The 57,154-nt window shown below is 67.9% G+C and carries 50 protein-coding genes, 2 tRNA genes and 2 pseudogenes (1 of these 54 only partly in view); 24 read left to right on the top strand and 30 right to left on the bottom strand.

The window, feature by feature from the left end:
- Positions 1 to 82: 82 nt before the first annotated feature.
- The 3 genes from prpE to gloB form a co-directional block, all read right to left on the bottom strand.
- Complete coding sequence (gene prpE / locus GO999_RS07360; RefSeq protein WP_016721712.1) at positions 83 to 1,981, bottom strand: propionate--CoA ligase; 1,899 nt, start codon at positions 1,979 to 1,981, stop codon at positions 83 to 85.
- 152 nt (positions 1,982 to 2,133) lie between these two features.
- Positions 2,134 to 3,666, bottom strand: a complete 1,533-nt coding sequence (locus tag GO999_RS07355) for a transglycosylase SLT domain-containing protein (protein ID WP_016721711.1) — start codon at positions 3,664 to 3,666, stop codon at positions 2,134 to 2,136.
- A gap of 138 nt (positions 3,667 to 3,804) precedes the next feature.
- On the bottom strand, positions 3,805 to 4,632 hold the full coding sequence (gloB, locus tag GO999_RS07350) for a hydroxyacylglutathione hydrolase (RefSeq protein WP_211906705.1): 828 nt from the start codon (positions 4,630 to 4,632) through the stop codon (positions 3,805 to 3,807).
- Here gloB and GO999_RS07345 point away from each other — a divergent pair.
- The 3 genes from GO999_RS07345 (at position 4,631) to GO999_RS07335 (ending at position 6,632) form a co-directional block, all read left to right on the top strand.
- Complete coding sequence (locus GO999_RS07345; RefSeq protein WP_019718664.1) at positions 4,631 to 5,521, top strand: class I SAM-dependent methyltransferase; 891 nt, start codon at positions 4,631 to 4,633, stop codon at positions 5,519 to 5,521. The genes gloB and GO999_RS07345 overlap by 2 nt on opposite strands.
- A gap of 43 nt (positions 5,522 to 5,564) precedes the next feature.
- Complete coding sequence (rnhA, locus tag GO999_RS07340; RefSeq protein ID WP_011001460.1) at positions 5,565 to 6,020, top strand: ribonuclease HI; 456 nt, start codon at positions 5,565 to 5,567, stop codon at positions 6,018 to 6,020.
- Positions 6,021 to 6,353: 333 nt separating this feature from the next.
- Entirely contained in the window at positions 6,354 to 6,632 is a 279-nt protein-coding gene (locus GO999_RS07335) for a DUF1488 family protein (RefSeq protein ID WP_011001459.1), read from the top strand.
- Positions 6,633 to 6,690: 58 nt separating this feature from the next.
- Here GO999_RS07335 and GO999_RS07330 read toward each other — a convergent pair whose 3' ends face one another.
- A complete protein-coding gene (locus GO999_RS07330; protein ID WP_011001458.1) occupies positions 6,691 to 7,059 on the bottom strand; it encodes a TraR/DksA family transcriptional regulator in 369 nt (122 codons plus the stop codon).
- 50 nt (positions 7,060 to 7,109) lie between these two features.
- Positions 7,110 to 7,640 carry a flavodoxin family protein gene (locus GO999_RS07325; RefSeq protein ID WP_058908529.1) on the bottom strand — a complete coding sequence of 177 codons (531 nt, stop codon included), beginning with the start codon at positions 7,638 to 7,640 and terminating at the stop codon, positions 7,110 to 7,112.
- Positions 7,641 to 8,212: 572 nt separating this feature from the next.
- Between GO999_RS07325 and GO999_RS07320 the strand changes: the two genes are divergently transcribed.
- From GO999_RS07320 to GO999_RS07305, 4 genes are all read left to right on the top strand, one after another.
- Positions 8,213 to 8,689: a hypothetical protein gene (locus GO999_RS07320; RefSeq protein ID WP_011001454.1), complete on the top strand. Its 477-nt coding sequence runs from the start codon at positions 8,213 to 8,215 to the stop codon at positions 8,687 to 8,689.
- A 452-nt stretch (positions 8,690 to 9,141) separates the two neighbouring features.
- Positions 9,142 to 9,333: a YgaP family membrane protein gene (locus GO999_RS07315; RefSeq protein WP_011001453.1), complete on the top strand. Its 192-nt coding sequence runs from the start codon at positions 9,142 to 9,144 to the stop codon at positions 9,331 to 9,333.
- 43 nt (positions 9,334 to 9,376) lie between these two features.
- The gene (locus GO999_RS07310) at positions 9,377 to 10,393 is read left to right on the top strand and encodes a zinc-dependent alcohol dehydrogenase family protein (RefSeq protein WP_020832204.1); all 1,017 of its coding nucleotides are present in this window, start codon (positions 9,377 to 9,379) and stop codon (positions 10,391 to 10,393) included.
- Positions 10,394 to 10,482: 89 nt separating this feature from the next.
- Complete coding sequence (locus tag GO999_RS07305; RefSeq protein WP_011001451.1) at positions 10,483 to 10,938, top strand: universal stress protein; 456 nt, start codon at positions 10,483 to 10,485, stop codon at positions 10,936 to 10,938.
- Between the two features lie 90 nt (positions 10,939 to 11,028).
- Here GO999_RS07305 and GO999_RS07300 read toward each other — a convergent pair whose 3' ends face one another.
- The 17 genes and pseudogenes from GO999_RS07300 to GO999_RS07225 form a co-directional block, all read right to left on the bottom strand.
- Positions 11,029 to 12,678, bottom strand: coding sequence for an SCO family protein (locus GO999_RS07300; protein ID WP_019718661.1), 1,650 nt, complete (start codon positions 12,676 to 12,678; stop codon positions 11,029 to 11,031).
- A 9-nt stretch (positions 12,679 to 12,687) separates the two neighbouring features.
- Positions 12,688 to 13,629, bottom strand: coding sequence for a hypothetical protein (locus GO999_RS07295; protein WP_011001449.1), 942 nt, complete (start codon positions 13,627 to 13,629; stop codon positions 12,688 to 12,690).
- Positions 13,630 to 13,656: 27 nt separating this feature from the next.
- On the bottom strand, positions 13,657 to 14,895 hold the full coding sequence (locus GO999_RS07290) for a tyrosinase family protein (protein WP_019718659.1): 1,239 nt from the start codon (positions 14,893 to 14,895) through the stop codon (positions 13,657 to 13,659).
- A gap of 247 nt (positions 14,896 to 15,142) precedes the next feature.
- Positions 15,143 to 16,234 carry an IS630 family transposase gene (locus GO999_RS07285; RefSeq protein ID WP_211906158.1) on the bottom strand — a complete coding sequence of 364 codons (1,092 nt, stop codon included), beginning with the start codon at positions 16,232 to 16,234 and terminating at the stop codon, positions 15,143 to 15,145.
- Positions 16,235 to 16,306: 72 nt separating this feature from the next.
- Positions 16,307 to 17,137 carry an aldo/keto reductase gene (locus GO999_RS07280; RefSeq protein ID WP_211906704.1) on the bottom strand — a complete coding sequence of 277 codons (831 nt, stop codon included), beginning with the start codon at positions 17,135 to 17,137 and terminating at the stop codon, positions 16,307 to 16,309.
- A complete protein-coding gene (locus GO999_RS07275; RefSeq protein ID WP_167798247.1) occupies positions 17,134 to 17,835 on the bottom strand; it encodes a 2OG-Fe(II) oxygenase in 702 nt (233 codons plus the stop codon). The genes GO999_RS07280 and GO999_RS07275 overlap by 4 nt, the downstream gene beginning before the upstream one ends.
- The gene (locus GO999_RS07270; RefSeq protein WP_038961846.1) at positions 17,832 to 18,422 is read right to left on the bottom strand and encodes a hypothetical protein; all 591 of its coding nucleotides are present in this window, start codon (positions 18,420 to 18,422) and stop codon (positions 17,832 to 17,834) included. The genes GO999_RS07275 and GO999_RS07270 overlap by 4 nt, the downstream gene beginning before the upstream one ends.
- 15 nt (positions 18,423 to 18,437) lie before the next feature.
- Entirely contained in the window at positions 18,438 to 19,163 is a 726-nt protein-coding gene (locus GO999_RS07265) for an FkbM family methyltransferase (protein WP_211906703.1), read from the bottom strand.
- Position 19,164: 1 nt separating this feature from the next.
- Positions 19,165 to 20,448, bottom strand: coding sequence for a hypothetical protein (locus GO999_RS07260; protein ID WP_064477802.1), 1,284 nt, complete (start codon positions 20,446 to 20,448; stop codon positions 19,165 to 19,167).
- The gene (locus tag GO999_RS07255) at positions 20,445 to 22,319 is read right to left on the bottom strand and encodes a hemagglutinin (protein WP_231675924.1); all 1,875 of its coding nucleotides are present in this window, start codon (positions 22,317 to 22,319) and stop codon (positions 20,445 to 20,447) included. Before GO999_RS07255 ends, GO999_RS07260 begins: the two co-directional genes overlap by 4 nt.
- A gap of 247 nt (positions 22,320 to 22,566) precedes the next feature.
- The gene (locus tag GO999_RS07250; protein WP_211906702.1) at positions 22,567 to 22,728 is read right to left on the bottom strand and encodes a hypothetical protein; all 162 of its coding nucleotides are present in this window, start codon (positions 22,726 to 22,728) and stop codon (positions 22,567 to 22,569) included.
- A gap of 349 nt (positions 22,729 to 23,077) precedes the next feature.
- Positions 23,078 to 23,506: a tyrosine-type recombinase/integrase gene (locus GO999_RS24640; RefSeq protein WP_408004888.1), complete on the bottom strand. Its 429-nt coding sequence runs from the start codon at positions 23,504 to 23,506 to the stop codon at positions 23,078 to 23,080.
- A pseudogene (locus GO999_RS24635) lies at positions 23,492 to 23,896 on the bottom strand (tyrosine-type recombinase/integrase); the annotation flags it as partial. The pseudogene GO999_RS24635 and the gene GO999_RS24640, both read right to left, overlap by 15 nt.
- Before the next feature lie 163 nt (positions 23,897 to 24,059).
- Positions 24,060 to 24,134: transfer RNA gene (locus GO999_RS07240), tRNA-Val, on the bottom strand.
- Positions 24,135 to 24,202: 68 nt separating this feature from the next.
- On the bottom strand, positions 24,203 to 24,931 hold the full coding sequence (gene dnaQ, locus GO999_RS07235; RefSeq protein WP_028853056.1) for a DNA polymerase III subunit epsilon: 729 nt from the start codon (positions 24,929 to 24,931) through the stop codon (positions 24,203 to 24,205).
- A 17-nt stretch (positions 24,932 to 24,948) separates the two neighbouring features.
- On the bottom strand, positions 24,949 to 25,815 hold the full coding sequence (gene purU / locus GO999_RS07230; RefSeq protein ID WP_011001810.1) for a formyltetrahydrofolate deformylase: 867 nt from the start codon (positions 25,813 to 25,815) through the stop codon (positions 24,949 to 24,951).
- A gap of 7 nt (positions 25,816 to 25,822) precedes the next feature.
- Entirely contained in the window at positions 25,823 to 26,626 is an 804-nt protein-coding gene (locus tag GO999_RS07225; protein WP_211906769.1) for an NUDIX hydrolase, read from the bottom strand.
- Between the two features lie 135 nt (positions 26,627 to 26,761).
- Between GO999_RS07225 and GO999_RS07220 the strand changes: the two genes are divergently transcribed.
- Positions 26,762 to 27,154 carry a hypothetical protein gene (locus tag GO999_RS07220; RefSeq protein ID WP_011001812.1) on the top strand — a complete coding sequence of 131 codons (393 nt, stop codon included), beginning with the start codon at positions 26,762 to 26,764 and terminating at the stop codon, positions 27,152 to 27,154.
- 8 nt (positions 27,155 to 27,162) lie between these two features.
- On the opposite strand, the gene GO999_RS07215 is transcribed toward GO999_RS07220, so the two are convergent.
- Positions 27,163 to 27,702, bottom strand: coding sequence for a hypothetical protein (locus GO999_RS07215; RefSeq protein WP_011001813.1), 540 nt, complete (start codon positions 27,700 to 27,702; stop codon positions 27,163 to 27,165).
- Positions 27,703 to 27,981: 279 nt separating this feature from the next.
- Between GO999_RS07215 and lpxO the strand changes: the two genes are divergently transcribed.
- The 12 genes from lpxO (at position 27,982) to GO999_RS07155 (ending at position 41,842) form a co-directional block, all read left to right on the top strand.
- Positions 27,982 to 28,884: a lipid A hydroxylase LpxO gene (gene lpxO / locus GO999_RS07210; RefSeq protein ID WP_011001814.1), complete on the top strand. Its 903-nt coding sequence runs from the start codon at positions 27,982 to 27,984 to the stop codon at positions 28,882 to 28,884.
- 304 nt (positions 28,885 to 29,188) lie between these two features.
- Positions 29,189 to 29,791, top strand: a complete 603-nt coding sequence (locus GO999_RS07205) for a BPSL1445 family SYLF domain-containing lipoprotein (protein WP_011001815.1) — start codon at positions 29,189 to 29,191, stop codon at positions 29,789 to 29,791.
- Between the two features lie 231 nt (positions 29,792 to 30,022).
- Positions 30,023 to 31,174 carry an ABC transporter substrate-binding protein gene (locus GO999_RS07200; protein WP_011001816.1) on the top strand — a complete coding sequence of 384 codons (1,152 nt, stop codon included), beginning with the start codon at positions 30,023 to 30,025 and terminating at the stop codon, positions 31,172 to 31,174.
- A gap of 154 nt (positions 31,175 to 31,328) precedes the next feature.
- Positions 31,329 to 32,303, top strand: a complete 975-nt coding sequence (locus GO999_RS07195; RefSeq protein ID WP_211906700.1) for a LysR family transcriptional regulator — start codon at positions 31,329 to 31,331, stop codon at positions 32,301 to 32,303.
- Positions 32,300 to 33,814: a flavin-containing monooxygenase gene (locus GO999_RS07190; RefSeq protein WP_211906699.1), complete on the top strand. Its 1,515-nt coding sequence runs from the start codon at positions 32,300 to 32,302 to the stop codon at positions 33,812 to 33,814. The genes GO999_RS07195 and GO999_RS07190 overlap by 4 nt, the downstream gene beginning before the upstream one ends.
- Positions 33,811 to 34,797, top strand: coding sequence for an ABC transporter permease (locus GO999_RS07185; protein WP_016727003.1), 987 nt, complete (start codon positions 33,811 to 33,813; stop codon positions 34,795 to 34,797). The genes GO999_RS07190 and GO999_RS07185 overlap by 4 nt, the downstream gene beginning before the upstream one ends.
- The gene (locus GO999_RS07180; RefSeq protein WP_011001820.1) at positions 34,794 to 35,729 is read left to right on the top strand and encodes an ABC transporter permease; all 936 of its coding nucleotides are present in this window, start codon (positions 34,794 to 34,796) and stop codon (positions 35,727 to 35,729) included. Before GO999_RS07185 ends, GO999_RS07180 begins: the two co-directional genes overlap by 4 nt.
- Positions 35,726 to 36,724 (top strand): ABC transporter ATP-binding protein, encoded by a 999-nt coding sequence (locus GO999_RS07175; protein ID WP_011001821.1) that lies wholly within the window; start codon positions 35,726 to 35,728, stop codon positions 36,722 to 36,724. The genes GO999_RS07180 and GO999_RS07175 overlap by 4 nt, the downstream gene beginning before the upstream one ends.
- Positions 36,721 to 37,722 carry an ABC transporter ATP-binding protein gene (locus tag GO999_RS07170; protein WP_019718631.1) on the top strand — a complete coding sequence of 334 codons (1,002 nt, stop codon included), beginning with the start codon at positions 36,721 to 36,723 and terminating at the stop codon, positions 37,720 to 37,722. Before GO999_RS07175 ends, GO999_RS07170 begins: the two co-directional genes overlap by 4 nt.
- Before the next feature lie 37 nt (positions 37,723 to 37,759).
- Positions 37,760 to 39,337, top strand: coding sequence for an ABC transporter substrate-binding protein (locus GO999_RS07165; protein WP_058907227.1), 1,578 nt, complete (start codon positions 37,760 to 37,762; stop codon positions 39,335 to 39,337).
- A 7-nt stretch (positions 39,338 to 39,344) separates the two neighbouring features.
- Positions 39,345 to 41,252, top strand: coding sequence for an acyl-CoA thioester hydrolase/BAAT C-terminal domain-containing protein (locus tag GO999_RS07160; protein WP_211906698.1), 1,908 nt, complete (start codon positions 39,345 to 39,347; stop codon positions 41,250 to 41,252).
- Positions 41,249 to 41,842, top strand: coding sequence for a peroxidase-related enzyme (locus GO999_RS07155; protein WP_011001825.1), 594 nt, complete (start codon positions 41,249 to 41,251; stop codon positions 41,840 to 41,842). Before GO999_RS07160 ends, GO999_RS07155 begins: the two co-directional genes overlap by 4 nt.
- Positions 41,843 to 41,890: 48 nt before the next feature.
- Here GO999_RS07155 and GO999_RS07150 read toward each other — a convergent pair whose 3' ends face one another.
- Both GO999_RS07150 and GO999_RS07145 read right to left on the bottom strand, forming a co-directional pair.
- Positions 41,891 to 44,188, bottom strand: coding sequence for a xanthine dehydrogenase family protein molybdopterin-binding subunit (locus GO999_RS07150; RefSeq protein WP_071895456.1), 2,298 nt, complete (start codon positions 44,186 to 44,188; stop codon positions 41,891 to 41,893).
- A complete protein-coding gene (locus GO999_RS07145; protein ID WP_021155875.1) occupies positions 44,185 to 44,652 on the bottom strand; it encodes a (2Fe-2S)-binding protein in 468 nt (155 codons plus the stop codon). Before GO999_RS07145 ends, GO999_RS07150 begins: the two co-directional genes overlap by 4 nt.
- A 471-nt stretch (positions 44,653 to 45,123) precedes the next feature.
- Here GO999_RS07145 and GO999_RS07140 point away from each other — a divergent pair, with 471 nt between their 5' ends.
- Together GO999_RS07140 and GO999_RS07135 are read left to right on the top strand one after the other, a co-directional pair.
- Positions 45,124 to 45,441, top strand: coding sequence for a DUF7696 family protein (locus GO999_RS07140; RefSeq protein ID WP_211906697.1), 318 nt, complete (start codon positions 45,124 to 45,126; stop codon positions 45,439 to 45,441).
- 392 nt (positions 45,442 to 45,833) lie between these two features.
- Complete coding sequence (locus GO999_RS07135; protein WP_011001829.1) at positions 45,834 to 46,556, top strand: response regulator transcription factor; 723 nt, start codon at positions 45,834 to 45,836, stop codon at positions 46,554 to 46,556.
- Positions 46,557 to 46,774: 218 nt separating this feature from the next.
- Here GO999_RS07135 and GO999_RS07130 read toward each other — a convergent pair whose 3' ends face one another.
- From GO999_RS07130 to GO999_RS07120, 3 genes are all read right to left on the bottom strand, one after another.
- Positions 46,775 to 48,376: a sensor domain-containing diguanylate cyclase gene (locus tag GO999_RS07130; protein ID WP_118872143.1), complete on the bottom strand. Its 1,602-nt coding sequence runs from the start codon at positions 48,374 to 48,376 to the stop codon at positions 46,775 to 46,777.
- A 208-nt stretch (positions 48,377 to 48,584) separates the two neighbouring features.
- A complete protein-coding gene (locus GO999_RS07125) occupies positions 48,585 to 50,150 on the bottom strand; it encodes a methyl-accepting chemotaxis protein (protein ID WP_211906768.1) in 1,566 nt (521 codons plus the stop codon).
- Between the two features lie 791 nt (positions 50,151 to 50,941).
- Complete coding sequence (locus tag GO999_RS07120; protein WP_011001832.1) at positions 50,942 to 51,700, bottom strand: helix-turn-helix transcriptional regulator; 759 nt, start codon at positions 51,698 to 51,700, stop codon at positions 50,942 to 50,944.
- 558 nt (positions 51,701 to 52,258) lie between these two features.
- Here GO999_RS07120 and GO999_RS07115 point away from each other — a divergent pair.
- Positions 52,259 to 52,349 (top strand) — tRNA-Ser (locus GO999_RS07115).
- A gap of 766 nt (positions 52,350 to 53,115) precedes the next feature.
- A pseudogene (locus GO999_RS24945) lies at positions 53,116 to 54,417 on the top strand (methyl-accepting chemotaxis protein); the annotation flags it as partial.
- Positions 54,418 to 54,422: 5 nt separating this feature from the next.
- Here the strand turns inward: GO999_RS24945 and GO999_RS07105 are convergent.
- Both GO999_RS07105 and acs read right to left on the bottom strand, forming a co-directional pair.
- On the bottom strand, positions 54,423 to 56,489 hold the full coding sequence (locus tag GO999_RS07105; protein ID WP_118872142.1) for a sodium:solute symporter family protein: 2,067 nt from the start codon (positions 56,487 to 56,489) through the stop codon (positions 54,423 to 54,425).
- Between the two features lie 21 nt (positions 56,490 to 56,510).
- A protein-coding gene (gene acs, locus GO999_RS07100) for an acetate--CoA ligase (protein ID WP_028860712.1) crosses the window boundary here: on the bottom strand, positions 56,511 to 57,154 show its final stretch. Its footprint extends 1,339 nt past the window's final position; only the last 644 of its 1,983 coding nucleotides appear in the window; its start codon lies beyond the right edge, outside the window; the stop codon is at positions 56,511 to 56,513.

Here is a 57,154-nt window from a genome sequence, read left to right as displayed (position 1 = left end):
CAAAACCCTGCGGGTTCCGACTGCCGACTGCCCCTTGTCGGCTCGCCCGCGGATCGCCGCCGACACCCCGCTCCGGGAAGACTCACGCCTGCATCGCCTCGCGCACCTGGGCAAGCGCGGTCGGGTCCTCGATGGTGGTCAGGTCGCCGGGATCGCGCCCCTCGGCCACCGCCTGCATGGCCCGGCGCAGCAGCTTGCCCGAGCGCGTCTTCGGCAGCGCGTTGACGAAGAACACGCGCGACGGCCGCGCCACGGCGCCCAACTGCCCCTCCACCGTGCGCATCAGTTCGCCCTCCAGCGCCATGCGGCCAGCCGGCTCGGCAACGCGGGCCGCATCGCGCACGATGGCAAACCCCATCGCCACCTGCCCCTTCAGCGGATCGGCCACACCCACCACCGCCACCTCGGCGATCGCCGGATGCGACGACAGGCTCTCTTCGATCTCGCGCGTGCCCAGGCGATGGCCGGCCACGTTGATCACGTCATCGGTGCGGCCGAGGATGGTGATGTAGCCCGCTTCATCGCGCACGCCCCAGTCGAAGCTGGAATAGAGCGGGCGCCCGGGGAAGGCGGACCAGTACGTCTTGAGGAAGCGTGCATCGTCGCCCCACACGGTGCTCATGCAGCCCGGCGGCAGCGGCGCGGCGACGGCCAGCAGGCCCTTTTCGCCCGGCGCGCAGGGCTGGCCCGTCGCCTCGTCGAGGATGTCGAGCCGGTATCCGTAGACCGGGAAGCCGGGCGAGCCCAGCTTGGGCGTCGAGGGCGCCACGCCCTGCGGGATCGCCAGCATCGGCCAGCCGGTCTCTGTCTGCCAGTAGTTGTCGATGATGGGCTTGCCGAGCGCGTCGCCGATCCAGCGCGCGGTGGGCTCGTCGAGCGGCTCGCCGGCCAGGAACAGGCGCCGCAGGCTGGACAGGTCATGCCGCCGCAGCAGCGCCGGATCCTGCTTCTTCAGCACGCGGATGGCCGTGGGCGCGGTGAACATCACGTTGACGCGGTATTGCTCGACGATGCGCCACCAGATGGCGCCGTCGGGGCGGACCGGCGTGCCCTCGTACATCACGGTGGCAAGCCCCGCCAGCAGCGGCGCGTAGACGATGTAGCTGTGGCCGACCACCCAGCCGACGTCCGACGCGGTGAACATGGTGTCGCCCGCCTGCGCGCCGAAGATCAGCGGCATCGACGCGGCCAGCGCCACCGCGTAGCCGCCGGTGTCGCGCTGCACGCCCTTGGGCTTGCCGGTGGTGCCCGAGGTGTAGAGGATGTAGGACGGCTCGTTCGACTCCATCCATTCGCACGGCACGTCGGCGTGGGTGTGCTGCCGGGCCAGCGCGGCGTAGTCAATGTCGTGCGGCCGGTGCTGCATCGGGGCAAGTTTGCGGTCGACCAGCAGGACGTGCGCCGGCTTGTGCACGGCGAGGTCGATGGCGGCATCGAGCAGCGGCTTGTATTCGACCACCTTGCCGCCGCGCGAGCCGGCGTCGGCGCTGACGATGACGCGCGGAGTGGCGTCGTCGATGCGGGTGGCGAGGCTATTGGAGGCGAAGCCGCCGAACACCACCGAATGGATCGCGCCGATGCGCGCGCAGGCCAGCATGGCGAACGCCGCTTCCGGGATCATCGGGAGGTAGATCAGCACGCGATCGCCGCGCCTGACGCCCAGCGCTTGCAGGCACGCCGCCATGCGGTTGACCTCGCGATGCAGCGCTCGGTACGTGTAGGTCGTCTCGATGCCGGTCTCGGTGGAGACATACACCAGCGCGGCCTGCTCGCCGCGCGTGGCGAGATGGCGGTCGACGGCGTTGTGGCACAGGTTGGTGCGCCCGCCGACGAACCAGCGCGCGAACGGCAGCCGCGCATCGTCGAGCACGGCGGCGTAGGGCGTCTGCCAGTCGATGCGCTGCGCCTGCTCGCCCCAGAAGGCGGCGGGATCGTCGATGGAACGCTGGTACAGCGCGCGATAGGCGTCGGACATGGGCATGGCGTTGTCTCCTGGCCGGCCCGCGGCGGCGGCGGCGCGGGCTCTGCTTCTGTGTGCGATGTGCGCCTACTGTGCGGGCGCCGGCTTACGCAAGACTGACCGCTGCCCAAAAACAAAACGGCGCCCCGCGGGACGCCGTTGCGTTGCCAGCCTCAGCGCTTCCTGCGCTTGGCCGACGCGCTTGCCACGGGCTTGGCCCTGGCCACCGGCTTGCCGGCCACCTTCGCCACCGGCACCCGCACCGCCGATGCCACGGGACGCGACATCGCCGAGACCCGCACCGCGCGCACCTGAGCGCCCGAGCGCGCCTGCGGCAGCATCAGGACCACGTTGCGCCCCTTCGGGATCGCGTCTCCGGACAGCTGGTTCCACGCGCGCAGCTGCGCCACCGACACGCCATAGCGGTGCGACAGGCCCGCCAGCGTATCCCGCCTGCCGGCGCGCACCACCACGCGGCGCAGGTCGGGCACGTCGGGCTCGACCGTCATGGTGGCGTTCTCGGCCAGCTCGGGGCTGATGTCGGGGGCGTCCTCCTTGGCATCCTCGGCGCGCGGCACCACCACGGTGGAGCCGGCCTTCAGGCGCATGCCCTTGGGAATGCGGTTGATCTCGCGGATGGTGTCCGGATCGACCTTGAGCCGCGCGGCCAGCGCCTCGACGCGCTCGCGGTTGCCGACCGTAACGGCAGTCCAGCTCGACAGCCCGCCACGATAGGTGTTGAGGTTGTACTGGAATGTCTCGGCGTTGTCGTACGGCAGCAGGATCTGCGGGTTGGACGCGCCCAGGATGACCGGCCGGTTGAACGACGGATTCAGCGCCTTGAACTCGTCGATCGGCAGGTTGGCCAGCCGCGCCGCCAGCGTCACGTCGATATCGCGCGAGGTGGTGACGGTGACGAAGTACGGGTGGTTGGGGATGTCCGGCAACGTGATGCCATAGCGCTCCGGGCTGGTGATGATGTTCTTGATCGCCTGGAGCTTGGGCACGTACATGCGCGTCTCGGCGGGCATGTTCAGGTTGAGGTAGTCGGCCGACAGCCCGGCCGCCTGGTTGCGCGCGATCGCCCGCGCCACCGCGCCCTCGCCCCAGTTGTAGGCGGCCAGCGCCAGTTGCCAGTCGCCGAACTGGTCGTGCAGCTTGGACAGGTAGTCCAGCGCGGCATCGGTCGAGGCCAGCACGTCGCGGCGCTCGTCCTGGAAAACGTTTTGCCGGAGGTTGTAGGTCTTGCCGGTGCTCGGGATGAACTGCCACATACCGGCCGCCTTGGCGCTGGAGACCGCCTGCGGGTTGAACGCGCTCTCCACGAACGGCAGCAGGGCCAGTTCGGTGGGCATGTTGCGCCGTTCGAGTTCCTCGACGATGTGATACAGGTAGCGGTTGGAGCGGTCCACCATGCGGCGGAACGCCTCGGGGCGCTGGGCATACCAGTCGGCGCGGTCGTCCACGGCCGAACTCTGCAGGTCGGGCATGGAGAAACCTTGGCGGATGCGCGCCCACAGGTCCTTGGCCGGCCCCTTGAGGGAGGCCACGGGCTGCTGATCGACATTAACGACCGGCGCATCTTTGCCGGACGTGGAGGAAACGGCGCTTGTGCTGGCGGTGTCGGCATTCGGAGCGGGGCCCGTGGCACAGGCTGCCAGAAGCAGACTGAACACAGATGCCGCGAGAAGTCGCACGGATCGCATCAAGTTCTGAGGGGTTGGTACCAAAAATTGCCCCCGATGGTATGGAAGGCATTCCGCCGCGTCAACCCGCTTTCACCCGGCATGGGACCGTTCACGCCGAGAAAAAGCGTCGCCTAGCGCACCTTTTGGCGCGCCGGCTCAGCGAAATCCGTTTTTCCATTCGCGCAGCGCCGCGAAAACGGCCACCGGATCGTCGGCTCCGATACCGGCATGCTGCGCCACCGAGGCCACCACGGCGGGCTCGTTCGATCGCATGAAGGGATTGGTCGCGCGCTCGTGGCCGACCGTGGTCGGCACGGTCGCGCGCCCGTCGGTGCGCAGGGAGGCGACTTCGTCTTCCCATGCCGCCAGCGCGGCGTTGCCCGGTTCGACCACGCGCGCGAAACGCACATTCGCGGCGGTGTATTCGTGTGCGCAGTACACGCGCGTGTCGGGCGGCAGCGCGGCCAGCTTGGACAGCGACAGCCGCATCTGCGCGGGCGTGCCCTCGAACAGGCGGCCGCAGCCGGTGGCGAACAGCGTATCGCCGCAGAACAGGCTGGCGGGCGCATCCGGCCCCTGCAGGCGGCCGACATAGGCGACATGGCCACGCGTATGGCCGGGCACATCGAGCACGTGGAAGGTGGCGACGGGATGCGAGAGGGTCACGGTATCGCCCTCGCGCACAGCCTGCGTGCGGCAGGGAATCGACTCGTCCGCCGGGCCGATCACCGGCAACGGCACGCCGGACGGGTCGCGCGGATAAGCCTCGACCAGCGCCTGCACGCCGCCGACGTGATCGCCGTGATGATGTGTGATTACAATGGCACCGAGTGCCAGACCGCGCGCCTGCAGGAAGCGGAGCACCGGTTGCGCGTCGCCGGGATCGACCACGGCGGCTACGCGGCCATCGTGAAGTGCCCAAATATAATTGTCGGTAAACGCAGCGATCGCCTCCACGGCAAGCGGCACACCACCCTGGACCATGCCCGACTCCTCTTCCGATCGTCGCATTATAGATTGGCATCACTGGCTTGCTTCGCCGCCCGGGCAATACGTCCTGCGTTGGGAACAGGCCCAATTCGACCGCACCGTCGCCGACATGTTCGGCTTCCACGCACTGCAGCTCGGTCACCCGGGCTTCGGCGCGCTGCGGGAAAACCGCATCCCCCTGATCGCCCGTGTGATCGACGATATCGATCCCGGTGCGCCGATCGACACACTCGACCCGGCAGACCCCGATCCGCCCGGCGAGGCCGATGCCGAGCCCGTCGTGCCGCAGCGCCAGGCCACGCCTCGCGTGATCTGCCGCTACGACGAGCTGCCGTTCGCCTCGCAGAGCATCGACCTGGTCGCCCTGCCCCACGTGCTGGAGTTCACCGACGACCCGCACGAAGTGCTGCGCGAGGTGGCGCGCGTGCTGATGCCCGAGGGCCGGCTCGTCATCACGGGCTTCAACCCGCTGAGCCTGTGGGGCATGCGCCAGGGCATGCGGCGGCTGGGAACGGAATCATTCCTGCCGGCGCAGAGCCAGATGATTGCCTTCACGCGGCTCAAGGACTGGCTCAAGCTGCTCGGATTTGATATCGTGCGCGGCCGCTTCGGCTGCTACTGCCCGCCCAACCGCACCGACAAATGGCTGCAGCGCACGGCCTTCATGGAGAAGGCCGGCGACCGCTGGTGGCCGATCTTCGGCGCGGTCTACATGCTGCAGGCGGTCAAGCGCGTGCGCAGCGTCCGGCTGGTCGGACCGGCATGGAAGACGCGCAAGTCGCCGACGCTGGTGCCGGCCGGCACGCCGGTGGCCACGCCGTCGGGCTCGCACACCACCAAGACACCGCCCGTCGCCGCGCGCGACGGCAAGTCCGGCGCCTGAGCCGGGCCCGCGGTATCCCCCTCACCTATCACCGATCGTTTTCATGCAGGAAGTCACCGTCTATTCCGATGGCGCATGCAAGGGCAACCCGGGCCTCGGCGGCTGGGGCACCGTGCTGGTCTCGGGCGGCCACGAAAAAGAGCTGTTCGGCGGCGAGGCCGTCACCACAAACAACCGCATGGAGCTGATGGCCGTCATCGAAGCCTTCCGCGCGCTCAAGCGTCCGTGCCGGGTCAAGGTCTATACCGATTCGCAATACGTGCAGAAAGGCATCAGCGAATGGCTGGCGGGCTGGAAAGCACGCGGCTGGAAGACCGCCGACAAGAAGCCCGTGAAGAACGACGACCTGTGGCGCACGCTCGATGAACTGGTGGTCACGCACGAGGTGAGCTGGCACTGGGTCAAGGGCCACGCGGGCCACCCCGGCAACGAGCGCGCCGATGCGCTGGCCAACAAGGGGGTGGAGATAGCGCGCCAGGCCATTCAGGCCGGCGCCTGACACGCGACTGCAGTCGCCCCTCGGTCACCGCCCGAGAGATCCCGCGATCACCGGCCGTGCCCACACGGCGGCGGCGCTTCGTTCTCGGACAGCCTCGCGCGCAGCGGCCGTTCTCGCAGGGTTGCGTCGACCTGGCTTTCGCCGATGCAGGCGTCGAGGCAAACATCGGCGCCATGCCGCCGCGCTGACACCGCGCGCACGACGCGACGGATACCTGCCCCGGCAGACTTGAGCACCGTCAATGCTCCGCATGCGTCTCCATTGCATTCAGGATGCGACGCAATACACTGGATGCAAGCGGCACGGCGTGCCGCGTTTTGACAAGGGGCGTCCATGAAATCGATCGAGTTTCCTCCAGGGCGGCCACAGTACAGCGCCACGAACCTCACGCTCACGTGCGTGGCGAACGTCGACGGTTCGCCTGCCTGCTATGCCGTGACGGCGGAGGCACTGGAAGACCACTTCGGCGCACGCTCGTACCTGCAGGAAGACCTCCTGCTGGCGCTGGAGACGCACCGCGATGCCATTGAAGACATGGCGCGCGCGCTCTTCAAGCTGACCGACTCTCACAACATCGTCCTGCGCAGCGGGCATTTCCGCTTCGGCATGTAGGCCGGGCCACGCTGCGGGCCACGCTGCGCGCCGCCCCGTCGCGCCGCTGCCCGGCACCTCACGCCCACCTGCGCTCGCGCTTGCGCTGGCAGGCCACGCAGCATTGCGCTGTCGGCTGCGCCTGCAGTCTCAAGAAAGGAATCGCCTCGCCACAATCGACGCACAGGCCATAGCGGCCGTCGGCGAGCCGTTCGCGCGCCACGACAATCTGCGCCAGCTCGGTGCGATAGTGGTTGCGCATCATGTCGGCGGCCCGCTCCGAGGCCTCCAGGTCGGCCAGGTCGACTTCTTCGTAAGGCTCCACGGCAGGCTCGGCATCGGCGGGCGACACCGACTCCAGCTCGGTGAGCTGTCGGTGCAGGCGCGCCTCCTGCTCGTCCAGCAGCGCGATCAGTTGATGCTGCTGTGCTTCGGTCAACTGGGCCATGGCCACTCTCCTTGCTCGTCGATTGTGCCGTCAGGCCGGCCGCCGGCGGGTCACGCCTCCGACGGCGACAGCCACGCGGCCCGCCGACGCGAAGCATCCCGGGACGCCGTCGCCCTGACCTGATGAATGAATCCGCTGATCTCATCTTGCGACAACCCGCTCGCAACGTCACGCTGCAGCAGCGCAAGCACCGGTGCGAGCAGGGTCGACGTCAGCCCCGCGATTTCCTCGATCGCATTGAAGGCGCCGCGCGCCGCCATCACGCACACCGCGGACAGCCTCACCGGAAACGGCAGTCGATCGGCCAGGAAGATGCGCATCGGCGAAGCCAGCCGCCCCGCCCACACGGGTGCGATCACGATCACCTGTTCGAAGCCATCAAGCGCCGGCCCTTCGTAGCGGTAGGACGCGCGCATGCGCAGGACGTTCTCGAGCACGCATCGCGCATCGCCCGAAAAGCCGGCCCGCGGACGCAGGTCGCCAACCTCGGCCAGGGCCCATCCGCTTTGCGCCGCCAGCCGCTGCGCGACCTGGCGGGCCGTGCCGGTACGCGAGTCGTACACGATCAGGACTGCTTCCATGATATGCCTCGCGCGAAACTGCAAGTGCCCGCGCCCCCGGACAACGACCGGCCGAACGCCAACCACCGGCCCGCGCGGCCACCCGCGTTGGCCTCGACAACCCGCACGATCCATGCCGCCTCGTATGCCACGCGCGATGCCTTCGGATCGCGCAGGCAGTTGGCCAGCGTGACCGTTCCATCCACCACCGGGACGTACGCGCGCGGCATCGAGCGGCTCGGCACCCGAGCGCCTTCGATGCGCCGAAGCCGATCGGCAAACCTGGCGCACGCGCCTGCGCGGGTTGCCCCGGGTTGGCCCGCAACACAGCCGCTGGATGGCGTCCGCGATTCCATCTTGGCGCACGGCATGGAATGCGCCTTGACGTACATCAGCGAAGCAGCACGCTCGCGATGACGGCAGCAGGCCACTGCGCGCCGACGCGCCGGGCGACCACGCCCTGCGCGACCTACACTGATCGCACCCACTGTCGATTCACAGAAACAAGCACCACCGGGACCGGCGCCGGGGAGTCCGAACATCATGCGAGACCACATCGGCAGGGCTTCGCGCACACGCATTGGAGGCACATCGTGGAACCACGCATCGATATTCCGCTGGAGATCTTCCGAACCCAGTTGCAGACAGCGCTGCATACCCTGACCACGCTGCAGGAAAGCCAGGAGCGCATGCTCAAGTTGACGCTCAAGAGTGTGGAGGATGCCGAGCAGCGCTCGCTCGAGGCATGCGCCTCGGCCTCCGAGGCGAAGACATGGCCCGAGATGGCGGCCCTGCCCACGTCGCTGCTCCAGTGCCGCATCGAACAGAACACCAAGATGTTCCAGACCATGCTGGGCCTCATGAACGAGCAGCATGCCGCCCTGCTGCAAGAGGCGCACACCTGTGCCGATGCGTGGCGCACCCTGGCCTCGAACTGGGGCAGCGATCCGCTGATGGCGCCGGTGCGCAGCCTGTTCGACCCTCTGAGCGAGACCCGGCCTGAACCGCCGGCACGCACGCCCGCCCCCGCCAAGAAGAGCGAAGCGACGGCGACGGCTTCGGCCACCTAGCGCACCGCGCGGGCGCGAACATCATCTCTTGCGCAGAATCAATCGGCCTGGCCGTCACGTGCCTATAGTTGGTGCAGAGGTCCGGCCGCCCCACCAAGAGGATCGCAGCAATCTGCGCGCGCCGCATCGTCCGCGTACCGACACGGCCACGCTGTGGCACGGTGCCCGGCTGATGCGCAGTCTGGTCGGGCACGTGGATTGCGATGTGGCCCCGAGCCCCGGAGTGATGGCGCGCGGCGCTGACTGTCGACGGCGGCACAATCGCCAGCGCGAATGATCGGCCAGCAGGCCGGAATGCTGACGGACGATGGACGACACGATCGGCCTCCCCAGCGGCGACGCGCCCCGCTGGCCGGCATTCCGGGACGGAGCAGGCGTTCGATCACGACACGACCGCGTCTGCCGTTCGCGGCACCCCGCCATTCCACATCACTTCGGGAGGGAGCAACGCCATGCATGCCAACGTAGGAACCCTGGACCGCCTGCTGCGCGTCGTGCTGGGCATCGCGCTGATCGCACTGGCCTGGACCGGCCGGATCCCGGCGTGGCTGGGCTGGGTCGGCCTGATTCCGCTGCTCACCGGCGCGGTCCGGACCTGCCCGCTGTACGCCGTGCTCGGTATCCGGACCAGCCGGCCTGAGTAGCCACCGGCGGCCGTCTCGCCCCGGATCGGGCACCGCATCCACCATGCCTGCCTCGATGCAAGCCATGGTCTGCTCGCGCGCCGGTGCGCCGCTGCAATGGCAGACCGTACCGCGGCCCGAACCCGGTCCCGGTGAAGTCCGGATCGCGGTGTCAGTGTGCGGCGTCTGCCGGACGGACCTGCATATCGTCGACGGCGAATTGCCCGATCCGAAGCCGGCGCTGATTCCGGGGCACGAGATCGTCGGCACGGTCGATGCGTGCGGACCCGGCGTCAGCGGGCTCACCACGGGCGAGCGTGTCGGCGTGCCCTGGCTGGGCTGGACCTGCGGCACCTGCCCGTTCTGCCGACGCGACCAGGAAAACCTGTGCGACCGGCCGCGCTTCACCGGCTACACGCGTGACGGCGGCTACGCCGAATACACCGTTTGCGATGCCCGCTACTGCCTTCCCATCCCGGCACGGTACGACGATGCCCACGCGGCGCCTCTGCTCTGCGCGGGGCTGATCGGCTACCGTACGCTGCGCATGGCGGGCGACGCGCGCCGCCTTGGCATCTATGGCTTCGGCGCGGCGGCCCACCTGGTCACGCAGATTGCCGTGGCCGAGCAGCGCGAAGTCTTTGCCTTCACCCGGGCGGGGGATACCGGCGCGCAGCAGCTCGCGCGCGACACCGGCGCCTGCTGGGCGGGCGCGAGCGAAGCGCCGCCGCCCGCGCCGCTCGATGCCGCGCTGATCTTCGCCCCGGTGGGGGCGCTGGTGCCGCTCGCGCTGCAAGCCGTCGTCAAGGGTGGCACGGTGGTCTGCGGCGGCATCCACATGAGCGACATCCCGGCGTTTCCCTATCGGCTGCTCTGGGAAGAACGCAAGCTGATGTCGGTAGCGAACCTGACGCGCGCCGACGGCCTGGCGCTGATGCGCGTGGCGGCGACGGTGCCGCTGCAATCGCACGTCACGCTCTACCCGCTCGCCGAAGCCAATGCCGCGCTCGATGATCTGCGCGCGGGACGGGTGACCGGCGCGGCCGTCCTCCAGGTCCGGAGCCCGATCGACGGGCCTTGATGCGTATCAAGGAGCGCGCCGCGCGAGCGGCTACGCTAAAAGCAGGCCACGCAGGGCGCGTGGCCGCATGCCCCGACACGGAGACTGCCATGTATGAACGCATCCTGCTTGCCGTCGACGGCAGCCACGCATCGGAACTGGCGCTGTACCAGGCCATCCTCGTCAGCAAGGTGAGCGGTGCAGAGGTCGAGGCACTGTTTGTGGTCGACAGCACCGATGCCTTCTTCACCCCCATCGGCTACGACGCGCGCGGCGCCGAAGCGCGCATCCGGGAATACGGCCGGGAGACCCTGGCACACGCCGCAGCCAAACTGGAAAGCGCGGGCGTGCGCCATACCACCAAGCTGATGGAAAAACCGTCGTCGCTCGGCCAGGTCTCGTCGACCATCGTGGAAGAGGCCAACGTGTCCAACGCCGACCTGATCGTGCTGGGCACGCACGGCCGCCGCGGGCTGAGGCACCTCGTCATGGGCAGCGTGGCCGAAAGCGTGGTCCACAAGACCAACAAACCGGTCCTGATGGTGCGCAGCGAAACCGGGACATGACGGCCCGGCGCGTGCGAGCTTGCGGGCCACTCCCGGCCTCGCGCGTCACGACACGCCGATAGGAGCATCGGCAATCGCACGGACATCGACTCACGAGGGCGGCGGCGACTCGCCGGTGGCTGCCTGCCGCACAAGCGGAACGGTCCGCCCGGCCGGGCGGCGCGGGCGCCGGACGGAGCCGATGCCCGGGCCACGCCCCCCGCCCCGGATGCCTGGTACGACAGCGGCCGCTGCCAGCAGCGATCCGACAGCGGTGAATGCAGCACCAAGCACCATCGCCATTGCATGGCCAAGCGCGAGCCCCGGACCGATCAGCGTGACCGCGCCGGCAACGGACCACGCCAGTGCCCACCATCGCTTGCGCGAGCGCGCGAACCATGCCATCGCGGCCAGATTGATGATCAGCAGCAGCAGGATCGCCGGCCAGGATTGCTGCCAGCCCGACAGATACGGCAAGGCAAGGAGCCCCGAACTGCTCAGGTAGGTCGCTCCGCAGATCGGGCATTTGGGCAGCAGCGCCAGCAGTAGCGCCCACAGGCCGGGGGCCGTACCGGTGATCGCCGCACCCTTGCCCTGCCCTTCGTCGATCCGCTCCGGCGCGTTCGTGATCCGCTGCACCTCGTTGACCAGCTCGACCGGATCCCAGCCCAGCCGCTGATAGGTCGCCCGGATCCTGCCCGATGCATCGAGCACGAAGACCTCGATGCGATGACGGTTCACCACGGACCCTGCAAAGTTCACGCCCAGCGTGAAGTAGTCCTGCAGCGCGTCCCTGCCCTGCGTCGTCCTGAGCATCCGGCAATGCGCCCCCGGCACCAGGCTGCGGCTCTCGGCATAGCCCCGCAACCGGTGGGGCAGGTCGAAGTCCGGGTCATAGGTGATGGCCGCTAGGCGAACCGACGTCTGTGCGCCGGCCGACACGAGCAGGCGCTGCACTTGCGCCAGCTGGCTGACGGTGAGCGAGCATTTCTGCTCGTTGTCGCAGCGCGTGTAAAAGAACGCGACGACGCTCGGCTGGCCCAGGAACAGGTGGTCCCAGGAAACGCTGACGCCGTCCTGATCTTCGAAACACACAGTGGAGATCGGTGCCGCGGCATCGCCGCCGGATGCAAACCTGCGCCAGGACAGGGGCAATGCGCAGCAATCGCTGCTGTCCGGCAGGTCACGGGCCGCGATGTCGTCCAGCACCGCCTGCACGGCCAGCCGATGGTCTTCGGCCAGCGGGCCGGCCGCGCCATCCGCCAGGTCTCGCAGACCCTGCCGGATGCCATGCGCTTGCGGCGCCAGCCAGCGCAGCGTGGCCAGGGCCTCGCCCAGTGCCGAGCCGGCGGCGTCGGATGCCGCCGTCCCTCCCCACACCGTCAGATCCACCAGATCGTCGCGGCGCACCAGCGCCTCGAGCGCTCGCAGCAGGATCGGCGCCAGCGCGGGGCTGGGCGCCTCCGCCTGACGCAGCGCGCGCGCCGCGGCGGCGAGGAGGTAGGGCTGGTGGCCTGTCTCGAGCTCCTCCAGCACGACGGGCATGGCCGCCGGCTCCAGGCCCGCGTTGCCGAGTTCGACCAGCACCCAGCCGCGCCGGCGCACCACTTCCGCCGCGCTGCATTGGACATACGCCGGGTGCTCCTCCCGCATCAGGACCAGCAGCGCCTGCGTGCGGGCGGAGCAATCCGGCTGCGCGGCGGCCTCGGCCACCGCCGCTTTGAAGCGCTCCTGTGTCCACGGCAGGAGACCGGACGCCACGGCGTCGCCTCAGCTGCAGCGGATCTTGAACTGCTCGGCGGCGGCCTGGAGCCCGGTGCCGCCCTCGCCTTCGGCGATCTTCTGGACGTGCGCCTGCAGTTGAGCGTCCGTGGTCAGGGCACCCGGGTCTCCGAAGTGCGCGAGGGCAGTCAGGCCGACGGTGCGCAGGTCGTCGCTCTCGCTGTCGTCCACGGCCATCTCGCGCGCGATGGCCTGCATGCGCTCGGGTGCCAGGTGATTGAGCGCGCCGGCCGCGATCTGCCGGATCTCGGTCGGCTCGGTCTTGTCCCGGAGCACATCCGCGAAGCGATCCGCCGAATCGGCATCGGCAGCCAGCACACGCAGCGCCTCTCGCCGCGCCAGCGCATTCGGCGGGGCTTTCTCGATTTTCCTGGCCACATCGTAGGCGCCGGCATGCGGGTCATAGCTGAGCAGCTGCAGCGCCTTCTCGGGCGGCAGCAGCGCGTCTTGCGTGCCTTCCAGCCCGCCTAGCAGCAGCGCCTGGGTGTCGGGGTCAAGCTCGCGGGCCAGAAGCCCGAACACGCGCTGCCGGATGTTCATGTCCGGGTCGCGGCGCAGGCTGCGCAGCGCTGTCATGTAGGCCGCCCGATACGGCGCGAACGCCGAAGGATCAAAGGTCACCGCCTGCAGCTGGGACAGCGCATTGCTGCGCAAGGTCGCGTCCACGGACGTGTCCTTCACCAGGCTGACGATTTGCTTGAACGTATCGCGATCGCCGGCCACGTTGGTCCCGATCTCGGCCAATGCCTGGGTCCGTTCCTTGAGCCGGGCCGAGGCATCGAGCACCGTCGACAGCAGCTTGGCGGCTGCCGCGACCACGCGCGCCGGCTTGGCGATCGCCTTTTTCACAGCGACGGCGGCCGGGCGCTTCGTGGCGGCCTTCCGGGCGGCGGAGCCGGAAGCCTTGCCCTTGGTCTTGTTTGCAGTCATGGTGGTGCGCTCCCAATGAAGGTCGGATCAGGGCAAGGGCACATCGTCGTAGGCAAAGCCGAGCTTGGCCGAACTGCTCACCACCCCCTGGAAGTCCAGCATGTCGCTGACGCGGGGCGCGTTCCCCGGCGCCGAGACGCACGACGATCCGGCCATGGCTCCGCCGGGGGCGGTCGACGGCCGAGGCGGCGTCACGATGCCGTTCCACGGCCACAGCGTGTCGTGCAGATTGTGGCCCGCGAGCAGGCTCGTCGGCGTCGGACCGGCGTCATAGGCGGCCGCCACGTTCGCATCGTACCGCCCCACCTGCGACTGCCATTTGGCCCACAGCCTGTCGACATTGCAGTGCAGCAGGAAGAACAGCGGATCCTTGGCGGCGGTCGGGATCGACGAGATGCTGCCCGAGAAATAGCTGACATGCGCGGAGCCGTGCGGATTGCCCTGCATGCCCCGGAAATTCCGGTACGCACTGCCGAGCGCCAGCGTCTGCGCCTCGGTCAGGATGTTCGGGGCGGCCTGCGCGCCAGGGCTCGCGCCCAGCTGGCGCCTCAGGATCCCCTGCACGCCGTCGGTGGCCCAGAACTGCAGCGGGTTGGCCGGGCTGAAACCCACCGTGCCGAGCGCATCCGGCACGCCGATGAAGTCGGTGGTGAACAGATTCGGCGCCGGCCGATCGAAGCGCCAATACGGGATCGTCACCGCGGGGTCGATGGCCTGCAGCTCGCGCTCCAGGTCGAGCAGATAGGCCCGGTGCCACGGCAGGAAGCCGGGGCCGCCATGGGCCTGCTGATCGGCACGGCCCGCGACGTGCATGTTGCGGAAATCGGTGAACCGCCCCGTCCCCCGGTTGTTGATCTGCGCCATGGCCGAGATGAAGCGGTCCCGCTCGGCCGGGGTCAGCTGATTCGCGTTCTTGCGCACCCGCACCATGACGGGCAAGCGGCCGAGTTCCGACGCCGGCCCGCCGACCACGATACTGACGTCGCCATCGGCCTGGCTGGGCGTGCCGAATTTTCCGCGAACGTAGACCGTCACGGAGGCACCGCTCGCCGGCAGCGGCACTTTGAGCGTCGGGGTGAAGTTGCCATCGGGCGTCGCACAGAACCGGATGGAGCCGCCATTGGGCTGGCGATCTTCCGACAGGGTTGCGACCACATCCGGCCCCGGCGTGGCATCGAGCAGGCGAAGCCGCAATGGCGACGGCGCCCAGGTGAGGTAGCGCGCGGCTGCGTCACCACCGTTGTTGATCGTGAAGTCGATTCGCATGCCCGGTACCTCCTCGTGAGTGCTTGAACGCCCTCGACCGTAGAGGGCGCGCCCTGGGGTACATCTTCAGCAAACCGGAGGATGGCGGTGTATCGGGCATCGGATGCCAGCCGCATGCCATTGCATCCGCTCCCCCCGAGATTTTCAACCATGGACCAAGGCAGCAGGTCTGTCAAAAAAGCAGGGACTAGCGAAAACCCCAGCGCATGCGCGAAGGCGCGCCAGAGACGGGCCTGCGCCGGACTGGCTAGTGTCCTGTTCCACTGATTCGTTCACAAAGTCTGTTGAGCTTGGTGAGGATCGAGTCAGCGGTGGCAGTCCACATGAATGGTTTGCAGCTTTGGTTGTAGCGAGTGACGAAGTGATCGATCTTCACGACCAACTCCTTGACCGAGGCGAACGAGCCGCGACGAATGGCTTTGTCGGTGATGATTGAGAAGAAGCGCTCGACCTGGTTCAGCCAGGAGCTGTAGGTCGGGATGAAATGCATGTGCCAGCGCGGCCGGGCGGCCAGCCAGGCCTTGACCTTCGGGTGCTTGTGGCTGGCGTAGTTGTCGACAATGCAATGCACATCCAGCTCGGCCGGGACGGCCTTGTCGATGGAGCGCAGGAACGCCAGGAACTCCTGATGCCGATGGCGCGGCTTGCACTCGGCCAGGACGGCGCCATTGAGGACGTTCAAGGCCGCGAACAAGGTCGTGGTCCCATGCCGCACGTAGTCGTGGGTGACGCCTTCGACGTAGCCGAAACCCATCGGCAGCAGCGGCTGCGTGCGCTCCAGCGCTTGGCACTGGCTTTTCTCATCCACGCACAGCACCAGCGCGTTCTCGGGCGGGTTCAGGTACAGCCCAACCACATCGCGCAGCTTCTCGATGAAGAATGGATCGGTGGACAGCTTGAACGACTCGGTACGATGTGGCTGCAGTCCCAGAAGCTTGAAGTAGCGATGAACGCTCGTGGGCGAGATCGCAGTCTCGGCCGCGATGCTGCGCACACTCCAGTGCGTGGCCCCGTTGGCGGGTTTAGTATGCAGCGTCTTGTTGATCAGATCAGCCACGCGCTCGTCATCGATGCTGCGCGGCTTACCAGGTCGCAATTCGTCGTACAGCCCGTTGATGCGTCGTTCGATGAAGCGGCGCCGCCACTTGCCGGCAGTGGCTCGGGTCAGTTGCAGCCGCTCGGCGATCTCACTGTTGGGCGCACCATCGGCCGCCGCGAGCACGATGCGCGCGCGCATCGAGAGCGCTGCAGGAATGGAGCGCGAGCGCGCCATCGAACTCAGTTGCGCACGCTCATCCTCGCTCAGGACCAGATCGGCCTTCGGTCGCCCCATTGGCATGTCGGTATCTCCTGTCCAAACGATACCAAACGCCAACGCAATACATATGCCATGTATTAACGGAACAGGACACTAGAAGCCGGCCGCCACGGGATCGGGCCCGATACGGCCATCCGCGCGATCGAGGCCCGCAATCGCGGCCTGGTCCGCCGGCGTCAGGCAGAAGTCGAAAACAGCGATGTTCTCGCGGATCCGGTCCGGGTGCGCGGACTTCGGGATCACGATCAGCCCGTTGTCCAAGTGCCAGCGTATGACGACCTGGGCCGGCGTCTTGCCATGGCGGGCGGCGATCTCCCGGACGGTGAGGTCGTGCAGGAGCCCGCCTTGGCCCAGCGGGCTCCACGATTCCGTCCGCACGCCGTGGCGCGCGTGGAAGGCGCGCAGCGCGCGCTGCTGAAACCGCGGATGCAGCTCGATCTGGTTCACCGCGGGGGCTTCGCCGGTCTCACCGATGATCCGCGCCAAGTGCTTGGCGCCGAAGTTCGACACCCCGATCGAACGCGCCCGCCCCTCGTCCCTGAGCCGGATCAGTGCCCGCCAGCTTTCGACATAGCGCCCCCGTGAGGGTGCGGGCCAGTGGATCAGGTAGAGGTCGATGGCGGGTAGTCCCAGGCATCGCAGGCTTTCATCGAAGGCGCGCAGGGTGCGGTCGTAGCCCTGGTCCTCGTTCCAGAGCTTCGTGGTGACGAAGACCGCGGGCTCCGCCCCAGCCGCGCGCACGCCTTCGCCGACCCCGCGCTCGTTGCCGTACGCGGCGGCGGTGTCGACCAGCCGATAGCCGGCCTCGATGGCCGTCCGCACGAGCCCGGCGGTCTCCCCGGCCGGCGTGCGCCAGAGGCCCAGCCCGAGCTGGGGCATCCGTGCCCCGTCGCCGAGCGTGACGATCGGCTGCGTGTCGGTCACGGCGCGCGCAGGAAGAAACCGGCGATGCTGACACGCACATGGGCACCGGCGTTCTGGTCGACCCGCGCCACGCGGTGCGGCCGATCCTCGCCCAGCAGCACCAGTCGATTGGGGCTGGGCGCAATCGCGAGCGCAACGTCGGAGATCATGGCCTCGTCCGGGCCGTCGTCCGAAATCCAGGGCAGGTCGCCTCCAAGCGCCGGCGAAGCCGCCAGCCCCGCCGGACTGGCGGGTGGATAGACGAAGAGCTCGCCGCCCCAATGCAGCCGCCACCGCGCATGCAGGAAGAATGCGAAAGACCCGGTGTACCTGGCCGCATCCTGGTGCAGCGAGAGTGCGCTCCCCACGGGGTACAGCCAGGGACAGAGGTAAATCCCGGCCCAGTCGACGCACTCGGCGCCGGCCACATCCGGGTGCAGCGCCGACAGGGTCCTGACCGCGTCGATCAACTGGTCGACGACCGTGCCGGTCGGATAGGCCGGGCCCTTCCAGTCGAAGCGGCCGTCGGGGTCGTAATAGACCGACGGCCCGCGCTGAGGATTGCCGTCCCACAGCCGCCATACCCGATCCCACTTCTGCCCGTGCACGCCATGGTAGTCGCTCTGGGCAACGTGGTCGCGCAGGGCGGCAAGGGCGTTTGCGCCCAGCAGGCCGTCGGCGACCAGCAGTCCGCCCTGGTGCAAAGCAATCGAGCTCATCGGACGCACCCCGGCATGGCCGCCGCCGGCCGGGGCGAGAGCGATGGCGGAAACGCGTTGCGCCGCCCGTCGTGGAGCAGCCCGGCCCGCTCGCCGTCGGCGAAGACGTAGTTCAGGAACAGCTGGCCAAAGTTCTCGCCGCCGAACGGCTCGCGCCAGTGGTCGATGCTGTCGCCAAGATAGACGACCGCATCGCCCGGCCGCTGGGCGACGGCAACGTCGGGCTCGAACCAGATCGGCGGCGCGTGGCCATCGCTGGAGCCCAGATGAATCGTCGCCGCGATCTGGCAGGCAGCCCGGTCGCGATGACGCGCCAGATCGTCTCCGTGGAAGTAGAGCCGGGCGTAGGCGTAGGTGGGCAGAAGCCAGCAGCCGCACACCTGCTCGATGCCGGACTTCAGAGCCAGCAGCGTGGCATCCAGGGTAGCGTCGCCCCAATGGCTGTCGGCCGTCGGCGATTGGCGGTCGCGCTTGGCCTCGCCCCGCCAGTTCCGCAGCAGCAGGACGTAATAGAGCATCCCCGCCCATCGCTCGTCGATGAGCGCCGGAACGATCATGAACCTGCGCCGGGCGAGTTCCGGAACCATGCCTGCCCTCACACCTCAGCGTCCCGGCCCGAGGCGGCGGCGCCAGACAGCGCTGCGCCAGGCCGGATCCACGGCCGCGCCCCCGGCGTCATCCGCCAGGACATAGCCGTCGTCGATGCCCAGGTCCCTGGCCCGCACATAGCCGCGCGCCTCCAGGAAACCGCGGATCGGCGCGCGGATCGGACCATTGTTGTGCTCCACGGTCAGCACCCGCACCCGGTATTCGTCGAACGGAAAGCTCTTCAGCAGCGCGAGCTCAGAGCCTTCCGTGTCGAGGCTCCAGTAGTCGATCGTCCTGGGCGCGCCCGCGCTTCGCAGCACCGAGCGTATCGTGCGAGCGGCCTTGCTCACCGTCGGCGCCGGCGCCCCTTCCGGCCAGCGCCCGCCCAGCATCCGGCGCGTGAACGAGAGGTGCCGCGGGTCGTACGCTTCCATGATCCCGCCGTAGACGCCGGCCGCTTCCAGGAAATCGACCGCTCCGTCGCGGTCGTAGAGGCAGCAGTCCAGGCAGACGCAGCCGCGGTTGGCCCTCAGCTGGCGAAAGGCCTCCGCGTTGGGCTCCACGCAGATTCCGCTCCAGCCGTATCGGCTCTCGAGCAGCCAGGTGTTGCTGCCCTTGCGTCCGTTGGAGGCGCCGGAATCCAGGAAATAGCCGCCGACCTGATGGCCCAGGACATCCGTCACGAACAGGTCCTGGCCCTGGTATGAGTAGCTCGGCAGGTCGTTCGGCAGGTCGGTCATGTCAGCGCCTCCGGTGCGCGAGTGCGGCCGAACGCCAGGCGGCGCCCAGGTCCGCCGGTGCGTCCCGCGCGGATTCTGGCTCGGCGTGGTGCTCGTCCAGGCGGCGATCGCCGTAGAGCATCGTCACGTTGATCCGGTGGCTCAGGTAGTCCGGCCGGAAGCAGACCGCCTCGGTGCCGTGAAAGAGGTCGGAGTTGAAGAGGATCGCACGGTTCTGGCGGTAGGGAATGCGGATGGCCCGGGGCCGATGCAGCGCCATCAGTTCACGGATCAGGTCCGGCCGCTCGTTGTATTGCCGGAAGCCCCAGGAGAGCGGCGCCTCGAGGTCGTACACGACCATGCCGCCCGAGTCCGGATCAAGGTTCGCCGCCTCCGGCGTGATCCAGAAATTGACGTTGATGGCCGCAAAATCGGCGTGAACCGTGGAGTCGCCCGGCAGGACTTCGGTGTTCTTGAACGCCCAGAGCTGCCGCAAGGGGTGGCGCTCGCCGATGAGCAGCGGAAAGGCGTCGCGAATCTCCTCGGCAATCTGCAGCACCAGCGGTGCGTTGAAGCCGGTGAAGAACAGCGTGCTCAACCGGCCGTGGGCATAGCGGTTGCCGGCCCAGATCGTGGAGTCCTGGCAGAAGCGGAGCAGGCCCCGGAGGGCCTCGTCCGTCAGGAAATCGTCGATGACCACCACGTTGGGGCGGTGTTCCAGGTAGCGGCGCTGGACCTGCCCCGGGTGCCACGATGGCGAGAGCGCGCGCGCGACCCGCGGCGCATCGGCAACGTGAACCAGCCGCCCGAAGGCGCGCCCGACCGTACGCTCGTCCTCGTCGGTCAGCGGTGCCCGGGCGATGCCCAGACCGGACAGCCTTGCCAGCGCGGCCTTGTAGTCCGCGATGATCGAGTCCAGTGGGGCATCGATGCCCCGGCGGCGCAAGTGCTCGAACTGATCGATGTCGTGGCGCAGCTTGCCCACCGACAGGCGCGCGTTGGCAATCGGGCGTGTACGGCCGCCCAGCCACGCCGGGTGCCACGCGCTGCCCCGCTCGAGTCCCGTCAGGATCGTCGCCAGATCGCCGGCGAAGCCGAGGGCTGCCTGCTCCATGGCCGCGACGACCTCATCGCCGAGCCACTGCTGGCCGTCCGGCTCTTCGTCCAGCACAGCCAGGCAGAGCGCTGCGGCTTCCTGTGTCCGGCCGCGGCGGACCAGCTCCAGCACCCGACGTCGCCGCGGCTCGCCCGCGTCGGCGCCGAGCGCGGCGGCGGATCCTGCGAGGGCGACCGCTGCAAGGCTCATCCGACCTCCAGACCGCTGGCGGCCAAGGCGCCCTGCTGCCGCAGGGCAACGGCGTACTGAACCAGCGGACCCAGGGCCGTCGCCACATGGGCAGGCAACTGCACGCCCCAGATGCCGCCGAAGATCGCGCCGGGCGTGACCTCGGTTCCGCCGCCAGGGCTGACATTCGTACCCGTACCACCGCCAGGACTGATGTTCGTGCCCGTGCCGCCGCCGGGGCTCATGTCGGTCCCCTCGGCGCTCCGGACGAGCTCGCCCAGGAAAAGCTGGGCGCGGCGCAGCGAGGCGGTCAGCGTCTCGGCCCAGTTCGAGGCGCCGGGGCTCATCTCGGTGCCGCCGCCCGGGCTACGTTCGGTGCCGCCGCCGGGACTCATCTCCGTTCCGTCGGACCTCGCCCTCAGCAGGGCATTGGAGAACCGCGCCGCGATCTCGATCTCCGCGGCCAGCCGCGCCGACAGCCGAGCGCCGGGGCTCATTTCCGTCGCCGTCGCGGCGCCCGGACTCATTTCCGTGGCGGTGACACCCGGGCTCATCTCGGTGCCATCCTCGGCGCGCACCAGGAGCTGGCTCAGGCGCTGAGCGCTCAGCACGGCACGGGCGAGCCCTTCGGCCAGCCGCAGCGCGCCGGGGCTCATCTCGGTCCCGCCGGGGCTCTGTTCCGTGCCGCCTCCGGGGCTCATCTCCGTGCCCGCCTCCATGCGGGAAATCTCCGAGCTGAAGCGGGCCGCGCTGGTCAGCTCGGCCGCCAGGCGCTCGGCGATGCCGAGGTTCGCGATACCAGGGCTGATCTCCGTGGCGGTGATGCCGGGACTCATATCGGTTGCCGTTCCCGGCGACATCTCCGTCCCCTCGGCCGCACGCAAGAGCTCCACGCCGAACAGCTCGGCGCGACGCAGCACGGCGGTCAGGGCCTCGAGGCCTTTCTCGGCGCCGGGACTCTTTTCGGTACCGATGCCGGGGCTCTGCTCCGTCGCGCCGCCCGGACTCATCTCGGTACCTTCGGCCGCGACGATGGAAGCGGCCAGGCGCGCCGCGACCCCGACCTCGGCGACCAGCCGCTCCGAGAGCCGCGCCGCTCCGGGAGACATCTCGGTGGCCGTGCCCGGGCTCATCTCGGTTCCATCGTGGGCGCGCAGAAGCAGCTCGCCGAAACGCACCGCCCGCTGGGTTGCGGCGTTCAGCGCCTGTGCCAGACGCTGAACGCCGGGACTCATCTCGGTGCCGCCCCCCGGGCTCTGCTCCGTACCGCCACCGGGGCTCATTTCCGTACCGGCCGCCGCCGCCAGCCGCTGAAGCTCAGCGGCGAAACGCGCAGCGTTGGCGACCTCCGCGGCGACCCGCCCGACCAGGCTGGCCGCGCCGAGGCTGTGCTCCGTAGCCGGGCCGCCCGGACTCATCTCCGTGGCGGTGACGCCGGGGCTCATCTCCGTGCCCGATGCGCTGAATCCCCCGCGGCTCATCGCCGCCAGCACAGCACGAAAGAAATCGGCCTGCAGCTCGAAATGCCCTTCGCCCACTGCCGCGCCGCGCACGAGCGCCAGGGCTACCAGCGGATCGCGCGAGGCAGCGACCGCGCCGGCGAACTCCCGGGCGAACACGTGCCGGCTGGGGACCCGACCACCGAGCCGGCGAGCGTAGTCGCCAATCCAGCGGCGCAGATGCGGGCTGGAGAACACCGAGAAGATCAGCTGGCTGGCGGCATCCGCCTTCTGCCCCACCTCCCGACCGGGCGCCACGTAATCGCAGTAGACCTGAATGGGGTCGGTCGCGAACTGCTCCCTCAGGAGATAGTCGGCCGACATGGCCCGCAGCATCGCATGGGTACGCCACGCCGCCCTGGCATCCGTGAGTGTATGAGTTGCAGTGCTCATATGTCCTCCTGGGATTGGGGGCCTGGTCACGCATCGGCTTCCTTCTCCACCAGCGATCGGGTGAAGTGCGGGAGTGTGCGTTTCACCCGGAAACCCTTATATCCAGGGGTTTCCGGCCAACGTGCTCATAAGCTAGACAAAAGCCATGTATAAAGCAAGGCCATTCACCCGCATTAGCAATTCCGCCGATAATACCCGCCATTTTGCTTATTTGAACGATCTTTACGATCTCCATCCTTTTATTTAATCAAATCCAGTGATCGCAACGCACCACCGCTTCGTGCCGCCTTTTCCAAGTTGGCGCGAAATTAGCACCACTCACATCTAAAGTGAAACCACATTTCTTGATCTTTTCCATCCACAAAATAGAATCACCTTTTCCCATCCCATGAATTTCAATATCACTCATCCTGATCAGATCGCCTGCAATTGCGCAGCATTCTCGCTTGCCGCAGCCTGAGCAATGCGCATGGGTCCGCAATGGCCCCGGCTTCGGCCGATTCGATGCGCTTGTATTCGGGCAGCTGTCACGCTGTTGCGCACACTGGCGACCACGTGCAAATTGGCGTCACGTCCACCGGTGGTTTTCGACTGTTACCCGTAATCGGGCCCGGCGGCAATCCGGACCAGCGCAGCGTGCGTTTTCTAGACCGAGATCTTATTGATGGGTTGCGCATTGATGGATGTCGTGTCGGCTTCTGCGCTGCGTGCGTGGGGATTCCCGATGGGCATGCCGGCAAATCCTGAACAGCGCCCGCTTAGCGCCCGTTTGAAAATTCCCTGCAAGGGTGATGTAAAGGCGGGATGTCGAAAAAAAGAACATCGAGAACGCGAGGCGAAGCTGGCCGGGCGTGAAACACCTGTTTGCCGATGGCGCATACGACCGTACAACGCTGATTCGGACCGCAGCGCGTGCTATACGACTTTTTCACGGCGTCCGCACTGACGGGGAACACTTGGCCCGAAATGTGTCGAGGAAGCCCGGCCAGCATGGACGCTGCTCGGGTGGACAGCGGCACCTCACGGGCATCACCATTTTTCGTGTCGTGGAGTCTTACAAAGCGGTCCTGTAATTCGACGTCCTGCCAACGAAGCGCCAAGAACTCGCTGCGCCGCATACGGATGACAGCAAAGCTATTATCGCGGCCGGTCTTCGTTCTGGTCGGGAACAACAATACCGGGAACACGTCGTTCTCCAAGCGGGCCAACACCTTCTTGGCATTGCTCTCGGACCAGCCCGGCGCGTACTTGGCGTGCCACTCACGGGCTACCGCCTCGAAGCTGTTTGCCGCCCGCTCAACCGTGGCCACCTTCTGGACCCTGCGTTCAACCGAGGGATCAACGCCATCAGCCAGCAGCCGCTTTGCATCCTCGCGCCTGTCTCGCGCCTCCTTCAGGCCGACTTCGGGATACACCCCAAGGGACAACCGCTTTTCCTTGCCGGCGAAGCGGTACTTCAACCGCCACCACTTGCCCCCAGAGGGCGAGACCTCAATGTATAAGCCACCGCCGTCGAACAGCCTGACTGGCTTTTCAGATGGCTTGGCATTGCGGATTGCGGTATCGGTGAGAGGCATGGGGGCAACTCTCCGTGAAGGATGAGCACTTGCCCCCAAAGTTGCCCCCACTTGCCCCCGGCTGTCAATGCACCTTATAGGACATTTCAGGAAAGAAAAAACCCGCGAAGCCTTGAGCTATCGCGGGTTTTTGGACTTCGACGGAGCTCGTCGGAAGTGAATTTGGTGGGTGGTACAGGGATTGAACCTGTGACCCCTGCCGTGTGAAGGCAGTGCTCTACCGCTGAGCTAACCACCCGTGTGCGGTGAAAACGTGATTATGGCAAAAGGCAGGGACCGTGTAAAGCCCCTGCTGCATTTTTTTCATCAGCCAGCCTGCGGCGCGGCCTCCGGAGCTTCCCGGAGCCAGACCGTCTTGCCGCCGCTGGCCTTGTCGATCTCCTTGAGCACGGTCGCGTGCGCCGCGGCTTCCGCTTCGGTTGCCAGCAGGATCGGCAGCTCCAGGCCGCTCAGGTCGATCACGGCGGCCTCGGCGGCGGCCGTCTCGCCGCTCTCCAACATGTCGATCACCAGCGTGTTCTGGCCGCGCGTCATGGCCAGATAGACTTCGGCCAGCAGTTCCGCGTCCAGCAAGGCGCCGTGCAGCGTACGGTGGGCGTTGCTCACGCCGAGGCGGTCGCACAGCGCGTCCAGCGAGTTGCGCTTGCCGGGGAACATCCGGCGCGCATCGAGCAGCGTGTCGATGTGGCCGGCCAGATGCTCGCGGAACAGCGGCAGCCCCAACCGCTTGAACTCCATGTCGAGGAAGCCCAGGTCGAACGCGGCGTTATGGATGATCGCCTCGGCGCCCTGCACGTAGTCCCGGATCTCGTCGACGACCTCGGCGAACTTGGGCTTGTCGGCGACGAACTCGTTGGTAATGCCGTGCACCGCCATGGCGCCGGCGTCGATCTCGCGCTCGGGGTTGAGGTAGAAATGCAGGTTGCGGCCGGTCAGCCGCCGGTTGACCAGCTCCACGCAGCCGATTTCGATCACGCGGTCGCCGGTGGCGGCATTCAGGCCGGTGGTTTCGGTATCGAGGACGATCTGTCGCATCGCGCGCTCCGTGTCGGTTACTTGAAGACGACGGTCTTGTGGCCGTTCAGCAGGATTCGGTGCTCGGCGTGCCACTTCACGGCGCGGGCCAGCGCCACGCACTCCACGTCGCGGCCCACGGCGGTGAGCTGCTCGGGGTCCATGCTGTGGTCCACCCGCTCGATCTCCTGCTCGATGATGGGGCCCTCGTCCAGTTCGGCCGTGACATAGTGCGCCGTCGCGCCGATCAGCTTCACGCCCCGCTCGTGCGCCTGGTAGTAGGGCTTGGCGCCCTTGAAGCTCGGCAGGAACGAGTGGTGGATGTTGATGGCGCGGCCTTCGAGCTGGCGGCACAGGTCGTCCGACAGGATCTGCATGTAGCGCGCGAGCACGACCAGGTCGATCCGCTGCTCTTCGATGATTTCCCGGATGCGCGCTTCCTGCTGGGCCTTCTGCGCATCGGTGCCCTTGAGCAGCGGCAGATGCAGGAACGGCACGTCGTAGGAAGCAGCCAGTTGGTAAAAATCGCGGTGGTTGGAGACGATGGCCGCGATCTCGATCGGCAACTGGCCTGCGCGCGCGCGGAACAGCAGATCGTTCAGGCAATGGCCGATCTTCGAGACCAGGATCATCACGCGCGGCTTGACCGCGGCATCGAACATGCCCCACTGCATCGAGAAGCGCTCGCCGATGGGCGCGAAGCGCTCGCGCAGCGCCTGCAGGTCCAGCGGCTGGCCCTGCGGCACGAAATGCACCCGCATGAAGAAGCGGCCCGTGAACTCGTCGCCGAACTGGTCGGAGTCGAGGATGTTGCAGCCCTGCTCGAACAGCAGGCCGGACACGGCGTGGACGATGCCGGGCTGGTCCGGACAGGACAGCGTGAGAATGAAACCGGAGTGACTCATCAAGCGTTTATCGATTGTTGTCGGGCGCGAAGCGCTGCGGCACAAGGCGCTGCAGGGCATCGAGGGTGACGAGCGTGGCATCCACCGTCATCGCGCAGTCCGCCATGATATCAAGGGCCGTGTCGACGTTCGCGCGCAGGTGGCCGACGACCTCGCCGTCCTGGTTGACGGGCAGGAAGTCCGCCGGCAGCGTCAGGTCGAAGACGAACAGGGTTTCGTTCTGGATACCCTCCGGCACAGCGCGCAGCACGTCGAGCGTGCCGCGCTCCACCAGCCCAGCGACCAGACCGGCGCGGATGCCGGCCTCTTCCCAGCATTCCTTCTCGAGCGCGCTGCGCGCATCGAAGCCGTGGCCGATGCCGCCGGCGACGAGGCTGTCCCACATGCCGGGGTCGATCGGCTTGGACTCGGCCCGCCGAGCCAGCCACAGCGTGGCCTCGGATACGTCGATGATGCCGTTCATGTGCGCGGCATAGGTGCGGATGCCGAAAAAACGCGCGGCGGCGCGCTCGATCAAGGCCAGCGGCGGCGTGCCCCAGCCGGTATCGACGATGAAGCGCTCGTCGCGCCAGCCGCGGATGTGTCCTTCGTCCGCCAGGCGCGCGATCACCTCCTCCAGCGCGGCCGTGCGTGCGGCGGCGGTATCCAGCGTATCGCACAGGCCGACCCGATCTGCGCCGACCTCGAACCACTGCGGCCAGCGCGCCAGCAGCGCGGCACGCTCGGCGTCAAGCCAGCCCACCGCCTGCCCGGCGACGATCCAGGGCCGCAACGTGAGCGCATCGAAGCGGTTTCGAGCCGCCAGCCCCATGGCAACCCGTTGCACGCGGGGATCGGTCACTGCGGCACCCCACCGCTGTCTACGCCGCTGGAGCTTTCCGTGCCACGCGCGTCGCGCGATAATGCGCCGTTATCTAAAGCCGCCATCAGAACCGGAGAGTAAAGGATGGATGAAATCGACGAGCTGTCGGATCTGCCGACCCCACGCTTCATCTGGGGATTCGCCATTGCCGTCACACCGTCCGGCGAGGTGTCGCACGACGAGTTCGAATACCTGACGCATACCCGCGCGCCGCGCTTCACCTGCCGCGTGGTCGAACTGGAGGATATGCCCGCCGAGCCGGAAGAGGACGGCGACATCGATGGTCGCATCGTCCATTTCGACAACCCCAAGAGGATGTTCTATATCACCGACCTGGGTCTGGCACTGATGAATTTCACGCTGTTCGACAGGGTCGACAGCAAGGCCAAGCTGAAGAAGGCCTGCGACGATGCCATCGCCGACTGGCTGACGCGCCGCGATTTCCTCGATTCGGAGCCTGAAGACGACGAAGAATGAACGGCGTCTCAGGCTTCGCCTGCGTCGTCCTCGAAACGCAGGTCGGCCATGCGGATGTCGTCGTATGAGCGCCCTGCGTCCAGCAGGGCCAGCACCCGTGCCCGCACCCGGCCCTTCTGCGCCCGCAGCGCGGGGGCCGACAGCGCCGGATTCTGGGTGGTGTGGTGCAGGTACAGCATCTTGTAGGTGAGCTGGCTCACCATCCACTGCTGCTGCACGCGACGGCGCGCGGCCTGGTCGGCCTCGAGCGCCTCGATCTGCTCCAGCAGCGCCGCGAACGCACGCGCCACGCTGGCCGAGGATACGGCCTCCCCGCGCATATGCCGCTTGGCCAGGGTCTGCGCCTCGTGGAACGGCATGCCCTCCGTCTCGACGAAGCGCTCGACGTTCTGGTTGAGCAGCGGCAATTGCCGCGTCACCTGGGCCGACACCGCGCTCAGCGTCTCCTGCGCACGGCGGATGGACTCCTCCAACATTTCATTACGGCCTTGCAACATACCGATCGTTGACATCTCGTGGGACGGATCGGCCGGCTTGTTGGCGTCCATGGTCTTTCTCCGGGGGGCGCCCGACACAAGAACGACGCCAGGCGAAGAAAGCGAATTGTAAAGCCCCTCGGGCCTCGTGGAAACAGACGGTTACATCTGTGGAGCTTTCTTCCCCTTTATTTTTCGCTGATAAAACCTCAATAAAATCTCAACAAAATAAGCCACCTGTAACAGGTTGCCCTGGATCAACGCCGCGTCACCACGCACCGGGTAAAATAGCGGTCCGCGCGCAATCGTTGCGCCCATCGCTGACCGCCCAAGCGCGGCAAGGAACTCGCCTTGATCAAATGGATTCTCGTGGCCCTGTACCTGGGCTCCATCCTGTACGTACACTTTCGTGGCAAGGTGCGCCTGAAATTCTGGCGCCAGATGCTGGACCACTCCGCCGTGGTGGCTCCGGTCAACTGCTTCATGTACGCCTTCTCGGGCGTGCCGCAGACGCCGTACGTGCCGGTCGACCACTTCCCCGACCTGCAGAAGCTGCAGGCTGCCTGGCCGCAGATCCGCGACGAGGCACTCGCCCTGACCAACCTGCGCAAGATCAAGGCTGCGGAAAAGAACGACGACGCCGGCTTCAACTCCTTCTTCAAGAATGGCTGGAAGCGCTTCTACCTGAAGTGGTATGAAGCCAACCACCCGTCCGCCGAGCAGCTGTGCCCGAAGACGGTGGCCCTGCTGCGCGAGCTGCCGAGCGTGAAGGCGGCCATGTTTGCCGAGCTGCCGCCGGGCGGCAAGCTCAACCCGCACCGCGATCCGTTCGCGGGCTCACTGCGCTACCACCTGGGCCTGGCCACGCCCAACGACGACCGCTGCTTCATCGAGGTCGACGGCCAGCGCCACAGCTGGCGCGATGGTCAAGGCGTGGTGTTCGACGAGACCTACCTGCACTGGGCACAGAACACCAGCGACAAGGACCGCCTGATCCTCTTCTGCGACATCGAGCGCCCGATGAAGTACGGCTGGGCACAGCGCGTCAACAAGTGGCTCGGCCGCAAGGTGATGACGGCCGCCAGCTCGCCCAACGATGAAGGCGACCAAACCGGCGGCATCAACAAGCTGTTCCGCTATGTCTGGCTGATGGGCCAATACCGCCGCCGCTTCAAGGCATGGAACCGCAAGGTCTACTACGTGGTGAAGTTCGGACTGATCATCGGCGGGGTGGCGCTGATCATCTGGATCTGACCGCCGCTCGCCGCGCAGGAAAGACAGGAAGACCGGCTTCGGCCGGTTTTTTCCATTGCGCGCGCAAAACAAGCGCGTGATGCCGGCCCGGCTTGCGCTGGCGCAGGCCGGCGCGAAAAAGCGCTACCGGGGGCACAAATCTCGTCTAATGTCAGGAACTAGGCGCATGGCCACGGCGTCTCGTATGGCGGGCACACCGCTTGCTGCCGGGTAAATGACACCCGTTACCGATGGCATGGCATCCGCCGCTGGCTGTCATCGCGTGGCCGCGTCGCCCCCTTTCACCACAGAGAGACCGATCGCCATGGACAAGAAGCTTCTCAGCCGTCGTACCGCCGCCACCCTCGCCGCTGCCGCGCTGCTGGGCACACAGATCGCGGCCTGCACGACCACCAGCCCGAGCGCGCAGGGCTCGGACGTGATGACGTCCACCAACAAGCACGCCACCACCAACTCGCAAGCGGACTCCACGCTGTCGCGCCTGTACAGCACCGCCGACGGCTCGCGCGAGCTGGTCTCGCGCGCCAAGGGCGTGCTGGTGTTCCCGTCGGTGCTCAATGCCGGCTTTGTGATCGGGGGGCAGTACGGCGAAGGCGTACTGCGCAGCGGCAGCCGTCCGCTGGGTTACTACAACATCGCCTCCGCTTCGATCGGCTTCCAGGCCGGCGCCCAGTCGCGAGCGCTCATCATCCTGTTCATGACGGACGAGGCGCTGAACAAATTCCGCGCCAGCCAGGGCTGGACCGCCGGCGTCGACGCCACCGTGGCGCTCGCCAAGATTGGCGCCAATGGCGCGGTGGATACCAACACGGCCCAGCAACCGGTGATCGGCTTCGTGCTGACCAATGCGGGCCTGATGGCCGGGGCCTCGGTCGAGGGCACGAAGATCACCAAGCTGAACGAGTGAGCGGCGCGGCTGCCATCACACGAACCGCCGTCCTGTACGGCGGTTTTTTTTGCCCGGATGCGTCCCGGAATCCCCCCGCTACACCGGGAGTGTTCACGTTTTGCGACACAGGTGAATTTTCTTGAGAATGGTCGAGACTTCACTCCGGTTCTCCGTTAGGATGCGGCGCCGCACCATTCAAGTGCGCCAATTCCGTTTTGATAAAACATTCACTTAGTAAAAGGGGGGGACATGACGGGGCATAAATCCGTCCTGCGCAACCGCATCGCTTGCGCACTGTCCATGAGCCTGGCACTGGTCTGCGGCCAAGTGCTGGCAGAACCGGGTATCACCGACACCAAAATCCTGATCGGCCAGACCGCCGGCTTCACCGGACCGGCCGGCGAGCAGGTCAAAGAGATGACGCGCGGCGCCCAGCTGTATCTCGACGCGGTGAACCGTGCCGGCGGCGTCTACGGCCGCAGGATCGAACTGATCTCGGAAGACGACGGCTTCGATGCCAATGTCTCGAAGCAGCGCGCGCACACGTTGCTCACCGACAAGCAGGTCTTCGCGCTGTTCCTGTCGCGCGGCACGCCCAATACCGAGGCCATCATGAGCGAGGCGCACGCGGTCGGCGCACCCATGGTGGCGCCGTCGACGGGGGCATCGATCTTCTTCGACCGGCCCGATCCGCTGGTGTTCGTGGTGCGCGCCAAGTACCAGACCGAGATCGCCGAGCTGGTCCACCATTTCGAGACACTGGGCCTGAAACGCCTGGCGCTGGTGAACGTCAACGACTCGTTCGGCAAGGACACCGAGGCCGGATTCACGACGGCCACGCAACATCTGCCGCCCAGCACACACCAGATCGTCACCGTCGACCGGCTGAAGCCGAACATCGAGACAGCGACCGCGGAGATCGGGAAATTCGCGCCCAATGCCGTGATCCTGGCCTGCGCGGGCACCACCGCGCAAGCACTGGCCGAAGCGCTCACCAAGCACGGCACCGTGTCGCAGATGGCAACGCTGTCGAACAATTCGAGCACGGCCTTCGCGCGATCGCTGGGGAACATGGCGCGCGGCATGATGGTAACGCAGGTGATGCCGTCGCCGGTGCGCGCGACCTCGCCGATCGGCCGTGAGCTGACCGCCAGCGCCAAGGCTGCCGGCGTGATGCCGTCCTACGGCATGATGGAAGGTTATGCCTCCGCCAAGCTGCTGGTCGAAGGGCTCAAGCGCGCCGGCAAGGCGCCGACTCGCGCCAGCTTCGTGGCCGGGCTGGAAGCCGCCGGCACGATCGACCTGGGCGGCCTGGACATCCGCAACGGCCGCAACAACCACAAGGGTTCGAGCTTTGTGGAAATCACGGTGATCGGTCCGCACGGCACGTTCATCAAATAAGTGCGTCTCGCGCGCGGCGAGGCTTCATCCGGGGGCATAGGGGTTGCCCCCGGAAATCACATGAGCACATAAGAAAATACTATTTGGAATCCACATACTGCCTCTACCAGAATGCACCGACTCTATGCATTGATGGGAATCAAGCAGGTAGTAGATGGAACTCCGACAACTCGAAGCCTTTGCCGCCGTCATGTCGACGGGCAGCGTCACCGCAGCGGGCAAGCTGCTGGGCCGCTCCCAACCGGCCATCAGCCGGCTCATCCAGGACCTGGAAGCGGAGATCGGCTATGCGCTGTTCACCCGCTCGGGGCCGCGCGTATCGCCCACCGAGCAGGGCTTCCTGCTCTATGAGGACGTCGAACACACCCTGATCAGCCTGCGCCAGATCCGCACGCGCGCCGAGGAAATCGCGCGCGGCGAGGCGCGGCCGCTGCGCCTGGCTGCCACCTCGGCGCTGGCGGCCGGGCTGCTGCCGGCGGCCCTGGCCGATGATGCCGAACTCGGCCGGCATATCCAGATCCGCAGCGCATCGCCCGAGCAGGTGGTGCATGCGGTGCTGACCGGCGCGGCCGACCTGGGCGTCAGCAGCCTGCCGCTGGAGCACCGCGGGGTGACCGTGCACTGGATCGGCGAAGCCGCCTGCGTGGCCGCCGTGCAGGCGGGCGATCCGCTGGCCGCCGGCGACCGTGTAGCGCTGGCCGACTGCGGCGGGCGCCGCATCATCACCATGCACAACCCGTATCGGCTGCGGCGCCGGCTGGACTTTGCCCTGGCGCAGGCCGGTGTCACGCCCGCCGAGCTGATCGAGACCAATGCGTCGCTCAATGCCCTGACCACCGTGCGCGCGGGCCTGGGCGTGGCGCTGCTGGAACCCGTCACGGCCTACGGCGTGCCGATCGAGGGCGTGACGGTGCGCCCGATCGATGTGAGCATCCCCTTCTTCTTCGGCGTGATCACGCCCGAGGCGCGCCGGCCGTCGCCGGCTGTGACCGCGCTGATCGACGCCCTGTCCCGGGCCGCGCAGCGCCTGCTGCCCGATTGCAAGCTGCATGACCCGGCCCGCCACGCCAGCATGCTGCAGGTGCTGTACGGCGAACCGCTCAACGAAACCGAAGGCGCGTCCGCATGACCGCGGGCCCGCAAGCACACGGCCACGCGCCGCAGGCCGCCGGACTGGCGGCGCTGGAAGCCCGCCTGCGCCAGGATCTCGCCTGGCTCGAACTGCCCGCCAAACCCTGGACACTGCCGCACGCGCTGGACGGGCAGCCCGTGCTGGACGTCGCCATCATCGGCGGGGGCATGGCGGGCCTGGCCGCGGCAACGGCGCTCAAGCATCTCGGCATCGGCGCGGTGGTGTTCGACCGCGCGCCCGAAGGCTACGAAGGCCCGTGGGCGACCACCGCCCGCATGGAAACGCTGCGCTCGCCCAAGCAGCTGACCGGCCCCGCGCTGGGCCTGCCCGCGCTGACGTTCCGGGCCTGGTTCGAGGCGCAATTCGGCGCCGATGCATGGGAGACGCTCGACAAGATCCCACGCCTGCAATGGATGGACTACCTGCGCTGGTACCGCCGCGTGCTGCAGCTGGAGGTCCGCAACGCGCATCACGTCAGGACCGTGCAGCCGCGCGCCGACGGTGCGGTCGAGCTGACCCTCGACACGCCGGACACAGCCGGGCAGCGCGTGCTGGCGCGCCGCGTGGTGCTGGCCACCGGCCGTGACGGCCTGGGCGGCCCGGCCGTGCCGGCGTTCGCGCACCGCCTGCCGCGCCGCTGGTGGACGCATTCGTCCGATGCGATGGACTACGGCGCGCTGGCGGGCAAACGGGTGGGCGTGATCGGCGCGGGCGCGTCGGCCATGGATTCGGCCGCCACCGCGCTGGAAGCCGGCGCCGCGAGCGTCGATCTGCTGATCCGCCGCCCCGACCTGCCCCGCATCAACAAGGGCAAGGGCGCGGGCAGCCCGGGGCTGGTCCATGGCCACCAGCATCTGCCGGACGCCTGGAAATGGCGCATCCGCCATTACATCAATGCCGAGCAGGTGCCGCCGCCGCGCGGCAGCACGCTGCGCGTGTCGCGGCACCCGAACGCGCGCTTCAACCTCGGCTGCCCCGTGCTGGGCGTGGACGAGCACAACGGTGCCCTGCACGTGACGACGCCCAAGGGCGTGTTTCGCCTCGACTTCCTGATCTTTTCGACGGGCTTTCGCCTCGATTGGGCGGCGCGCCCCGAGTTCAGCGCGCTCGCGCCACACATGCGCCTCTGGCGCGATCGCTACACGCCCCGCCCCGGCGAGGAAGACGCGGAACTGAGCGACTCGCCCGACCTCGGCCCCGCCTTCGAATTGCGCGAGAAGACGCCCGGCCAGCTGCCGGGACTGTCGCGCGTGCATTGCTTCTGCTACCCGGCGTCGCTCACGCACGGCAGCGTCTCGGGCGACATCCCGGCCATCAGCGAAGGCGCGCGCCGGCTGGCGCAGGGCATCGCCGGGCTGCTGTACCAGGAAGACATCGAAGGCCACTACGCCGCGATGCAGGCCTACGCCGAGCCGGAGATCTTCGGCGACGAGTGGACGCCCGCGCCGCCGCCGCAGTCCGAGCCGGCCGCCGCGGCCGCCTCCCCTGCCCGCGAGGCCGCGCGATGACGGGCTGGCTGATCCGCCGTATCGGCCAGGCGCTGCTGGTGGTGCTGGTGATGACGGTGATCGTCTTCGTCGGCCTGCACGCCATCGGCAACCCGGTCGACATCCTGATCGGCCAGGACGTGGACCAGGTCGACCGCGCGCGCATCATCGCCGAGCTGGGCCTGGACAAGCCGCTGTGGCAGCAGTACCTCGCCTTCCTCAACGGCGCGCTGCACGGCAACCTCGGCAAGAGCTTCGTCTACAACGAACCGGCCATCCAGCTGATCCTGCAGCGCCTGCCGGCCACGCTGGAGCTGGCGTTCGCGGCGCTGATCATCGCGGTGGCGATCGGGGTGCCGCTGGGGCTGGTCGCCGGGCTGTATCCGGGCCACCCGGTGTCGCGGCTGCTGATGACGGGCAGCGTGGTGGGCTTTTCGCTGCCGACCTTCTGGGTCGGGCTGATGCTGATCATGGCCTTCAGCGTGAGCCTGGGCTGGCTGCCGGCCAGCGGGCGCGGCGAAACGGCCGGCTTCCTGGGCGTGCAGTGGTCGTGGCTGACGGCCGACGGGCTGCGGCACCTGCTGCTGCCGGCGCTCAACCTGTCGCTGTTCAAGCTGTCGCTGGTGCTGCGGCTGACCTCGGCCGGCGTGCGCGAGGTGCTGCCGCAGGACTTCGTCAAGTTCGCGCGGGCCAAGGGGCTGTCGCCGCTGCGCGTGGTGCTGGCCCACGTGCTGCGCAACACGCTGATCCCGCTGGTGACGGTGCTGGGGCTGGAGCTTGGCTCGACCATCGCCTTCGCGGTGGTGACGGAGAGCATCTTCGCGTGGCCCGGCGCGGGCAAGCTGATCCTGGACAGCATCAATACGCTGGACCGCCCGGTGATCGTCTCCTACCTGATCGTGGTGGTGTGCCTGTTCGTGTCGCTGAACCTGATCGTCGATGTCCTGTATCGCCTGCTCGACCCGCGCGTGCGCGCCGCGGATGGCATGGAGGCCGCGGCATGAGCACGTCCCCGCAGACCGCCGCGCCCGCCCGGGCCGGCGCCGGCCCCGCGCCGCGCAGGCAGTCGCCATGGCGGCGCGTGGCGGCGGATTTCGTGACCTCGAAAACCGCCGTGTTCGGCCTCGCCGTCATCGTGCTGCTGGCAGCGGCGGCGCTGGCGGCGCCGTGGATCACGCCGCAGAACCCCTACGATCTGATGCAGCTGGACGTACTGGACGCGCGCCTGGCGCCGGGCTCGCCCAACGGCGCGGGCACCTTCACGTACTGGCTCGGCACCGACGGCCAGGGGCGCGATCTCTATTCGGGCATGCTCTACGGGCTGCGCATCAGCCTGGGCGTGGGGATCGGCTCGGCCGCCGTGGCAGCGGTGATCGGCACGCTGCTGGGGCTGATCGCGGCCTACGCGGGCGGCAAGGTCGACAGCCTGATCATGCGCACGGTGGACCTGCTGCTGTCGTTCCCGTCGGTGCTGGTGGCGATGATGATCCTCGCCTACCTCGGCAAGAGCATCGCCAACGTGGTGATGACGCTGGTGCTGCTGGAATGGGCGTACTACGCGCGCACCGTGCGCGGCCAGGCGCTGGTCGAGCGCCGCCGCGAATACGTGGAGGCGGCGCGCTCGCTCGCCCTGCCCGGCTGGCGCATCGCGCTCCGGCACATCCTGCCCAACTGCCTGCCGCCGCTGATCGTGGTGGGCACGCTGCAGGTGGCACGCGCGATCACGCTGGAGGCGACGCTGTCGTTCCTGGGCCTGGGCGTGCCGATCACCGAGCCGTCGCTGGGCCTGCTGATTGCCAACGGCTACCAATATATGCTGTCGGGCCAGTACTGGATCAGCGTCTATCCGGGCCTCGCGCTGCTGCTGGCGCTGGTCGCCATCAACCTGGTGGGCGACCGCCTGCGCGAGGTGCTCAACCCGAGGGCGTACCGATGAGCGCCGCCGACCCGACGCTGCAGGTGCGCAACCTGCGTACCCATTTCTTCACGCGCGACGGCGTGCTGCCGGCGGTGGACGACGTGTCGTTCTCGCTCGGGCGCGGGCGCATCCTGGGGCTGGTGGGCGAATCGGGCTCGGGCAAGTCGGTGACGGGCTTTTCCATCATGGGGCTGGTCGATCCGCCCGGCCGCGTGGCGGGCGGCGAGATCCTGTTCCAGGGCCGCGACCTGGTCCGGCTGCCGGCGCGCGAGCTGCGCAGGCTCCAGGGCAACCGCATCGCCATGGTCTTCCAGGACCCGATGATGACGCTCAACCCGGTGCTGCGCATCGAGGCCCAGATGGTCGAGGCTGTGCGCGCGCACAGCGGCATGCGCCACGCTCAGGCCCGCGAGCACGCGCGCGACACGCTGGGCCTGATGGGCATTCCGAGTCCGGACGAGCGGCTGCGCGCGTATCCGCATCAGCTCTCGGGCGGCATGCGCCAGCGCGTGGCGATCGCCATCGCGATGCTGCATCGCCCCGACCTGATCATTGCCGACGAGCCGACCACGGCGCTGGACGTGACCATCCAGGCGCAGATCCTGTCGGAGGTGCAGAAGCTGGCGCGCCAGCACGGCACCGCGCTGATCTGGATCACGCACGACCTGTCCGTCGTCGCCGGCCTCGCCGACGAGGTGGCGGTGATGTACGCCGGCCGCATCGTCGAGCATGGCCCGGTGGATGCCGTGCTCGACGCGCCCCTGCATCCGTACACCCGGGGCCTGATCGACAGCCTGCCCAGCGAGAACCGGCGCGGCCGGCGCCTGCGGCAGATCCCGGGCATGACACCCAGCCTGCTGGCGCTGCCGCCCGGCTGTGCCTTCGCGGCGCGCTGCCCGCGCGCCACCGAGGCCTGCGGCGTACGCCCGGAGATCACACAGCACAGCACCGGCCGCCTCGTGCGCTGCGTCCACCCCGACACGTTGTCTGCCGCCGCGCGGGAGGTCGCATGACCACGCCGCTGGTGGAACTCAAGCAGGTCGGCAAGCGCTTCGGCGAGCGCAGGATCGGCCCGGGTGGCCGTGTGCTGCAGCGCCTGGGCCTGGCGCAGCCGCCCGCTGTCGTACGCGCCGTCGATGGCATCGACCTGGCGATCCGGCCGGGCGAAGTGGTCGGCCTGGTCGGCGAGTCGGGCTGCGGCAAGTCGACGCTCGGCCGCATCGCGGCGGGGCTGATGCCGCCGTCCGACGGCGAGGTGCGCGTCGACGGCAAGGCGCTCGTCGGCCTGCCCGCCGACGAAGCGCGCGCGGCCCGCCTGAAGATCCAGATGATCTTCCAGGACCCGTACGCCAGCCTCAACCCGCGCCTGCGCGTGGAAGACATCGTCGGTGAGGCGGCGCGCGTGCACGGCCTGACCGACCGCGCCGGCTTTGCCGACTACGTGGCCGCGCAGTTGCGGCGCGCCGGCCTCGACCCGGCCCTGCGCGACCGCTATCCGCACCAGTTCAGCGGCGGCCAGCGGCAGCGCATCGGCATCGCCCGCGCGCTGGCGGTGCAGCCGTCGATGCTGGTGTGCGACGAGGCGGTGGCGGCGCTGGACGTGTCGATCCAGGCGCAGATCCTGAACCTGTTCATGGACCTGCGCGAGCAGCTGAACCTGACCTATCTCTTCATCAGCCACGACCTTGGCGTGGTGGAGCACCTGTCGGACCGCGTGGTCATCATGTACCTGGGCCGCGTGGTGGAATCGGCCAGCGCGCAAGAGGTGTTCAGCCGCCCCAACCATCCGTACACGCAGACGCTGCTGGCGGAGATTCCGCGCCTGTCTGCCCGGCACAAGACCTTCACCGCCCTCCAGGGCGAGATGCCGAGCCCGCTGAACCCGCCGTCCGGCTGCCATTTCCACCCGCGCTGTCCGCACGCCATGCCGCGCTGCACGACCGAAGCGCCGACGCTGCGCGGCATTGCCGTCAACCATGTCAGCGCGTGCCACCTGAACGACGGCCGCTAAGCCGCACCCACCCAGAACATCAACAACAGGACCGAACGTGAAACGCCTCCTTGCCTCTTCGCTGGCCGTTGCCCTGCTGGCCGCCGCCGCACTCCCGGGCCCTGCCGGCGCCCAGACGCTCAGCATCGGCTTTGCCGATCCGCTGTCGTCGCTCGACCCGCAGCTCAACAACCACGCCGGCGACCGCTCGGTCGACGTGCACTTCTGGGACCTGCTGGTCGAGAACAAGTGGAACCGGCTGCAGCCCGGCCTGGCGCTGGCGTGGAAGCCGCTGGACCCGAAGACGTGGGAGTTCAAGCTGCGCCCCGGCGTGAAATGGCAGGACGGCAAGCCCTTCACCGCCGACGACGTCATCTTCTCGTACCAGCGCGCGCGCAGCGTGCCGGGCAGCGTGGCGACCTTCGCGGGCTACCTGCGCACGGTCGAGTCGGTCAGCGCCAAGGACCCGCTCACGCTCATCGTCAAGACCACGATCCCCAACCCCGACCTGCCGCTGAACCTGGCCTCGGTGCACATCGTCAGCAAGCACATCGGCGAGAAGTCGAACACCGAGGACTACAACGCCGGCCGCGCCGTGGTCGGCACCGGTCCGTTCAAGTTCGTCGCGTACACACCGGGCGAGCGCGTGGTGATGGCGCGCAACGATGCCTACTGGGGCGGCAAATCGCCGTGGGAGAAGGTCAACTACCGCTACATCAACAACGCCGCCGCGCGCACCGCCAACCTGCTGTCGGGCGAGGTGGACGTGATCGACAAGGTCTCGGTGGCCGACCTCGCGCGGCTGCGCCAGTCGCCCGGCGTCAAGGTGTACGCCTACCCCGGCCTGCGCGTGATGCTGCTGCAGCCGAGCTTCCGCCAGGGCCCGAACGAATACCTCACCGGCAACGACGGCAAGCCGCTGCCGAACAACCCGCTGCTGGACGTGCGCGTGCGCCGCGCGCTGTCGCTGGCAATCGACCGCAGGGCCATCGTCGACCGCATCCTGCAGGGCGCCGCCACGGTCGCCAACCAGTGGATGCCGGCCGACACCTTCGGCTACAACCCCGAGGTGAAGGACATTGCCTACGACCCGGCGCAGGCCAGGAAGCTGCTGGCCGAGGCCGGCTTTGCGCAGGGCTTCAACCTGGTGATGCACGTGCCGAACGACCGCTACCCGCAGGGCCCGGAAACGGCGCAGGCGGTGGCGCAGTTCTGGACGCGCATCGGCGTGAAAGCCAAGGTGGAAGTGGTGCCGTGGTCGGTCTATGCCAGCCGCGCCAACAAGAACGACTATGCGATGAGCATGCTGGCCTGGGGCAACGGCACCGGCGAGGCCAGCTACGCGCTGGTCAACGTGCTGGCCACGGTCGATGCCAAGAAGGGCCTGGGCGCCTCCAACTGGGGCCACTACAGCAACCAGGCGGTGGACCATGCGCTGGACGCCTCCACCGAGGAGTTCAACACCGAGAAGCGCGCCGCCATCCTGCGCCACTCGGTCAAGCTGGTCTCGGACGACGTGGGTGTGCTGCCGCTGTACCACTACCAGAACGTCTGGGCCGCGAAGAAGGGCCTGAAGGTGACGCCGATGACCAGCGACCGCACCGCGGCCATGATGGTCACGCAGGACGGCAAGTAAGCGCGCCGTGGCCGCTTCGCCCGCCTTTGCGCTCAGCGTCGCACCGGCCGACGACCTGATCGACGTGCCGCGCCGCATCGTCGTGACGGGGCTGGTGCCCGGCGCGCAGGTCGATCTCGCCACACGGACGCTGCGCGGGCATGCGGTGCCGTGGTGCAGCCGCGCCGCCTTCATCGCCGATGCCGACGGCACCGTCGATCTGTCGCGCGATGCGCCCGTCTGCGGCGACTACACCGGCGTCGACCCGATGGGCCTGGTCTGGAGCCAGCGCCCCGAGGGCGGCACATCGCGCGAGGTCTTCGCGAGCGCCGCCACCGAGCCGCTGACCACGACGCTGACGGCCACCGCGCACGGCACGCCGGCCTGCGCGCGCTTCGTGCAGCGGCTGGCCGCGCCGGGCCTGACGCGCCACGACGTCCGCGACGACGGCCTGGTCGGGACGCTGTACCTGCCGGACCCGCACGCCCACCCCGGCCCGCGGCCGGCGGTGATGGTGCTCAACGGCTCCGGCGGTGGCATCAACGAACCGCGCGCGGCGCTGTATGCCTCGCACGGATACGCTGCCTTCGCGCTGGCGTATTTCAAGGCGCCGGGGCTGTCGGACTACATCTCAAACACTCCGCTCGAATACTTCGAGCGCGGCCTCGCCTGGCTGCGCCGGCGCGTGCGGCCGCTGCACGATTTCGTGGCGGTGAGCGGCCAGTCGCGCGGCGGCGAGCTGGCGTTGCTGCTCGGGGCGACGTTTCCCGCAGCCGTCTCGGCGGTGATCGGCTACGTGCCGGGTGCCGTGGTGCACAGTGCGCAGAATGCCGCCGATCCGGCCATCGGGCGCGAAGGCCCGACTTGGCTGTATCGCGGCCGGCCGCTGCCGCATCTGTGGGAAGGCAACCGCACCGCGACCTGGGCCCCGTTCGACGAAGGCGAGCCGCCGCACCGGCACGAACGCGCGATCCGCACGGCGCTGCGGGATGCGCAGGCGGTCGAGCGCGCCCGCATCCGCGTCGAGCAGACGCGCGGGCCGGTGCTGCTGCTGTCGGCCACCGACGACGGTTCGTGGCCATCGAGCGACTACGCACGCATGGCGGCTGCCCGGCTGGCCGAGGCGCGCCACCCGTACCCGGTCGTCCACCACGACTTCGCCGGCGCCGGCCACGCCATCGTCTTCCCCTATGTGCCGACCACGCAGCTGGTCCATGCACACCCGGTCTCTGGCCGCATCAGCACCGGCGGCGGTGAACCGCGCGCCAATGCTCGGGCTGACCTGCAATCCTGGGCCGCCGTGCGCCGCTTCCTGGCCGAGGCTGTGGCCGCGCGCAGCCGCCCCGTTTCCGCATCACGGAGTCTCTCAACCATGGCATCCACTCCCGTCAACGATGTCGTCGATCGGGCCGCCGGCCTGGACGACGGCAGCGCCGCCCACACGCTGCGCCATGCGCGCGACAAGGTCGCCGTCGCCACGCAGGGCAGCCATGACGCCCTGTTCGACGCAGCCCTGCCCGGCCTGACGCCGGGCGAACGCCTGCTGGTCGCCCTGTACGCCTGCCGCCTGACGCCCGCCCCCGAACTGGGCGCGCACTACCGTGCCCGGCTGGCCGAAACGCCGGTCGATGCGGCGGCCCTGCAGGCGGTCGAGCAGGGCGATCCGGCCACGCTGGCCGACGCCCGCCTGCGCGCCATCCTCGCCTTCGCGCGCACGCTGATCGAACGCCCGATCGACGGCGACCGCGACGCGCTGCTGCGCCTGCCCGCCGCCGGCCTGGCCACGCCCGACGTGGTGACGCTGTCGCAGCTGATCGCCTTCCTGTCGTACCAGACGCGGCTGGTGGCCGGCCTGCGCGCCCTGCGCGAGGCCAGCCAGGCCCATCCGGCCCACCAGACCGGCCAACCCGCCGCCTCCACGGAGACCGCAGCATGACCGAGCCCCTGCGCGCCCACGGCTTCACCAACGCAACCCTGGAATGGAAAGCCTGGCTGGACGTGGTCGACCTCGACCGCGCCACGCCCGGGCAGATCGCCGTGCTGGAAGAGAGCCACCCGAAGGCCAAGACGTCGGACTACTACCGCTTTCTGGTGCACCAGCCGGAGATCCTGCGCCAGCGCTCGGCGGCCTTCAACGCCATCATGTATGCGCCCGGCGGGCTGTCGCGCGCGGAGCGCGAACTGGCCAGCACCGTGGTCTCGCGCGTCAACGGCTGCGTCTACTGCGCCGCCGTCCATGCGCAGCGCTTCGAGCAGCTCGCCAAGCGCAACGACGTCATCCGGCAGGTCTTCGAAGACCCGCACACGGCCGGCACCAATGCGCGCGAACGGGCCATCGCCCGGTTCTCGATCGACCTCACGCTGCGCCCCGGCGACGTGCGCGCCGAAGACCTGCAGCCGCTCCAGGCCGCCGGCCTGACCGATGCCGAGATCCTCGACCTGATCCACGCCGTCGCCATCTTCGCGTGGGCAAACCGGCTGATGCTGAACCTGGGCGAGCCGGTGTTCCCGGACGAAGCTGCGTAGCGCCCGCGCCGATCGCTGTCCGGCGGTCGGCCCCGGGGCGCCGCTCCATCACGCCATCGGCAGTTGCCGCACCGGCTTGCCGGTGAGCTGCGCCACGGCGTGCGCCACCGCCGGCGCGATCGGCGGCACGGCGATCTCGCCCACCCCGCCGGGCTCGGCCGCGCTGGGCACGAGATGGGTTTCGATGACCGGCGTGTCGGCCATCCCTAGCACGGGGTAATCGGAATAGTTGGACTGCACGACCTGCCCGTCCTTGACCTGGATCTGCCCATGGAGGGCCGCCCCCAGGCCGAAGATGACCGCGCTCTCCACCTGCCGCGCGACGATGCCCGGATTGACGACCGTGCCGCAGTCCACCGCGCACACCACGCGATGGACACGGGGCTTGCCGTCCTTGAGCGAGACCTCCGCCACCTGCGCCACCACCGAGCCGAAGCAGCCGTGCAGCGCCAGCCCGCGCGCCCGCGGCGCCCCATCGGCGGCCGGCGCCAGCGGCTGGCCCCAGCCCGCCGCCCGCGCCGCCGTGTCGAGCACCGTGCGCTCGCGCGGATGTGCCTCGAGCAGGTCGCGCCGCATCGCGAGCGGATCCAGCCCGGCCGCCGCCGCCACCTCGTTGAGAAAGCCTTCCAGGAAGAACGCCGTGTAGGAGTGGCCGACGCTGCGCCAGAATCCCACCGGCACCGGCAGGTCGACCGCCAGGTGGGCGATGTGCTCGTGCGCGATCTCGTACGGCAGGTCGAACAGCCCCTCCGCCGTATAGCGGTCGATGCCGAGCGACGGCGCGCCGAACAGCCGGCCGAGCTCGCCGGCCAGGATGGATTGGCCGGCGCTGCGCGAGGCCAGCGCCGTCACCCGGCCGCGCTCGATGCGCGCCTTCAGCCGGGCGATGGCCTGCGGGCGGTAGAAATCGTGGCGGATGTCGTCTTCGCGGGTCCAGATCACCTGCACCGGCCGGCCTTCGGTCCGGACCGCGATCGCCACCGCCTGGCCGACGAAGTCCGATTCGAGCCGGCGCCCGAAGCCGCCGCCGATCAGCGGCACCTCGATCCGCACCTGCTCGCGGCGCACGCCCGCCGCGCGCGCCGCGACCAGCTGCGCCAGCGTGGCGACCTGCGTCGGCGCCCACAGCTGCACGTGGTCCCGGGTCACCTGCGCCGTGCAGTTGATCGGCTCCATCGCCGCATGCGCGAGATACGGCACGCTGTATTCGGCCTCGACCACGGTCGCGCCGCCCACGTGGTCGAACGCCTGCAGGCCATCGCCCGTCGACCGGTAGGTGAAGCCGCCCCGGTCGCTGTCGAGCGCGGCGGCGATCTGCCGTCGGATGCCGGCGGAATCGAGCGCGGCATGCGGCCCGCTGTCCCACACCGGTTCGAGCTTCGCCACGGCCTGGCGCGCCTGCCAGTAGTGGTCGGCGACGACCGCCACGCCGGGCGCGCCGCCCGCCGCGCCATCGAACGGCACCACGTAGCGCACGCCGGGCATGCCCTGCGCCGCCTTCGCATCGAAGGCCTTGAGCCTGCCGCCGAACACCGGACACATCGCCACCGCCGCGTACAGCAGGCCGGGCGGCCGGACGTCGATGGCAAAGCGCGCGCTGCCGTCGGTCTTGCCCGCCGCATCGCTGCGCGGCGCCGGCTGGCCGACCAGCCGGTATTGCGACGCGGGCTTGAGCGTGACGCTCGCGGGCGGCGCGATGTCGCGCGCGTGCGCCGCCACCTCGCCGAAGCCGGCCTGCCGGCCGCCCGGGCCGATCAGCCGGCCGTCATGCACGCTCACCTGCGCGGCCTGCACGTTCCACGCGCGCGCCGCGGCCTCCACCAGCGTGGCGCGCGCGGTGGCTGCCGCCTCGCGCACCGGTTGCCAGGCATCCGCCACGCTGCTGCTGCCGCCGGTGATGACCAGCCCAATCTCGCGGGCGCTCTTGGCCATGATCCAGTGCAGCGCGCGGGCCCAAGCCTTGCCGGCATCGTCCGGATGCAGCGGCAGCGCACTGTCGACCACGCTGACGACGTTGCCGTAGATGCGCTCGATGGGCGCGCGCTCCACGCGGACCCGCGCGAGCGGAATATCGAGCTCCTCCGCCGTCAGCATCGACAGCGCGGTGTGGATGCCCTGCCCCATCTCCACGCGCGGCATGGCGAGCACGACATCGCCCTGCGGCGTGATCTTGATCCACCCGTTGAGCGCCACCTCGCCGGGCTGCGCGGGAAAGTCCGCCGCGTCGCCCAGGCGGCTGCGCGGCGGCAGCACGCCCCAGCCCACCACCAGCGCCCCGCCAATGCCGAGCGCGCCCAGCAGGAAGCGGCGCCGTCCGCGGCGCGGCGCGGTTGCGTCGGCCGTCATGCGCGGCCCTCCCGCAGCGCCTGCGCGGCACGCTTGATGGCGCTCCGCACGCGCGGATACGTGCCGCAGCGGCACAGGTTGGTGATGGCGGCATCGATGTCGGCGTCGCTGGGGTCGGGCTGCCTGGCCAGCAGGTCCGCCGCGGCCATCAGCATGCCCGACTGGCAATAGCCGCATTGCGGCACCTGCTCGTCGATCCAGGCCTGCTGCAGCGCGTGGCGCTTGCCCGGCGCCTCGGCCAGCCCCTCGATGGTCGTGATGCGCCGGCCGGCCACGGCCGCCACCGGCAGCACGCACGACCGCACGGCCGCGCCGTCCACGTGCACGGTGCAGGCCCCGCAGGCGGCCACGCCACAGCCGAACTTCGTGCCGGTGAGGTTCAGGTGGTCTCGCAGCACCCACAGCAACGGGGTCGCGGGATCGCACTCGACCTTGACCGGCCGGCGATTGACGTCCAGGTCCATGGGCGGTCTCCTCGTCTGTCTTGTTGTGGGCCAAGGCTACGTTCAAACGCACGGCGCCCGCAATAGTGGTTCTATTCGAGTACCCCACCGGGCGGCCGGTGAAACGGTCCGCCGCGATGCGTGTCGGGGAGCATCCAAGCGCATCCGGGCCTCCATCGACAGCCCCTCCGCACACCCCGTGAAACGGGAACACGTTACGTAACACGACACTTCGCCCGGCGTGACATCGGGCCATCGCAGCACCTGCCCGCGCTGCTCCCACCAGTGGAGGCCCCTGCACCGCAAAGGCTTGCGGGGCTTGGTTTTGTGGCGATCCAACCGGGCCGGGCAACCGGCCGCCGCCATGGCTACCAACCGCTGCGCGGCGTTGGCATGGAAGTTGCCCCTACCGCTTCAAACACCAGCGCTCGCCACGCAAACGATGGCAGCCCATTCAACCCAGACAGGGCCTCACATCCCGCAGGAGGCATCATGACTGACCGCAACATCCGAGACGCCGAGATCGTCCGCGCCCTCGACACCGAACTGCTGCGCCGCCGCCAGCAGTTCGAGGGACAGCCCGCCGCGTGGAGCATCCTGTGCGAAGCCGCCCACGTGGCGACCCTGAACGAGCGTGCCCGGATCGCCTTCATCGAGCACGTTGCGGCGGATCGGGGCGCGGACATCGCCTTGCGGCTGCTGCTGAAGGCCGAAGCGATCCGGGAGTCGGTGGTGCGCTCGCTGCAGGCCGCCGAGGGGCTGGACGAGGAGGAAGAGGAACCGGTGGAACGGCTGGCGGTGCTCCACTGACGATGCGGCGATCCGCTGCGCGGGCAGGCAAGCGCCGCTGCTCCGGCATCGCATCCTGGCCAGCCTGAAGGACGGACGGCCCGGCCATTGGCCGGGCACCGCCAACCGGATTTCAAACCGCGCCGGAATAACGGACGAGAAAATCCCCAGCCAAATCCGGATTCATATTCCGGAGATGGCCCCCAGATTTAATCCTCAATTAAACAATGCGTTTGCCGTATAGCCAATTTTGGCTATTGCGATGCAATCGCCGCCTTCTACAATCAACCCGCTTTACCTCTTCTCCGCCACTCGGGCGGGGCCCAAATCCGGCAGCCAAATCGCCCGCGCGCCCACACAGACCGGATATGCCGATCCATTCACCACCCTCAAGCACACCACGACCGATCAACATGCTGATTGCCGTTGTCCACCCGAACCTTGAAGAAGCGGCATGGATCATGCGCACCCTGCGCACCGAAGGCTACAGCGCAGCCCATTATGCCGACACCAGGGAATTCCTAAGGAGCATCAAACGGGATTCGCACGATCTCGTGCTGATCTCGCATGCCGCCTCCCATCTCGCGCTGAGCAAGCTTCCGATGCTGATCCGCTCCCGGCTGCAGCAGCACACACCGTTGCTGCTGGTCGGACACGACCACGACGAGGATGCCGTCGCCGCCAGCCTGGGCGCCGGCGCGGACGGCTACATCGCGCTGCCGATCAGCCCGGCGCTGTTTTCGGCGCGGGTCACCGCGCTGCTGCGCCGCATCTATCCGATCCGCGCGGCAAGGCAGACCTTCATGGTCGGCCCTTACGAGCTCAATCAGCGGGAATACCGGATCAAACTGCACGGGGCGGACATTCCCCTGAGCCACACCGAGGCCCGCCTGGCCATCTTTCTGTTCTGCAATGTCGGCCGCGTCCTGTCCAGGAGCCATCTGTTCGCACTCGTCTGGCGCCGGCCATCCCTCGACCTGACGCGCACGATCGACCGCTATGTCTCGAGGCTGCGCGCCAAGCTGGAGCTTCATCCAGCCAATGGCATGCGCATCCGGGCCATCTACAGCATGGGGTATCGGCTCGAACTCGCGCAGGAGATGGAGTACCTGCCCCAGATCAAGGCAGCCGCCTGAATGAAGATCGGCGGCCACCCGCGGGCTACGGGTCACCCGCTATGGCGATTGCAGCGCGACCGCCCCGCCCTACACTGAACCGCTTGTCTCCTCCCACCCTTTCGGTGGTTTGAGCCCGGGCACCGCGTGCCCGGGCTTTTTTATCGCCCCGCGCCCCGGCGAGCGAGGCCGGCCGGGCGTCGCCGGCGCGACGCCCACCGCCCGAGCGCCCCGCGATCTCAGCCGCCCTCCTCAGCCCGTGCCCGCGAGGCCGGCTCCAGGTCGGCGGGCCCGTCCGCACGCTCCGCCTCGTAGACCACGGTCCGGTTGCGCCCGTCGCGCTTGGCCTGATAGAGCGCAAGATCGGACAGTTTCAGGACGGCATCGACCTCCCCCGCTGACTGCGGATAGTGCGCCACCCCGAGCGAGACCGTGACCACCTGCCCCGTCGGGTTCGGCCGCGCCTCCACGGCCAGGCGCAGCCGCTCGGCCGTCCTGAAGGCACCGTCCGGCGTGGCGTCGGGCAGCAGGAGGATGAACTCCTCCCCACCGATGCGGCCGGTGATATCGCCATGCCTGGCCTGCTCCCGGATCAGCGCGGCAAGGTGCCGGAGCACCTGGTCGCCGACATCGTGCCCGTGCCGGTCGTTGATCCGCTTGAAGTGATCGACGTCCAGCGTGACGGCCGAAAACGGCTGGTGCCGCCCCGCGTGCAGGCGCAGCGCATTCGCGACGCCGCGGCGGTTGTACAGGCCGGTCAGGGGATCGGTGAGCGCCTCGAGGTTGAGCCTGGCCATGCGAGTGCTGGTCAGGCGCGTGCCGCGCAGCAGCGCGCGCTTGAGACGATGGGCTTCGATGTACCAGGAAGACACGGTCTTGATCCGCTCCAGGCGCTCCGGCGTCGCCACCAGCCGGGCCTGGCTGGCCAGCTCGACGAGCGGGCGGGAGATCGACCTGGCAAACCACCAGATGAAGACGATGGACAGCACGAACAACGGAATGCTGTGCGACAGGGTCACCAGCATCAGGCCATTGAGATCGCTCAGCGTTGTCTCGGTGGGCTTCTGCGCCACGATGCCCCACCCCGTCGACGCCACCGGCGCATAGCCGGCCAGCATGTCGATCCCGTGCAGGCTCCGGATGCGCTGCGCCCCCGCATGTCCCAGCATCACTTCGGCCACCGCCGGGTTCGCGCCGGTCATATCGCCGACATAGCCGCTGTTCGGATGGTAGATGACCGTGCCATCGCGATCGACGACATAGATATACGAACCGTCGCGATAGTAGTGATGGACGAAGATCGTGTGGAGGAGGTTCTTCTCGTTCAGATAGATCGTGCCGCCGACATAGCCCAGCAGGCGCCCCTGGCCATCGATCACGGGATGGGACAGGAAGATGAGCAGCCGGCCCGTCGGCGCCCGGAACGGCCGGCTGATCTCGGGAATGCGGGAATCGAGCAGCCGGCGGCCCCAGTCGCTGCGCATGGATTTCAGCTGCAGGCTGGCCGGCGAAGCCCCGATGACCGCGCCGTCGCGGCGCACGATGACGACCGAGTTGAGGCTGCCCATCTGCTGGCGCAACCGCTCGGCCTCTTCCGTCAGCCGCGCGGGATCCTCCATGTGCGCGGCCAGGAGGCCCGCGCCATAGGCCAACTCCTGCCGCGTGACGCCGATGGCCAAATCGGTCGACTCTGCCAGCTTGGCCGCATAGACGCGGTTGGCTTCCAGCGCATTCCGGATCAGCAGATCGCGCTGCGTGCGATAACTGGAATACATGGCGTTCGCCATGGTCAGCAGCACCGAACCCAGGGCCAGCAGCAGAATCAATCCGCCCAGCCCCATCCTCGGCGCGCCCCTGGCGAGACGAAAGCGCGATTGCACAGGCATCGGTCGTGCCGAAACAAGAGTTGAGGCATCGTAGCATGGCCCCAAGTGTTTCAGCGCGACCGGTGAAACCCCGCATGCCGCCGCGCGGCTGTGCGCGACCCGCCACCCCGGAAGCCGACGCCGCTCGACCGCCGCGCACGGCCAGCACCGGCGCCGGACCGGCTCAGGCGAGCCGGAACGACGCCACCGCGTGGTCCAGCTCCCGGCCCTGCTGCTCCAGGGACTGGGAGGCCGCCGCCGCCTGCTCCACCAGCGCCGCGTTGTGCTGCGTCACCTGGTCCATCTGGCCCATCGCATGGCTGATCTGCTCGATGCCGCTGGTCTGCTCCTCTGAAGCCTGGGTGATCTCGTGGATGATCGCCGTGACCTTTTCGACCGCCAGCGTGACCGCCTGCATGGTGCGGCCCGCCTGCTCGGCCGCGCCCGAGCCGGTCGTGATCTTCTCCAGCGACGCGCAGATCAGCTCCTTGATGTCCTTGGCCGCGCTGGACGAGCGCTGCGCCAGCGTGCGCACCTCGCTGGCCACCACCGCGAACCCGCGGCCCTGCTCGCCCGCGCGCGCCGCCTCGACCGCCGCGTTCAGGGCCAGGATATTGGTCTGGAACGCAATGCTCTCGATGATCCCGGTGATCTCGCCGATCTTGACGGACTCCCGGCTGATGTCCCCCATCGTTGCCACGACCTGGCCCACCTCCGCGCTACCCTTCTGGGCCACGGCCGAGGCATCGATGGACAGGGTGTTCGCCTGCCGCGCGTTGTCGGCGTTCTGCCGCACCGTCGCGGTCAGCTGCTCCATGGTCGAAACGGTCTGCTGCAGCGAGGACGCCTGCTCTTCCGTGCGCGAAGACAGATCCACATTGCCGGCCGCGATCTGCGCCGAGCCGACCGAGATGGCATTGGCGGCGCCGCGCACCGCACCGACGATCCCCGCCAGGCTCTGCTGCATGGCCGCCATCGATTCGAACACGCTGCCCTTCGGCGCGGCTTGCGCAAGGGGAATCGGCGCCAGGTCCCCCGCCGAGATCTTCCGCGTGATCTCGTTGAGCACCGCGGGCTCCGTGCCCAGTGCCTTCAGCAGGCTGCGCGTGATCACCAGCCCCAGCCCGACCGCCAGCATGACGGCCGCCACGCTCGCGCCGATCACGATGCTGCGCAGCCAGGCCGCGCGCACCTCCGCCTCCTGCAGGGTCCGCTGGGACAGCTCGGCACCGTAGCCCGCATAGACCTTCACGGCCTTGACCAGCGTATCGAGCAACGGCTTGCACTCGGCATTGATCTTCTGGTTGGCCGCCTCGCGCTGCCCCTCCGCCGCCAGCTTGACGATGTCCAGCGCGACCGGGCCATAGGCGTTCTCGATCCGCCGGATCTCCGCGCCCAGTTGTCTCGCCTTGTCCGTGACGCCCGGCGCGGCCAGCCTGGTTTCCAGCTCGGCCAGACCCGCGTGGACTTCCTCATGGGCCCGCTCGGCTTCCGCCTTTTCAAACGCCCGCTCCTGCGCTGTGGTCGCCAGCACCAGGTTGCGCGCCGCGAGGGCGCGCCGGTCAACCGCGGCCCGGATCCTGTTGACCAGCATCACGCGGGCATTCACGCCATCGACAAATCCAATGAAACGCGCATTGGCGCCGTCCAGCGCAAGAATGGCGAAACCAGAAAGCGCCACGACGATCGCCGCCAGCAAACCGAAACTGGCGAGCAACTTGGTTTTAACGGTCAATCGATGCAGACCCATAACTTCCCCTTGATGATTTCCCTGAATCTCAAAAAAATTCAAACAAACAAACGGCGCGGCATGCAGAATATCCGCCGCACCGCACAAGCGGGAAAGTCGGTCAATTTGATTTGTTCTACATAGGTCTTTCGTATTAGTTGACAGGATGAAGGCGGCGAAACCCGGCCATTCCCCCAGCTCAGGCAAATTACCTTAAGCAAACTATCAGAATTACCGAAAAGACCCGCCGGAGCTGGCCGATGGGCCAGGCGAATGTCATGCGCCGAGCGGCGCAGGTACATCAATTGTGCAAAGAAACGAGGAAAGCGTAACGTCGGCAGTTGTCCCCGGGCAGCGGAAAATCAGATACATCCTGTTTCCGCTCTACGCATCGGGAAAACATCTCACCTTTTTTGGCCGGAATGCGTGCGAGGCATTCGGTTCAATGTGAAAAGGGATGAAAAGAGACGCCCAGATTGGATCCGGGCGCCGGAAAACTCGCCGGGGGATCGGCGATTGCAACGATGCCTATTCTGGCAGAAGCCGCCCCCGGAATTAACCACCACAGAGAAAACTTGAATATTGAGATAAGCGACTGCAATAAGTCCGCGCCCCCATATTCAGATCGACGCGACAATCCGTGCCCCACGATCAGGTGGCATTGCATCAGAAAGACCCGGGGAATGTGCGAAACGCCGATTCGCATGCTTCCCGCGCCTGATAACACCAGAGAAATCAAATCACCTCGACCAAAGGCGACGACGGATACGGTAAACCAGTTGGCCGGGCCCCGGCTTTTCGCCAATGCACGCCTACAGCACCTTCATCCCCTGCCCCAGCGGGGATACGGCATACCAGGTGGCCAGCACCGCCACGCCCACCCGATTCGCACAGCCGGTCTTGTCCATGATGTGTTTCAGGTGCTGCTTTACGGTGTTCTCCGAAATGGAGGCCAGCAGCGCAATCTCGGCGTTGCTCTTTCCCTTGCCGATCCATGCCGCCACCTGCCGCTCCCTTTCGCTCAGCAGCGACATCACCCGCAACGCGTTGTGCCAGGTCTTCTCGGTATCGGCGACAGCCCGCATCAGCGTGCGATGCAGCACGGGTGTCAGGTCGCGCAAGACTGACGTCAGGAAAGGCGCGTTGATCGAAGGCAGCCGATGAAAACTGAAATAGGTTCCGATGCAATGACCTTCGTCATAAATACCGTCGGCGACGGCGTTTCTCAGGTCGTGCATGATGAATTTGGCCAGCCACACCCGATCGGTTTCGGCCGTTGGCGCGGCGGCATCGAAATATACCGGGCTGCGCGTGGCGAACCAGCGCCGCATCAGAGGCGTATCGATTCCACCGGCCACATTCTGGATGGCCGCCAGATACTCGATCGGAAAATCGACCGTGACGATATGGTCCATCAGGACGCCGGCAGAGGTGATCCGGCCATGACTGCAGACCATGCACTGGTTTTTCAGGATGGCGCCGACGTGATTGCGGACCCACGCCTTGAATTCATCGATGTTCTGAACGGCCTCCGCCGCCGCGAGGCAGTGCTCAATGACATTAATTTGCATTTTTCTTATGGATTCCCGTCCCTGTCCCTCATTTTATCCGAGGCACCCCACACCGAGACCGGTCGATTATCCGCAAAAGACGCTCAACCCCCTCTTCTCCCCCGAAAAACAATCTTCAAATCAGCATAATGAAATCAACCGATTTCAATTCCGCGGGAATGATGCATTTTCTAACTCTAAATTAAGGCATCACGCGCCCTGCACCTTTGTGCAACGCCAACGGCTCATGCACAGGATCTGGATGCCTGCTGATCACCGTTTGTGGCGGAAGACCTCAACCGGCGTCGCCGAATGTCCGCATCGCCAGCCAATACGCGTGAGCAACAGTCCGCTGGCGGAGGCGATGCGCGATCACCGAGCATGCCTCTACGCAAGGTCCGAGCCGAGCCTGATTGCACGGATGCCACCCTGCGGCCATGACACGCATGGGGAGACCCACGCTCATGGCGCAGGAGGCACTCTGGTGCCGACAACGATGCCGTTCGCCAACGCGCCGCCTGCCGTCGGCGGTCAAGGGGGTTGGCTAGGCCGCCCGATGTGCTACAATCGCGGGCTTCCGGAGAGATGGATGAGTGGTTTAAGTCGCACGCCTGGAAAGCGTGTATAGGTTAATAGCCTATCGGGGGTTCGAATCCCCCTCTCTCCGCCAGGAATACAAGCATCCCCGTAGACGCCAACGCCTACGGGGATTTTTCTTTTTCAGCCCATCACCAGACACGCGGCGAATCTGCCCGGGACAGAGGGATACCGCCTCCGTCCCTCTCCAGCACGATCCCGTCACGGACATCAGACCTCCCCGCCCAGGCGTCCTCTCCCGGGGATGCAAGGACGAATCCGTCCCCACCCTGCCGAACGCACGCACCAGTACACCAACGCGCCACGGCGGCACCGCTCTCCACCATCACAAATGCCATTGTCATCACGCCGGCAACCGCACGGTGTCGCCGACGATGCCCCGCCCCGCCCGCCCAGGCCGAAGCCGGACACAGCAACCTCGCCGAGGCCAGGTTGAATCTCGCGAACAAAATATCCGGCACACCCGACTCAATAGCAGACATAAATCAGATGAATACCCAAGCACCACCACCTTCGCCTCCTCGAACCCAAGCCCCCCACACCCGAGCCAGCACCAGAATTCACCGAAAACCCCGTACCAGCAAGCCATAGCACAACCCGGGGCAAATAAAAAAACAAATCCACAATAAAAATCATTCAGCTTTCCAAAAACCCGCCGATAACCCCAAACGGATAATGCAGAAAGCGACCACCCAAACCAATCACCCTGTTATCCAGCCCCTAGCAGCACGGCAACACCTATAGCGACAGGACTGTCCGCCATACCCCGGCACAGCGCGCCAGCCTCCCCCTGAATCCCCTTGTTCCACCTATCGGAGGACGCTGTGAACCTTTCCCGGATGTCGATCAAGACCAGGCTCACCCTGGGTTTCGGGGCGCTGGCCGCCTGCGTCGTCGTGGTGTCGGCCCTGTCGTTGCGGGCCCTGAGTGAATCGACGCAGGGCTTTTCGGGGTTCGTGCAGGGCATCACCGCCCACGCGACCCTGGCCAACAACGTGCGCACCGCGGTCGACCGCCGGGCCATCGCGGCGCGCAACCTGGTCCTCGTGATCAAGCCGCAGGACATGGAGATGGAAAAGGCCGAGGTGCTGCGCGCGCACGAGGAAGTCCAGGCCCAGCTCGCGCAGCTCAAGGCGATGGCGGACGACGGCCGGAATGTGTCGGAGCAGGCCCGTGCGCTGGCCGAAGCGATCGACCGCGTGGAAGCCCGCTACGGCCCCGTGGCCACCGGGATCGTGCAACTGGCGCTGGACGGCAAGCGCGACGAGGCCATCCAGAAGATGGACGACGAATGCCGTCCGCTGCTGGCCGAGCTGATCCAGGCCACCACCGCCTACGCCCGCTATACGCGCGAACGCCAGGAACAGCTCGTCGCGGCTGACGAAGCGCAGTACGGGCAGCGCGCAGCCTGCTGATCGCGCTGTCAATCGCGGCGGTGCTCGTGGCGATCGGGGCGGGCGTGCTGATCACGCGCTCGATCACGCGCCCCATCGGCAAGGCCGTGAACGTGGCGGAGACGGTGGCCCGCGGCGACCTCGGCAGCCGTATCGACGCCGAAGGCACCGACGAGACCAGCCACCGGCTCGCCGCGCTCGCCGACATGAACACCCGCCTGACGCAGATCGTCGACAAGGTGCGCGACAGCAGCGGCAGCATCGCCGGCGCGGCCAGGCAGATCGCGGCGGGCAACGCCGACCTGAGCCAGCGCACCGAAGCGCAGGCGTCCTCGCTGCAGGAAACCTGCCGCCAGCATGGAAGAGCTGACCTCCACCGTGAAGCAGAACGCCGACAATGCCCAGCACGCCACCGAACTGGCCGCGACGGCGTCGGAGGTGGCGCAGAAGGGCAACGCCGTGGTGAGCCAGGTGGTCTCGACCATGCAGGACACCAGCGACCGCTCCGGCAAGATCGCGGAGATCACCAGCATCATCGAGGGGATTGCCTTCCAGACCAACATCCTGGCCCTGAACGCCGCGGTGGAAGCCGCCCGCGCGGGCGATCAGGGGCAGGGCTTCGCGGTGGTCGCCAACGAGGTGCGCAGCCTCGCGCAGCGCTCTGCCAAGGCGGCCAAGGAGATCAAGGAGATCAAGGAGCTGATCGCCTCGTCGGTCGAGCGCATCCACGACAGCTCGACGCTGGCGACGCGCTACAGCGGATCGCGCAGATAGCCGACCAGCCGGTCCACCACCGGCCGGTTCGGCCGGGTCAGCAGGCTGACGATCACGGCGGCGGCAAACCCGGCCGGCACGCCGAACGCCCCCGAGGCGATCGGGTCGACGCCGAACCACGGCCGCCCCAGGATGCCCGTCATCCGCGTGAAGAACGGGTAGTTGACGAAGATGTAGTACACGCTGACCGCCAGCCCGGTCAGCATGCCCGCGATGGCGCCGGCCCGGTTGGTGCGCTTCCAGAACACGCCCAGCACCAGCACCGGGAAGAAGCACGACGCCGCCAGCGAGAACGCGGCGCCCACCAGAAACAGGATGTTGCCCGGCTTGAGCGAGGTCACGTAGGCCGCCAGCAGCGCCACGCCCAGCAGCACCACCTTGGCGCCGGTCACGCGGCGCTGGTGGCTGGCGTTGTTGTCGATCATGTGGAAATACACATCGTGCGACAGCGCGTTGGCAATGGTCAGCAACAGCCCATCGGCGGTCGACAGCGCGGCGGCCAGCGCGCCCGCCGCGATCAGCCCCGACATCACGTACGGCAGCCCGGCGATCTCGGGCGCGGCCAGCACGATCATGTCGGGCTGGATCATCACCTCGGCCCATTGCACGATGCCGTCGCCATTGATGTCGTGCAGCGCGAACACCGGCGGGTCCACCTTGCGCCACGGCACGATCCACTGCGGCAGGTCGGCGAACGAGGTGCCCACCAGGTGCTGCAGCAGGTCCAGCTTCACCAGCGCCGCCAGCGCCGGCGCCGACACGTACAGCAGCACGATGAAGAACAGCGTCCAGCCGACCGAGTTGCGCGTCTCGCGCACCGACGGCGTGGTATGGAAGCGCGTCAGGATGTGCGGCAGGCTGGCCGTGCCGACCATCAGACAGAACACCAGCAGCACGAAATTCAGCCGCTGCCGGCCGCGCTCGGCTTCGGAGGCGGACGGGAACGGCTCGGTCGAGGGCGGCGCCACGCGGCTGTGCGCCAGCGCCTCCTCGCGCTGCTGGTTCCACAGGATGCCGGCGGCGGCCGCATCGGGCGGGAAGGCCTCGCGCGCGCGCTCGAGCGCCTTGATCTCGCGCAGCGGCGCGTTGTGTTCGCGCGCGCGCTTGAGCTGCGCGTTCAGCGCTTCACGCGTCTCGTCGAAGGATTGCGGCAGCCGCGCGATGCGCTCCTGCAGCGCCTGCGCGTCGGCCAGGAAGCGCTCGCGCACGGCCTGCTCGGCGGGATCCTGCGCGATGCGGCGCTCCGCCGCCTCAATCTGCAGCAGCAGCCGGCCGGTGGAGAGCTGCGGCACCGGGTCGTGATGCCGGTGCCAGCCGATCATCGCCACCACGCCCAGGAACGACACGATCAGGATGATGTACTGCGCCACCTGCGTCCACGTCACCGCGCGCATGCCGCCCAGGAACGAACACACCAGGATGCCCGCCAGCCCGAAGAACACCCCCACCGAGAACTCCACCCCGATGAAGCGCGTGACCACCAGCCCCACCCCCTGGATCTGCGCGACGAGGTAGACGAACGAACACAGCGTCGCGCCCAGCACGGCGATGCCGCGCACGACCGCGCTGCCGCCCCGCTCGCCGTTGCCGTAACGCGTGGCGAGGAAGTCCGGCACCGTGTAGCCGCCGAACTTGCGCAGGTAGGGCGCCAGCAGGAACGCGACCAGGCAGTAGCCGCCGGTCCAGCCCATCACGTAGGCCAGCCCCTCGTAGCCGGAAGCGAACACGATGCCCGCCAGGCCGATGAACGAGGCCGCGCTCATCCAGTCGGCGGCGGTGGCCATGCCGTTGAAGAAAGCCGGCACGCGACGCCCGGCCACGTAGTACTCGGTCAGGTCCGCCGTGCGGCAGATCAGTCCGATGCAGGCATAGATCGCGATGGTGACGAACAGGAACACGTAGCCGAGCCACACGCCCGGCCCGCGCACGCGCTCGATCGCGCCCATCATCACGATGAAGAGCAGCAGGCCGGCGGTGTACAGCCCGTAATAGACAAACAGCCGCCTGCGAAAGCGGCTGTCCGTGGCAGCGTCGGTGGCGGCCAAGGCAGGCAGGCCGGTGCCGGATCAGCGGGCTTCCTTGAGCTGCTCCAGGATGGCCGGGTTCTCCAGCGTGGAGGTGTCCTGCGTGATGTCCTCGCCCTTGGCGATCGAGCGCAGCAGGCGCCGCATGATCTTGCCCGAGCGCGTCTTGGGCAGGTTGTCGCCGAAGCGGATGTCCTTCGGCTTGGCGATCGGGCCGATCTCCTTGCCGACCCAGTTGCGCAGGTCGGTGGCGATCTGCCGGGCCTCGTCCCCATTCGGGCGCGTGCGCTTGAGCACCACGAAGGCGCAGATGGCCTCGCCGGTCATGTCGTCCGGGCGGCCCACCACGGCGGCCTCGGCCACCAGCGGGTTGGCCACCAGCGCCGATTCGATCTCCATCGTGCCCATGCGGTGGCCCGAGACGTTCAGCACGTCGTCGATGCGGCCCATGATGGTGAAGTAGCCGGTTTCCTTGTCGCGCACCGAGCCGTCGCCGGCCAAGTAGAGCTTGCCGCCCAGTTCGGCCGGGAAGTAGCTCTTGCGGAAGCGCTCCGGATCGCCCCAGATGGTGCGGATCATCGCCGGCCACGGCCGCTTGACGACGAGGATGCCGCCCTGCCCGTCCGGCAGGTCCTGCCCGGTCTCGTCGACGATGGCGGCCATGATGCCCGGCAGCGGCAGCGTGC

Source organism: Ralstonia nicotianae (assembly GCF_018243235.1).
Classification (GTDB): Bacteria; Pseudomonadota; Gammaproteobacteria; order Burkholderiales; family Burkholderiaceae; genus Ralstonia; species Ralstonia nicotianae.
The sequence above is the reverse complement of the archived record's forward strand: the minus strand, read 5'-3'. Positions and strand labels throughout refer to the sequence as shown.

Excerpts from the sequence above, each read along its gene's own strand:
- gloB (WP_211906705.1), bottom strand. The coding sequence starts at position 4,632 with ATGGTCCAGGGTGGTGTGCCGCTTGCCGTGGAGGCGATCGCTGCGTTT.
- GO999_RS07260 (WP_064477802.1), bottom strand. The coding sequence starts at position 20,448 with ATGAGCCTTGCAGCGGTCGCCCTCGCAGGATCCGCCGCCGCGCTCGGC.
- GO999_RS07180 (WP_011001820.1), top strand. The coding sequence starts at position 34,794 with ATGAGCACGTCCCCGCAGACCGCCGCGCCCGCCCGGGCCGGCGCCGGC.
- GO999_RS07225 (WP_211906769.1), bottom strand. The coding sequence starts at position 26,626 with ATGGGGCTGGCGGCTCGAAACCGCTTCGATGCGCTCACGTTGCGGCCC.
- GO999_RS07190 (WP_211906699.1), top strand. The coding sequence starts at position 32,300 with ATGACCGCGGGCCCGCAAGCACACGGCCACGCGCCGCAGGCCGCCGGA.
- GO999_RS07205 (WP_011001815.1), top strand. The coding sequence starts at position 29,189 with ATGGACAAGAAGCTTCTCAGCCGTCGTACCGCCGCCACCCTCGCCGCT.
- GO999_RS07275 (WP_167798247.1), bottom strand. The coding sequence starts at position 17,835 with ATGAGCTCGATTGCTTTGCACCAGGGCGGACTGCTGGTCGCCGACGGC.
- GO999_RS07325 (WP_058908529.1), bottom strand. The coding sequence starts at position 7,640 with ATGGAAGCAGTCCTGATCGTGTACGACTCGCGTACCGGCACGGCCCGC.
- GO999_RS07265 (WP_211906703.1), bottom strand. The coding sequence starts at position 19,163 with ATGACCGACCTGCCGAACGACCTGCCGAGCTACTCATACCAGGGCCAG.
- GO999_RS07150 (WP_071895456.1), bottom strand. The coding sequence starts at position 44,188 with ATGACGGCCGACGCAACCGCGCCGCGCCGCGGACGGCGCCGCTTCCTG.
- GO999_RS07140 (WP_211906697.1), top strand. The coding sequence starts at position 45,124 with ATGACTGACCGCAACATCCGAGACGCCGAGATCGTCCGCGCCCTCGAC.
- GO999_RS07270 (WP_038961846.1), bottom strand. The coding sequence starts at position 18,422 with ATGGTTCCGGAACTCGCCCGGCGCAGGTTCATGATCGTTCCGGCGCTC.
- rnhA (WP_011001460.1), top strand. The coding sequence starts at position 5,565 with ATGCAGGAAGTCACCGTCTATTCCGATGGCGCATGCAAGGGCAACCCG.
- GO999_RS07145 (WP_021155875.1), bottom strand. The coding sequence starts at position 44,652 with ATGGACCTGGACGTCAATCGCCGGCCGGTCAAGGTCGAGTGCGATCCC.
- GO999_RS07220 (WP_011001812.1), top strand. The coding sequence starts at position 26,762 with ATGGATGAAATCGACGAGCTGTCGGATCTGCCGACCCCACGCTTCATC.
- GO999_RS07215 (WP_011001813.1), bottom strand. The coding sequence starts at position 27,702 with ATGGACGCCAACAAGCCGGCCGATCCGTCCCACGAGATGTCAACGATC.
- prpE (WP_016721712.1), bottom strand. The coding sequence starts at position 1,981 with ATGCCCATGTCCGACGCCTATCGCGCGCTGTACCAGCGTTCCATCGAC.
- purU (WP_011001810.1), bottom strand. The coding sequence starts at position 25,815 with ATGAGTCACTCCGGTTTCATTCTCACGCTGTCCTGTCCGGACCAGCCC.
- GO999_RS07335 (WP_011001459.1), top strand. The coding sequence starts at position 6,354 with ATGAAATCGATCGAGTTTCCTCCAGGGCGGCCACAGTACAGCGCCACG.
- GO999_RS07130 (WP_118872143.1), bottom strand. The coding sequence starts at position 48,376 with ATGGGGCTGGGCGGATTGATTCTGCTGCTGGCCCTGGGTTCGGTGCTG.
- GO999_RS07285 (WP_211906158.1), bottom strand. The coding sequence starts at position 16,234 with ATGCCAATGGGGCGACCGAAGGCCGATCTGGTCCTGAGCGAGGATGAG.
- GO999_RS07290 (WP_019718659.1), bottom strand. The coding sequence starts at position 14,895 with ATGCGAATCGACTTCACGATCAACAACGGTGGTGACGCAGCCGCGCGC.
- GO999_RS07135 (WP_011001829.1), top strand. The coding sequence starts at position 45,834 with ATGCTGATTGCCGTTGTCCACCCGAACCTTGAAGAAGCGGCATGGATC.
- GO999_RS07185 (WP_016727003.1), top strand. The coding sequence starts at position 33,811 with ATGACGGGCTGGCTGATCCGCCGTATCGGCCAGGCGCTGCTGGTGGTG.
- GO999_RS07155 (WP_011001825.1), top strand. The coding sequence starts at position 41,249 with ATGACCGAGCCCCTGCGCGCCCACGGCTTCACCAACGCAACCCTGGAA.
- GO999_RS07315 (WP_011001453.1), top strand. The coding sequence starts at position 9,142 with ATGCATGCCAACGTAGGAACCCTGGACCGCCTGCTGCGCGTCGTGCTG.
- GO999_RS07305 (WP_011001451.1), top strand. The coding sequence starts at position 10,483 with ATGTATGAACGCATCCTGCTTGCCGTCGACGGCAGCCACGCATCGGAA.
- GO999_RS07310 (WP_020832204.1), top strand. The coding sequence starts at position 9,377 with ATGCCTGCCTCGATGCAAGCCATGGTCTGCTCGCGCGCCGGTGCGCCG.
- GO999_RS07125 (WP_211906768.1), bottom strand. The coding sequence starts at position 50,150 with ATGGGTCTGCATCGATTGACCGTTAAAACCAAGTTGCTCGCCAGTTTC.
- dnaQ (WP_028853056.1), bottom strand. The coding sequence starts at position 24,931 with ATGCGACAGATCGTCCTCGATACCGAAACCACCGGCCTGAATGCCGCC.
- GO999_RS07170 (WP_019718631.1), top strand. The coding sequence starts at position 36,721 with ATGACCACGCCGCTGGTGGAACTCAAGCAGGTCGGCAAGCGCTTCGGC.
- GO999_RS07330 (WP_011001458.1), bottom strand. The coding sequence starts at position 7,059 with ATGGCCCAGTTGACCGAAGCACAGCAGCATCAACTGATCGCGCTGCTG.
- GO999_RS07120 (WP_011001832.1), bottom strand. The coding sequence starts at position 51,700 with ATGCAAATTAATGTCATTGAGCACTGCCTCGCGGCGGCGGAGGCCGTT.
- GO999_RS07355 (WP_016721711.1), bottom strand. The coding sequence starts at position 3,666 with ATGCGATCCGTGCGACTTCTCGCGGCATCTGTGTTCAGTCTGCTTCTG.
- GO999_RS07255 (WP_231675924.1), bottom strand. The coding sequence starts at position 22,319 with ATGAGCACTGCAACTCATACACTCACGGATGCCAGGGCGGCGTGGCGT.
- GO999_RS07200 (WP_011001816.1), top strand. The coding sequence starts at position 30,023 with ATGACGGGGCATAAATCCGTCCTGCGCAACCGCATCGCTTGCGCACTG.
- GO999_RS07295 (WP_011001449.1), bottom strand. The coding sequence starts at position 13,629 with ATGACTGCAAACAAGACCAAGGGCAAGGCTTCCGGCTCCGCCGCCCGG.
- GO999_RS07250 (WP_211906702.1), bottom strand. The coding sequence starts at position 22,728 with ATGAGTGATATTGAAATTCATGGGATGGGAAAAGGTGATTCTATTTTG.
- GO999_RS07195 (WP_211906700.1), top strand. The coding sequence starts at position 31,329 with ATGGAACTCCGACAACTCGAAGCCTTTGCCGCCGTCATGTCGACGGGC.
- GO999_RS07345 (WP_019718664.1), top strand. The coding sequence starts at position 4,631 with ATGCCCGACTCCTCTTCCGATCGTCGCATTATAGATTGGCATCACTGG.
- GO999_RS07175 (WP_011001821.1), top strand. The coding sequence starts at position 35,726 with ATGAGCGCCGCCGACCCGACGCTGCAGGTGCGCAACCTGCGTACCCAT.